General features: G+C 42.2%; 47 protein-coding genes (2 of these 47 cut by a window edge). 17 read left to right on the top strand and 30 right to left on the bottom strand.

Annotation, left to right across the window (positions count from 1 at the left end):
• From BMW53_RS06090 to BMW53_RS06065, 5 genes are all read left to right on the top strand, one after another.
• Positions 1-68 carry the 3' portion of a hypothetical protein gene (locus BMW53_RS06090; RefSeq protein WP_038557952.1) on the top strand. The gene continues 148 nt to the left of window position 1, outside the view, so only the last 68 of its 216 coding nucleotides appear in the window; its start codon lies beyond the left edge, outside the window; it ends in the stop codon at positions 66-68.
• 269 nt (positions 69-337) lie between these two features.
• Positions 338-1,069: a 1-(5-phosphoribosyl)-5-[(5-phosphoribosylamino)methylideneamino]imidazole-4-carboxamide isomerase gene (gene hisA, locus BMW53_RS06080; RefSeq protein ID WP_174416369.1), complete on the top strand. Its 732-nt coding sequence runs from the start codon at positions 338-340 to the stop codon at positions 1,067-1,069.
• 104 nt (positions 1,070-1,173) lie between these two features.
• Entirely contained in the window at positions 1,174-1,929 is a 756-nt protein-coding gene (gene hisF, locus BMW53_RS06075) for an imidazole glycerol phosphate synthase subunit HisF (protein ID WP_038557949.1), read from the top strand.
• 84 nt (positions 1,930-2,013) lie between these two features.
• Positions 2,014-2,631 carry a bifunctional phosphoribosyl-AMP cyclohydrolase/phosphoribosyl-ATP diphosphatase HisIE gene (hisIE, locus tag BMW53_RS06070; RefSeq protein WP_038557947.1) on the top strand — a complete coding sequence of 206 codons (618 nt, stop codon included), beginning with the start codon at positions 2,014-2,016 and terminating at the stop codon, positions 2,629-2,631.
• Positions 2,632-2,859: 228 nt separating this feature from the next.
• Positions 2,860-3,540 carry a hypothetical protein gene (locus BMW53_RS06065; RefSeq protein ID WP_038557945.1) on the top strand — a complete coding sequence of 227 codons (681 nt, stop codon included), beginning with the start codon at positions 2,860-2,862 and terminating at the stop codon, positions 3,538-3,540.
• Between the two features lie 87 nt (positions 3,541-3,627).
• Here BMW53_RS06065 and BMW53_RS06060 read toward each other — a convergent pair whose 3' ends face one another.
• From BMW53_RS06060 to BMW53_RS06040, 5 genes are all read right to left on the bottom strand, one after another.
• A complete protein-coding gene (locus BMW53_RS06060) occupies positions 3,628-4,251 on the bottom strand; it encodes a DUF4494 domain-containing protein (protein ID WP_139178034.1) in 624 nt (207 codons plus the stop codon).
• Positions 4,252-4,545: 294 nt separating this feature from the next.
• Positions 4,546-5,778, bottom strand: coding sequence for an ammonium transporter (locus BMW53_RS06055; protein WP_038557942.1), 1,233 nt, complete (start codon positions 5,776-5,778; stop codon positions 4,546-4,548).
• A 24-nt stretch (positions 5,779-5,802) separates the two neighbouring features.
• On the bottom strand, positions 5,803-6,159 hold the full coding sequence (locus tag BMW53_RS06050; protein ID WP_038557940.1) for a P-II family nitrogen regulator: 357 nt from the start codon (positions 6,157-6,159) through the stop codon (positions 5,803-5,805).
• Between the two features lie 85 nt (positions 6,160-6,244).
• Entirely contained in the window at positions 6,245-6,913 is a 669-nt protein-coding gene (locus tag BMW53_RS06045; protein ID WP_051567780.1) for a TorF family putative porin, read from the bottom strand.
• A 747-nt stretch (positions 6,914-7,660) separates the two neighbouring features.
• Complete coding sequence (locus BMW53_RS06040; RefSeq protein ID WP_038557938.1) at positions 7,661-9,295, bottom strand: ArnT family glycosyltransferase; 1,635 nt, start codon at positions 9,293-9,295, stop codon at positions 7,661-7,663.
• A 72-nt stretch (positions 9,296-9,367) separates the two neighbouring features.
• On the opposite strand from BMW53_RS06040, the gene BMW53_RS06035 reads away from it, so the two are divergent.
• Positions 9,368-10,054, top strand: a complete 687-nt coding sequence (locus BMW53_RS06035) for a hypothetical protein (RefSeq protein WP_051567778.1) — start codon at positions 9,368-9,370, stop codon at positions 10,052-10,054.
• 44 nt (positions 10,055-10,098) lie between these two features.
• On the opposite strand, the gene BMW53_RS06030 is transcribed toward BMW53_RS06035, so the two are convergent.
• Complete coding sequence (locus BMW53_RS06030; RefSeq protein ID WP_051567776.1) at positions 10,099-10,755, bottom strand: hypothetical protein; 657 nt, start codon at positions 10,753-10,755, stop codon at positions 10,099-10,101.
• Positions 10,756-11,053: 298 nt separating this feature from the next.
• Here BMW53_RS06030 and argH point away from each other — a divergent pair, with 298 nt between their 5' ends.
• The 3 genes from argH (at position 11,054) to BMW53_RS06015 (ending at position 18,749) form a co-directional block, all read left to right on the top strand.
• Positions 11,054-12,385 carry an argininosuccinate lyase gene (gene argH, locus BMW53_RS06025; protein ID WP_038564466.1) on the top strand — a complete coding sequence of 444 codons (1,332 nt, stop codon included), beginning with the start codon at positions 11,054-11,056 and terminating at the stop codon, positions 12,383-12,385.
• 267 nt (positions 12,386-12,652) lie between these two features.
• The gene (gene gltB, locus BMW53_RS06020; protein WP_245749018.1) at positions 12,653-17,245 is read left to right on the top strand and encodes a glutamate synthase large subunit; all 4,593 of its coding nucleotides are present in this window, start codon (positions 12,653-12,655) and stop codon (positions 17,243-17,245) included.
• A 19-nt stretch (positions 17,246-17,264) separates the two neighbouring features.
• Positions 17,265-18,749 (top strand): glutamate synthase subunit beta, encoded by a 1,485-nt coding sequence (locus tag BMW53_RS06015; protein WP_038557935.1) that lies wholly within the window; start codon positions 17,265-17,267, stop codon positions 18,747-18,749.
• Positions 18,750-19,249: 500 nt separating this feature from the next.
• On the opposite strand, the gene BMW53_RS06010 is transcribed toward BMW53_RS06015, so the two are convergent.
• Both BMW53_RS06010 and BMW53_RS06005 read right to left on the bottom strand, forming a co-directional pair.
• Positions 19,250-19,870: a hypothetical protein gene (locus BMW53_RS06010; protein WP_038557933.1), complete on the bottom strand. Its 621-nt coding sequence runs from the start codon at positions 19,868-19,870 to the stop codon at positions 19,250-19,252.
• A 167-nt stretch (positions 19,871-20,037) separates the two neighbouring features.
• Complete coding sequence (locus BMW53_RS06005; RefSeq protein ID WP_139178033.1) at positions 20,038-20,463, bottom strand: hypothetical protein; 426 nt, start codon at positions 20,461-20,463, stop codon at positions 20,038-20,040.
• Positions 20,464-21,027: 564 nt separating this feature from the next.
• Here BMW53_RS06005 and BMW53_RS05995 point away from each other — a divergent pair.
• Complete coding sequence (locus BMW53_RS05995) at positions 21,028-21,741, top strand: DUF6261 family protein (RefSeq protein WP_139178032.1); 714 nt, start codon at positions 21,028-21,030, stop codon at positions 21,739-21,741.
• Between the two features lie 986 nt (positions 21,742-22,727).
• Here BMW53_RS05995 and BMW53_RS05980 read toward each other — a convergent pair.
• From BMW53_RS05980 to BMW53_RS05960, 5 genes are all read right to left on the bottom strand, one after another.
• Entirely contained in the window at positions 22,728-24,131 is a 1,404-nt protein-coding gene (locus BMW53_RS05980) for a DUF1593 domain-containing protein (protein ID WP_038557925.1), read from the bottom strand.
• A gap of 574 nt (positions 24,132-24,705) precedes the next feature.
• Positions 24,706-27,234, bottom strand: a complete 2,529-nt coding sequence (locus tag BMW53_RS05975) for a cellulase N-terminal Ig-like domain-containing protein (RefSeq protein WP_038557924.1) — start codon at positions 27,232-27,234, stop codon at positions 24,706-24,708.
• Between the two features lie 523 nt (positions 27,235-27,757).
• The gene (locus BMW53_RS05970; RefSeq protein ID WP_038557923.1) at positions 27,758-28,105 is read right to left on the bottom strand and encodes a hypothetical protein; all 348 of its coding nucleotides are present in this window, start codon (positions 28,103-28,105) and stop codon (positions 27,758-27,760) included.
• Between the two features lie 11 nt (positions 28,106-28,116).
• Positions 28,117-29,061: a lysophospholipid acyltransferase family protein gene (locus BMW53_RS05965; protein WP_051567774.1), complete on the bottom strand. Its 945-nt coding sequence runs from the start codon at positions 29,059-29,061 to the stop codon at positions 28,117-28,119.
• A 9-nt stretch (positions 29,062-29,070) separates the two neighbouring features.
• Positions 29,071-30,006: a lysophospholipid acyltransferase family protein gene (locus tag BMW53_RS05960; protein WP_038557922.1), complete on the bottom strand. Its 936-nt coding sequence runs from the start codon at positions 30,004-30,006 to the stop codon at positions 29,071-29,073.
• Positions 30,007-30,118: 112 nt separating this feature from the next.
• On the opposite strand from BMW53_RS05960, the gene BMW53_RS05955 reads away from it, so the two are divergent.
• From BMW53_RS05955 to BMW53_RS05945, 3 genes are all read left to right on the top strand, one after another.
• Positions 30,119-30,895, top strand: a complete 777-nt coding sequence (locus tag BMW53_RS05955; protein ID WP_168136406.1) for a glycerophosphodiester phosphodiesterase — start codon at positions 30,119-30,121, stop codon at positions 30,893-30,895.
• A 552-nt stretch (positions 30,896-31,447) separates the two neighbouring features.
• On the top strand, positions 31,448-32,314 hold the full coding sequence (locus BMW53_RS05950; protein WP_038557920.1) for a ChaN family lipoprotein: 867 nt from the start codon (positions 31,448-31,450) through the stop codon (positions 32,312-32,314).
• A gap of 184 nt (positions 32,315-32,498) precedes the next feature.
• Positions 32,499-33,272, top strand: a complete 774-nt coding sequence (locus tag BMW53_RS05945) for a LuxR C-terminal-related transcriptional regulator (RefSeq protein WP_038557919.1) — start codon at positions 32,499-32,501, stop codon at positions 33,270-33,272.
• A gap of 16 nt (positions 33,273-33,288) precedes the next feature.
• On the opposite strand, the gene nadD is transcribed toward BMW53_RS05945, so the two are convergent.
• The 10 genes from nadD to BMW53_RS05895 form a co-directional block, all read right to left on the bottom strand.
• On the bottom strand, positions 33,289-33,912 hold the full coding sequence (nadD, locus tag BMW53_RS05940) for a nicotinate (nicotinamide) nucleotide adenylyltransferase (RefSeq protein ID WP_051568161.1): 624 nt from the start codon (positions 33,910-33,912) through the stop codon (positions 33,289-33,291).
• Between the two features lie 80 nt (positions 33,913-33,992).
• Positions 33,993-34,559, bottom strand: a complete 567-nt coding sequence (gene gmk / locus BMW53_RS05935) for a guanylate kinase (protein ID WP_038557918.1) — start codon at positions 34,557-34,559, stop codon at positions 33,993-33,995.
• A gap of 233 nt (positions 34,560-34,792) precedes the next feature.
• Complete coding sequence (locus BMW53_RS05930; RefSeq protein ID WP_038557915.1) at positions 34,793-35,152, bottom strand: four helix bundle protein; 360 nt, start codon at positions 35,150-35,152, stop codon at positions 34,793-34,795.
• 111 nt (positions 35,153-35,263) lie between these two features.
• Positions 35,264-36,139, bottom strand: coding sequence for a YicC/YloC family endoribonuclease (locus BMW53_RS05925; RefSeq protein ID WP_038557913.1), 876 nt, complete (start codon positions 36,137-36,139; stop codon positions 35,264-35,266).
• Positions 36,140-36,328: 189 nt separating this feature from the next.
• Complete coding sequence (mnmA, locus tag BMW53_RS05920) at positions 36,329-37,507, bottom strand: tRNA 2-thiouridine(34) synthase MnmA (protein ID WP_038557910.1); 1,179 nt, start codon at positions 37,505-37,507, stop codon at positions 36,329-36,331.
• Between the two features lie 1,082 nt (positions 37,508-38,589).
• Positions 38,590-40,614, bottom strand: a complete 2,025-nt coding sequence (locus tag BMW53_RS05915) for an LTA synthase family protein (protein WP_038557908.1) — start codon at positions 40,612-40,614, stop codon at positions 38,590-38,592.
• 11 nt (positions 40,615-40,625) lie between these two features.
• Positions 40,626-41,864: a YaiO family outer membrane beta-barrel protein gene (locus tag BMW53_RS05910; protein ID WP_038557906.1), complete on the bottom strand. Its 1,239-nt coding sequence runs from the start codon at positions 41,862-41,864 to the stop codon at positions 40,626-40,628.
• Positions 41,865-41,870: 6 nt separating this feature from the next.
• A complete protein-coding gene (locus BMW53_RS05905) occupies positions 41,871-43,295 on the bottom strand; it encodes a glycosyltransferase family 2 protein (RefSeq protein ID WP_038557904.1) in 1,425 nt (474 codons plus the stop codon).
• 3 nt (positions 43,296-43,298) lie between these two features.
• Complete coding sequence (locus BMW53_RS05900; RefSeq protein WP_038557902.1) at positions 43,299-44,759, bottom strand: hypothetical protein; 1,461 nt, start codon at positions 44,757-44,759, stop codon at positions 43,299-43,301.
• A gap of 31 nt (positions 44,760-44,790) precedes the next feature.
• Positions 44,791-45,159 (bottom strand): response regulator transcription factor, encoded by a 369-nt coding sequence (locus BMW53_RS05895; protein WP_038557899.1) that lies wholly within the window; start codon positions 45,157-45,159, stop codon positions 44,791-44,793.
• A 781-nt stretch (positions 45,160-45,940) separates the two neighbouring features.
• On the opposite strand from BMW53_RS05895, the gene BMW53_RS05890 reads away from it, so the two are divergent.
• Positions 45,941-47,047 (top strand): acyltransferase family protein, encoded by a 1,107-nt coding sequence (locus BMW53_RS05890; protein WP_038564453.1) that lies wholly within the window; start codon positions 45,941-45,943, stop codon positions 47,045-47,047.
• A 131-nt stretch (positions 47,048-47,178) separates the two neighbouring features.
• Here the strand turns inward: BMW53_RS05890 and BMW53_RS05885 are convergent, their stop codons facing one another.
• The 7 genes from BMW53_RS05885 to BMW53_RS05855 form a co-directional block, all read right to left on the bottom strand.
• Positions 47,179-48,432: a DEAD/DEAH box helicase gene (locus tag BMW53_RS05885; RefSeq protein WP_038557897.1), complete on the bottom strand. Its 1,254-nt coding sequence runs from the start codon at positions 48,430-48,432 to the stop codon at positions 47,179-47,181.
• A gap of 64 nt (positions 48,433-48,496) precedes the next feature.
• On the bottom strand, positions 48,497-49,357 hold the full coding sequence (locus BMW53_RS05880) for a protoheme IX farnesyltransferase (RefSeq protein WP_168136405.1): 861 nt from the start codon (positions 49,355-49,357) through the stop codon (positions 48,497-48,499).
• 380 nt (positions 49,358-49,737) lie between these two features.
• Positions 49,738-50,688 (bottom strand): cytochrome c oxidase subunit II, encoded by a 951-nt coding sequence (gene coxB / locus BMW53_RS05875; RefSeq protein ID WP_051567769.1) that lies wholly within the window; start codon positions 50,686-50,688, stop codon positions 49,738-49,740.
• 2 nt (positions 50,689-50,690) lie between these two features.
• Positions 50,691-50,981, bottom strand: a complete 291-nt coding sequence (locus tag BMW53_RS05870) for a cytochrome C oxidase subunit IV family protein (protein ID WP_038557892.1) — start codon at positions 50,979-50,981, stop codon at positions 50,691-50,693.
• Positions 50,982-50,991: 10 nt separating this feature from the next.
• Positions 50,992-51,621 (bottom strand): cytochrome c oxidase subunit 3 family protein, encoded by a 630-nt coding sequence (locus tag BMW53_RS05865; protein ID WP_051567765.1) that lies wholly within the window; start codon positions 51,619-51,621, stop codon positions 50,992-50,994.
• A 1-nt stretch (position 51,622) separates the two neighbouring features.
• A complete protein-coding gene (locus BMW53_RS05860) occupies positions 51,623-53,236 on the bottom strand; it encodes a cytochrome c oxidase subunit I (protein WP_038557890.1) in 1,614 nt (537 codons plus the stop codon).
• 10 nt (positions 53,237-53,246) lie between these two features.
• Positions 53,247-54,062 (bottom strand): SCO family protein, encoded by an 816-nt coding sequence (locus BMW53_RS05855; protein WP_051567763.1) that lies wholly within the window; start codon positions 54,060-54,062, stop codon positions 53,247-53,249.
• A gap of 673 nt (positions 54,063-54,735) precedes the next feature.
• Here BMW53_RS05855 and BMW53_RS05850 point away from each other — a divergent pair.
• The 3 genes in view from BMW53_RS05850 to BMW53_RS05840 are tightly spaced (at most 16 nt apart) and all read left to right on the top strand, a layout consistent with a single transcriptional unit that may run on beyond the window.
• The gene (locus tag BMW53_RS05850) at positions 54,736-55,653 is read left to right on the top strand and encodes a 4Fe-4S dicluster domain-containing protein (protein WP_038557888.1); all 918 of its coding nucleotides are present in this window, start codon (positions 54,736-54,738) and stop codon (positions 55,651-55,653) included.
• A gap of 16 nt (positions 55,654-55,669) precedes the next feature.
• Complete coding sequence (nrfD, locus tag BMW53_RS05845; protein ID WP_217642898.1) at positions 55,670-57,031, top strand: NrfD/PsrC family molybdoenzyme membrane anchor subunit; 1,362 nt, start codon at positions 55,670-55,672, stop codon at positions 57,029-57,031.
• 6 nt (positions 57,032-57,037) lie between these two features.
• Positions 57,038-57,671: the 5' portion of a c-type cytochrome gene (locus BMW53_RS05840; RefSeq protein WP_051567761.1), read on the top strand. Its footprint extends 242 nt past the window's final position; only the first 634 of its 876 coding nucleotides appear in the window; it begins with the start codon at positions 57,038-57,040; its stop codon lies off the right edge, out of view.

The raw sequence follows: 57,671 nt of genomic DNA, 5'->3' as shown, positions 1-57,671 counted from the left end.
AGAACAAATTGGACAAAGGCGATCTAAGTGATTTTGTTGATTGGGATGATGTTCAAGATAAGTTTTAATGTATTCCCTGAAAATTCATAAAAAAGCCTTGAAATTCCTTAATGCGCAAACACCAGCGCTAAAGAGCAATATCAGGCAAAAACTCAACCTTCTCAAAGAAAATCCATTTTCTCATCAGTTGCTTGACATAAAGAAATTAAAAGACACATCTGATTATTTCCGGTTAAGAGTAAGGAACATTAGAATTATTTACAATAATTGATGGAGAAGAATTATTAATTCTCATCACCAATGCCGGAAACAGAGGGGAAATTTATAAAAAGAAATAATGACAAAAAAAATAGAAATAATTCCTGCCATCGACCTGATTGACGCCAAATGCGTGCGACTTTCTCAAGGCGATTACAACCAGAAAACGGTTTACAACGAAAACCCGCTGGAAGTTGCAAAAATGTTTGAAGATGCAGGAATTACACGTTTACACCTTGTTGATTTGGACGGGGCAAAAGCCAAACACATTGTAAATTATAAAGTGCTTGAAACCATTGCCGGAAAAACCAATTTAGTAATCGACTTTGGTGGCGGACTAAAATCGGATAAAGATTTGGAAATTGCTTTTAACTCAGGAGCAGCAATGGTTACCGGCGGAAGTATTGCCGTAAAAGAAAAAGAAACTTTTCTGAGCTGGCTGGAGAAATTCGGTAGCGAAAAAATCATTCTGGGTGCCGACGCCAAAGACGGCAATATTGCCGTAAGTGGCTGGCTGGAAACTACTGAACTGGCGGTTATCGATTTTATCGCCGAATTCCACAAACAGGGAATCAGCAAAGTAATTTCAACAGATATTAGCCGCGACGGAATGCTGAGCGGCCCGGCTTTTGAACTGTACGCCGACATTATGAAAACGCTTCCCGAAGTGGAAATTATTGCCAGCGGCGGAATTGCCACCATGGACGACATATTAAAATTAGATGAAATGGGCGTTCCGGGCGTAATTACCGGGAAAGCCATCTATGAAAATAGAATAACTTTGAAACAGATTGAAGAGTTCATCTCATAGTTCATGAATTGGCAACCTGCAATCATTTGCCCAGGAAAAAGGCAATTGGCAAAATGCAGTAGGCAAAACATTGAACTTTAAACTCGAAACTTTAAACTCTGGTAATGCTTGCAAAACGAATAATACCATGCCTCGATATCCGCAACGGACAAACCGTTAAGGGAATCAACTTTGTTGACATTAAAGAAGTGGGCGATCCCGTTGAACTGGCTGCAAAATATGCAGCCGATGGTGCCGACGAATTGTGCTTTCTTGATATTACGGCAACACACGAAGGCCGCAAAACTTTTGTGGAGCTGGTAAAACGTATTGCAGCGCATATCAACATTCCGTTTACGGTTGGTGGCGGAATCAGCGAATTGGGCGATGCCGAAAAACTTTTGGCTGCAGGCGCCGATAAAATTTCCATCAACTCATCGGCGGTTCGTAATCCGAAACTAATCGACGACCTGGCGCTGAATTTTGGAAGCCAGTTTGTTGTAGTTGCCGTCGATGCGCGTGGTGATGAAAATGAGCACTGGACAGTTACCGTAAATGGTGGCCGCATTCCAACCGACAAAGAACTGTTTTCGTGGGCAAAAGAAGCTGAAGACCGTGGTGCCGGAGAAATACTTTTTACATCGATGAACCACGACGGAACAAAAAATGGCTTTGCCAACAAAGAGCTTTCGAAAATGGCCGATATGCTGAAGATTCCGATTATTGCATCGGGCGGCGCAGGTGCCGAAGAGCATTTTGTTGATGTTTTTACCAAGGGGAAAGCCGATGCCGGACTGGCTGCCAGTATCTTCCATTACAACGAAATTCCAATTCCGGTTCTTAAGAAATACTTAAAAGACAAAGGCATTGTAGTTCGATAGCCAATCAAAATAGTAACTTCGCAACACAATTACAGAATTTTAAATTACTCCGGGCTTCAGGCTCCGGACTTCGGACTAAAAATTATGAGACAGCTGACAGATATTTCAAAAATCGATTTCAATAAAATGGACGGGCTAATTCCGGCCATCATTCAGGATGCAGAAACGCAAAATGTATTGATGCTTGGTTTTATGAACGAAGATGCGCTTGCGAAAACACAGGAAATTGGTAAAGTAACCTTTTTTAGCCGCACCAAAAACCGTTTGTGGACCAAAGGCGAGGAATCGGGAAATTTTCTGAATGTTGTTTCAATGGCCATTGATTGCGATAATGACACGTTGCTTATAAAAGTAAATCCTGTTGGGCCGGTTTGCCACAAAGGCGACGACACCTGTTTTGAAGAAGCCAACACGGGCAACGATATTCAATTCCTGAGCTACCTGCAGGATTTTATCGACAAACGCAAAGCCGAAATGCCGGAAGGTTCGTACACCACTTCTCTTTTTCAAAAAGGCACACGAAAAATTACCCAAAAAGTTGGAGAGGAAGCTGTTGAAACCATTATTGGAGCTATGGCCAACGACGACGAAAACTTTATGTATGAAGCCGGCGATTTGCTTTATCACTTGGTAGTGTTGCTTACACATAAAGGCTACCGTATTGAAGATGTGGTTCGCGAACTGAAAAAAAGACACAAATAAAACTCTGTTTTTCAACAACTTAGAAATACCAACTATCTTTACTTGTTCCCCACCTGGTTCAGAAAATACCGCTTTTGCTGGGCCAATAAACATATTATAGAACACAGTTATGAAACATAGTTCCATAACATAGTTATAAAACATTGTATATTACTACTTTACAATTAGGCATATTTCAGCAGTACTCCGTAGCTTTGTTACATCTTCTAACTACAAAAAACCGCTTGTATGGAAACATTAACCATTTGTCCTACCAGTACCGCCACCATTTTAGCTTGTCAGCAAATTGCAAAAACCTTTAAAGAAAACATCTACGAGTTATCGATTCTGCGAAATGAATGGGATCCGGAATTCGCAACATCCTTAATGGTTTGGATTGATGACATCATCGACAAACACTACACTGAAAATCTGGATGTTTTGGAAGATGAACGCTATCGCGAATGGCACGAAATTATGGTTGAAGGGCTGCAACACCTAAAAGTTCTGAGAGCTTCCTTAAAAGTTGACTTTAAACAAGACAAGGCCTTTTTAAAAGAATTTTTCCGTATCACTGGCTATACCGACTATTTTAGCGATGCCAAAAACGGCGACCACATCAGCCTGTTTAAATTTCTGAAAACATTTGCCGCCAATTTAAACGAAAGCACAAGGCAACAGATCAGCGAAAAAGGAACTCCCGATGCCTTGTTCGACAAGATTCTTGTTTGTGCCAATCGAATCAGTCAATTCGAAGATTTTTTTATTGCCTTAGAGGGAGACACCGAACTGGATACTTACGGCAAAAAAGAAGTAGCAGAGATTTACGAAACAATACAAGACATTTGCCGGATTGCTATTGCCTACTACCAATTCGATCCGGAGATGCGTTGCAAATTCAGTTACTACAAAGTGATGGTGAACTTATAGCGACTATTTTTCGTCAACTACTTAATAATTAACTCAAAAGGCAGTCGGCCTGCTAATTTCTCACAGGCGGACTGCTATTTTTTTATGCTATTCTTCTGTTTCTTCTTCGTCAGAATCTTCAGTTTCTTCAGGAGTTTCAGCAACTTCAGGCTCCTCTTCTGACGGAGCATCTTCCGACTCATCTTCGGTAAACGGATTTACACCATCAGTAAAAATCGGATTCCTTTTCTCCTCAGCTTCTGCTACCGGAACAAAACCCTCAGGGATTTGTGCTTCCTCAGGATTATAAGGAAAAACATCTACAATCGGGCTAACCGCCAACGAAGTAACCACAAAAGGAATTACGAGGTATTCCAAACTTTCATCCAAACGATTAAGGGCTTCCTTAATATCGTCGGCCATTATCAGGTAATTTGTTTTTATTTTTTTCTCCTTACCAGCGTCCTCATCAATTGTAACCAGATTAATGGCTGCTTTAAACCACCACTCGCCATTTTCGAATGGAAAAACTTCGGCAATACGCGATTTTTTAATGTCAACAATCTGAAACTCTCCGCCACGAACCATTTGTTGCATCTGACGGATAATCCGCGTTTCGGCATCGGTGTACGACACGGCATCCAGCAAAAAGTTTTCGGTTACCATCGATTCGCTTCCGCTCTCGGAAACTTTCATATATTTTACTTTACTCTCGAACCAAGTCTGCATCATAATTTCTACATTTTTTAGAAGTGACAAAAATACATAAGCCTCAAATACTTTCACTTAAAAGCTTGCATTTTTATCAACAAAAAACCGACTACAAATTGCAGTCGGTTTCCGATTCTTTTAATCTAATTAAACTAACCAATAACTACCCTTAACCTTAATTCAATGTAAAACGAAATATATTATGCAGTTAATGTTTTAATCCTTTTCCGAGTCGTATAGTTGAAAAGAAAAATGGCCCCGCCCAACGACGGGGCCACAAACAGACAGCTACAGACTTAAAAGCTGAAGAAGATTTTAGTTGTAGGCACTCTCACCATGTTCGTAAACATCGAGGCCCTCTTCTTCAATGCGCTTAGAAACGCGCAGTATATTTGTTTTCTTCAGGATGAAGAATAATACTAAACCTAAACCGAATGCCCAGGCAAAGAATGCTAACACACCCACGGCCTGAATACCCAGTAATTTTGTTCCGTGCCCATAAAACAGGCCTTCAGAGGTTGAGAACAAACCAACAGCCAGTGTACCAAATGCACCACCCACACCGTGAACAGAGATGGCCCCAACAGGGTCGTCAACTTTTAATACCTTATCGAAGAATTCAACAGCAAATGGCAGAATGAAGCCTGCAATAATACCGATGAATAATGCTCCCATAGGATTAACAGCATCGCAACCGGCAGTAATGGCAACCAAACCGGCCAATGCACCGTTCAACGAAATGGAAAGTGACGGACGTTTGTATCGGAACCAGGCAACCAACATGGCAGTAACAGCACCGGCGGCAGCAGCCAGGTTAGTTGTTACGGCAATGTGGCCAATTGCAACAGCGTTATCAGTACCGGCAGCAGCTAACTGTGAGCCGGGATTAAATCCGAACCACCCAAACCACAGGATGAATACACCCAATGCTCCCAACGCCAGGTTGTGACCCGGAATTGCATTCGCCTTTCCGTCTTTTCCGTATTTCCCCAAACGGGGTCCGATTATAGACGCACCGGCTAAACCAACCCATGCACCAACAGAGTGAACAATAGATGAACCGGCAAAATCGTGGAATCCAAGTTGGCTCAACCAACCACCACCCCAGGTCCAGTGGCCTGAAATTGGGTAAATAACTACCGTAATTACAATACTAAAAATCAAGTAGGCTTTAAACTCGGTTCTTTCAGCCATGGCTCCCGAAACAATAGTGGCAGCAGTGGCAGCAAATACAGTTTGGAAAAACAGGTCGGCATAATCAGAATAGTTATCGCCAAAACCATCACTCATAAAGAAAAGGTCCGGCATTCCAATAAATCCTCCGATTGAGTCTCCGTACATAATTGTAAAACCAATGATCCAATACAATATAGAACCAATTGAAAAGTCCATCAGGTTTTTCATTAAGATGTTGGCGGTGTTCTTCGATCGTGTAAAACCTGCCTCTACCAGGGCAAATCCCGGCTGCATGAACATTACCAGAAATGCAGCAACCAATAACCACATATTATCTATACCTATTTGTAGGCCTTGTAAAGTTTCTTCCATGATAATCTAATCTTTTTTCAGTTACTACTCCTCTTTTCCTTTAATAAAAAGTGATTCATCGCCATGCTCTCCGGTTCTGATTCGGTATGACTCTTCGATAGGAACAACGAACACCTTGCCGTCACCAATCTCGCCTGTTCGGGCTGATCCTAAAATGGCCTGAACTGTTTTGTCAACATTCTTATCGCGAACGATTATGGATAATTTTATTCTTTCGATTGTACTGGTATCGTAAACAATACCGCGGTAAGAACGACCTTCGCGAGCCTGCCCAACTCCTCTTACATCCCAGAAAGAGAAGAATTCAATGCCTGCTTCATACAGCGCGTCTTTTACCTCTTCAAATTTTGATTTGCGTATTACTGCTTCAATTTTTTTCATCTTATTTAATATTGTTTGATTTTTAATTTATAAGATGTAACGAGCCCGAGCTTTGGACTCGTTTCATGTCAAAATATCTTCGCTGTTACAGTGAGATACCAACTGCAATATGGAATCCTCCGGTTGAAGGATTAAGCATAACAGCTCCTGAAACCGGCAGCGTAAAGCTTTCCGAAATCTGAATTTCTTTTGAGGTTCCCACCATGATGTTACAAATGTTGAAATCGCCATCATCGGTATATTGTCCGTCGCCACCACCAAGAGTAATGTCAACCGGGCCTGCAGAAACTGCTGCCTCTAAATACAAGTCGCTCGTAGTGTTGATCTCGTCATCACCAAGTCCTTCCATATAGGCGGCAGTAAAAGTAAAAGCACCAACTCCCAGGCTAACCATTGGTTCGAAGTAGTGCGATTCTCCTTCTGTCCAATCCGATTCAAACGGAAAGTAATAATCAGTTAAGGTAAAGCTTAATGAAGCATTTTCGCCCAAATCGAAACCATAACCGATGTAAAGGTCGGCCTCAGCAGCTTCCTCGGCACCGGTGCTATATGATCCCCACGCTCCAATGGCAAATCCTCCTGCACTAAACTCAACACCCGGCTGCAAAGCTGCCCCTGTTCCAAACTTGGCACCACGCCATAAATAACTACTGTAAATGTCTAAACCTGTGCTCCACTCCTGAGCTTTAACATTTGAAATTGACACAACAAATAGAAGTAAGAAGCTTGATGTAATCAGTAGTGTTTTTTTCATAATCGTTATTTTTAAAAGTTAAACTGCTTTTTTATTTTTCAATTTATTACACCCCATTTTTTCAAGGGGCTATTTGCGTTTTTACATCTTTTACAATTCTTCACCCTCGTTTTTTTGTTTCCTGATTCAAATAAATGCACTTTTTCTCACTCATACCCCAACTTGCACCTCTCATATTAATTCGCTTAACAAATTATTAATATTTGATACTTTATTTTGCCTTTTTGATATCCATGTGTGTTTTTTATTGCCGTTTTGATATTTCTGGACACAATTAACCATCAAAACACTACTTAAAGATTACTTTTTATCATTAATGGCCACTATAAGTGAGTTAGATTCCTCGCTATGCCCGTAATGACAGGCAACTCAGGAGGATGAATAGTGGCGGGGCTATTCTACAAAAACATAACTCGCTGTATTTCTGAGCATAACACCGAGAAACGGAAGATTCTTTTTCATTATCCAATTTTTTTAATGGACACTTGTGGCTTTCTATAATAAAACCAGGGAGAATTAAATACAGGAGAAAGAATAATACCTCAACGAAAGATGGAGACCATTACCACAGCGAAGTATAATCGCCCAATATTGATTAAACACTGAAGCACAAACCACTATCAGGGAATCATTTATTGATCGTAAAAATGTTTGTCGGAGGCTATTTTTCTCAAAATGCACAAAGGAATAGCTACTGATTGCTCAGTTTTCAATTCGACGCAGGGGAAAAACGATGTTTTGAATTATTTATCTCAGCTCAACCAGATACATGGTATTAAATCTGCTTGCCCTGGTTTTAGGATTTAAAAACCTGGCCGATTGACCGGTCAGTTGTTTGTGCTCTGTAAATTTCTTAACCACATTCATATTCAATTCCATTTCAAGCATATCATTATAACCTGCCTCCGAGGTATAAATCCATGCTCCCGGTTTTGGCAAAAATGCTTCCAGATCTTCTTTTTCCATAAGATATTTACCCGGAGATTTTGAATACAGAAACAAATTCCAAAGCCTGGCTTTCTCAGTATAAATACTCAGCGTTGAGTTTTCGGGGGCCTTTTCGTTAAAAATTTCAGCAGCCTCAATCGAAGTATGAAACTTAAGCATATTGGGCAACATGTTTACATTTACGGTAAACAGCATTAATGCAATGGTAAAGGTTAGCATTACAATCTGCCTCTGAAAATTAATCTTTTTTACAACCATTATACCCAACCCGGCATAAAGCAACGCGTATATACCCCAAAACCAGAAACGTTTTTCAGGAAACACCACAATCGGCAATACCAATAATATTAGTGGTCCAACAACGGCAATTACTTTATTTATAATGGCAATTCTATTTCGGGATTTTAACCGTTCTTCGGAAGAAAATAAACGCACGGTCCATTTGGCAGTAATGATATACATAAAAGGAACTGCCGAAAGCATATAGTGTGGATTTTGCTGTTTGGCTACCGACAGGATTCCCAAATAAACCACAACTGCAAAAATGTTTACTACTTCAAAATCATTCGATTTATTTTTTCTAATCCTGTTCAGGCTTGTGGCTTCTTTAATAAAAGCATAAACCATAAATATGGTCCAGGGCAACAACACGTATAACGATGTATGGAAATAGAAAGAATAATCGGCACCGCTTCCGTGATACGAGCCGGTAACACGCCCAACATTATTGGTCCAGAAATAGAATTTGATTCCCTCAAGGCCAAACTGGTTTAGCAGTCCAATCATGGCTGGCAAAATCATAACACCCACAACAACCAGGGCAATCAGCCAGCGGTAGTTAAAAATTTCTTTCCACTGCTTATGCACCAACATCGTTCCGCCAATTGCAGCAGCGGGAATTACAACTCCCACCGGTCCTTTCGCCAACATCGACAACCCCACACCAACTGCACCAAGCAAAAAGTTGTGCCACTTATGGTTTTTTAAATATGCCGAAAACTGCCACACCGCGAAAACCACAAAGTCGGCCAGTAAAGTATCGGTATGTATATCGTTGTTAAAATGCTGAAATCCCAAAGACGATACCCAAAAAAAGGCTGCCAGTAATCCGGTTTCTTTTCCGTAAAAAAGTTTCCCCAGCCGGTAAGTCGAATAAATTCCGATAAACGAAAACAACAGAACTGCCAATTTGTACGCCGGTATCGACAAACCGAACAATTTAAAAGTAACGGCCGCAATCCAAAACAGCATAGGCGGTTTCTGGTCGTAAGCAGCACCCCCGATCGTGAGGTTAATCCAATCGTTATTCATCAGCATTTCGCGGCCAACCTCTGCATATTTAGCAGCGTTGCCAACCAAAAAAACCGGCAAAGCCGATATAATAATCAAAAGCAGAAGAATAAGAACCAGAAAGTACAAACGTCGATCATTCATTAGTGCTGAATTATAGCAAGCGTAAAAACAAAAAATACTAATTTTACGCCCACATTTTTAATTTGAATACAAATGAAGAAAAATATTTCGTGGATTACAATTCTCGATATTATAGTTTATTCCGTGATTATTGGTTTTGTGGCTTATGGAAAAAGCCAAAGCAATTTTGGACAAGAAGCTTTTGATAAAGTTATTCGCGAGGATGGTTGGGTAGAATACTTAACTGCCCTGTTTTTACTTTTAGGGTCGATACTTTTTGCCAGCAAAGCAGTGAAAGCAAAAAAACAGAAAAGCGGGAAAAAAGTAATTTTTAATGCACTTGCCTCTTTTGTTTTCTTTTTCGGACTGGGAGAAGAAATTTCGTGGGGACAACGAATTTTTTCGGTACAATCCGGCGAATATTTTATGCAAAACAACTACCAGGGCGAAACCAACCTGCACAACCTTGAAATTGGCGGAGTTGATTTAAACATCCTCATCTTTTCGAAACTGATGTTTGTTGCGCTAATTAGTTACTTTATTATTCTGCCATTACTCACCTGGAAGGTGAAAGCCATTCGAAAACTGGTAATTGATTTTGGAGTTCCGATTCCACGGCTGCATCATATTATAGTTCTACTGGCGGTTAACACCTTTATTCCGTTAGCCATAAATTTGATTAAAGAAAGCGAACTACACGAACTCGCATTAACCGGAATCCTGTTTTTAATTCTGATTAATCCGGCAAAAACAATTAAGAATGTCAGTTTAACCAGTTAAGGCTGGCTAAATCCAACAACTTTAATTTCCTGAAAAGTTTGTTCTTAAGAAAGAAGTGCCTCTTTCGAATTATAAGGATCGATAAATACCAACAGTAAAACAGTAACAAATATAGCCTCCCACAGCTCCCATATTCGTCTTTCCGGAATAAGTAAAACGATAGCTGTACACACCAATATTAGTACCGAGTATTTGATTTTGGGAACAGGAATACCCCACAAATCGATTGTTCGTGTGAAAAAAGGCCACTTATTATACAGCAGAAGTGTTAAAACAAAATAAGTTCCGAAAACCACTACCAGCCCGGTCGAGAAAATCAGTTTATTCAGGTTTACACCACCTATCTCCAGGTTATGCAGGTTGGTCTCGCCCTGAAAATTATGTTGGGCAAAAAATCCCTTAGTCTCAACAGAGAATATCCTTTGCCCCCAGGAAATTTCTTCGCCAAAACCGAAAAATGTACCAATAATAATGATCAAACTCAAAGCAACCCAAAGCTTGTTCCTGTCTTTATACTGCTTGAACAGCCGAATAGCAAACAATACCGATATCAGGAGCAAACCCAGCGCTGTAAGGTTTTCAAGCGGGCCATCTTCGGCTACCATTGTGTGGCAAAAATCGTAATTGAAATAAAAACTTGCTGCCGAGTATAAAGCAACAGCAATAATCAGGTAAGATATAATAAAAAATACTCTCTTCATTGTTTAAATTTTTCCGGTAAAACCCCAATAGCTTCGTCATCAGGGCTACCAATAACGAAGTGCAAATCTAATAATATTACCTCAGAAAAATCGCTTTCAAATAAGCTTATCTAACGTCCATTTCCCACACCGGGTTTCATCGCTCAGTTCTGCATGTTATCAATAGGCTTTAGTTCAGGCAAAATGAAAGAAGCTTTCATTTGAAATTTTATCTTTGCAGTTAGTAACAATAGTGGCATCAGCGTTGCATTCGGGATTTCGCTCCACAACCTGCCTGCCGTATTCAAACGATTTTAAAATGAAACTCTGGGATAAAGGTACACCTGTTAACAAGGCAATAGAAGAATTTACTGTTGGTAAAGATCGCGAACTGGATCTGTTTTTGGCCACACACGACATTTTGGGCTCAATGGCACACGTAACCATGCTCGAATCGGTAGGGCTAATTGAAAAAGATCAGCTTCCAACACTTCTGTCCGAGTTGAAAAACCTTTATGCTATTGCCGAAAAAGGAGAATTTACGATTGAAGAAGGCGTTGAAGATGTACACTCTCAGGTTGAATTTATGCTTACCGAAAAACTGGGCGACCTCGGTAAAAAAATTCACAGCGGACGCTCGCGTAACGACCAGGTTTTACTCGACCTGAAACTGTTTACCCGCGATGCCATTAACGAAATTGCCGAAACAACCTCGGGCCTCATCGACATTCTGTTAAAACGCGCCGAAGAAACAAAAGACATTTTAATGCCGGGCTACACTCACCTGCAGGTGGCCATGCCATCGTCGTTTGGATTGTGGTTTAGCGCCTACGCCGAGAGCTTGTCTGACGATTTGGAATTGCTTTTGTCGGCTTTTAACATTACCAATCAAAACCCATTGGGCTCGGCAGCCGGTTATGGCTCGTCATTCCCGCTAAACCGCCAGTTAACAACCGACCTGCTCGGATTTAACAACATGAACTACAACGTGGTTTATGCGCAAATGGGGCGTGGAAAGGTTGAAAAAATTGTTTCGTTTGCCATAGCAAACATTGCCGGCACACTATCGAAACTGGCTTACGATGTTTGTTTGTTTATGAGTCAGAATTTCAACTTTGTGAGCCTGCCCACCGAGTTTACTACGGGCTCGAGCATTATGCCCCACAAAAAAAATCCCGATGTTTTTGAGCTCACCCGTGCCCGCTGTAATAAACTACAAGGCGTTCCGGCACAAATCGGCTTAATTATTAATAACCTGCCAAGCGGTTACTTCCGCGACCTGCAAATGGTGAAGGAAGTTTTCCTTCCGTCGTTTAAAGAAATGAACGACTGCCTGAATATTGTTAGCCTGGCTATCGATAAAATGTCGGTAAACACCGAAATACTTAACGATGACAAATACAACTACCTGTTTAGCGTTGAGGAAGTAAACAAACTGGTGCTACAAGGAGTTCCATTCCGCGAGGCCTACAAACAAATTGGTGCTCAAATTGAAGCGGGAAACTTTGCGCCCGAAAAATCCGTAAACCACACCCACGAAGGGAGCATCGGAAATTTGTGTCTGGATAGTATTTCAAATAAGAAAGAGGAAATCATTAAAAAATTTCTATTTAACAAAATTGAAGAAGCAAAAAGAAACCTGCTTCAGTAAGATTTAAGGTTATTTGAATCCCAACAAATGTCAGACTCATAAAAAATACATAGAAAGGATTTACGTTTTTTATGATTTTTCTCAAGGTTAATTGTATGTTATTAAACACAATTTACACCTGGTAAGATTGCGAATACACACCTCTTTGATTATTTTTGATTTCACTTCGTAAGTAAAAACGGGATTTTGGCTTACAATTTTGCAGTAATTCGGCATTGACAGCAGCCAATTGCTGCGCTAGTGCGAATTTTAAAGAGAAAGGAAAAAATGATGCAGACAAAAAAACCTGTAACAAAGGGATTGTACCGCCCTGAATTTGAACATGGGAGTTGTGGTATCGGGTTTGTAGCAAACCTTAAAGGCAGAAAGAAACACAGTGTGATTTCTGATGCTTTGTCGATGCTGGCTCGCATGGAACATCGCGGGGGTACCGGGTTTGATATAAAAAGCGGTGACGGTGCAGGGATATTACTACAAATTCCACATGAACTTTTTATGGAAGAATGTCCGAAACAGGACATTAAATTACCTCAGTTTGGCGAATATGGCGTGGCCATGATTTTCTTCCCCAAGGAGGACCGTAAACGTTCAGAGTGTAAAGATATTATCGGACGAAATCTAAAGAAATTTGGACTACCTTATCTGGGCTATCGTAAAGTTCCGGTTGACAATTCAGACCTGGGACGCGATTCACTGGCTTCGGAACCCTATGTACAGCAATTGTTCATTGGCAAACCCGATGGCATGTCGGAGGGCGAGTTCGACCGCAAACTTTTTGTTTTCAGAAAATACACCGAAAAACTGGTTCGCGAGTCGGTTGCCGGAATTGGCTACAACGGAATGAATATAATTTCGTGTTCCTATAAAACCATCATTTATAAAGGTCAGTTAACAACCGAGCAGGTTTCGTTGTATTTTAAAGATCTTACCAACCCATTGGCCGTAAGTGCCATTTCGTTGGTACACTCGCGCTTTTCAACCAACACTTTCCCATCGTGGAAACTGTCGCAGCCTTTCCGCTACATCGCACACAACGGCGAAATCAATACCAACAAGGGTAACATCAACTGGATGCGTGCCCGCGAAGTGCTTTTGGAGTGCTCGAAATTTACAAAAGAAGAGTTGGAGATGATCTTCCCGATCTGTGATTTAAGAGATTCGGACAGTGCCAACCTCGATATGGCCATTGAAATGCTTGTGCTAAGCGGACGATCGTTACCACATGTAATGATGATGCTTATTCCTGAAGCATGGCAAAATAATCCGGATATGGATACGAAAAAGAAAGAGTTCTACGAATTCTATTCGGCTATGATGGAACCATGGGATGGCCCGGCATCGGTATGTTTTACTGATGGTGTTTTGGTTGGAGCAACACTCGACCGTAACGGTTTGCGCCCGTCGCGTTATTGCCTTACCGAAGATGACACATTAATAATGTCGTCAGAAACCGGAGCAATCGATGTTCCGCACGACCAGGTAAAGATCAGAGGTCGTTTGCAACCGGGAAAAATGTTTGTTGCCGATTTGGAACAAGGCCGCATTATTTCTGACGAAGAAGTTAAAGCTGAAATTTGTTCCAGCCAACCTTATGGCGAATGGGTAAAAGAAAATATGACTTACCTGGACGAACTTCCTTTTATTCCTGACCTGGAATTAAAAGAGCCGGATAAGAAAACGGTATTTAAACGCCAAAAAGCTTTCGGATTCACCCACGAAGATATTGAGGTAATCCTGAAACCGATGGCAATGAACGGAAGCGAAGCCCTTGGCTCAATGGGCGCCGACAACCCGCTGGCTGTTCTTTCAGATCGTCCGGTGCATTTGTCGCACTACTTTAAACAATTATTCGCCCAGGTTACCAATCCGCCAATCGACCCCATCAGGGAACGTATTGTAATGGATTTGCGTACCTATCTGGGTGGTTTTAAAAATATTCTGACAGAGTCGCCTGAACACTGTCGCAGGATTGCAGTTCACCAGCCTGTTTTAACCAACGAGCAGTTGATTAAACTGGCGTACGTGGATCACACACATTTCCAAACCAAAAAGATCAGCATTGTTTTCCACGCCGATGGAAAAGAAGGAACGCTGGAAACCAAACTGGAGCGTTTGTGTCAGTATGTTGAAGATGCGATTGACGAAGCTTATTCAATCATTTTGCTCTCCGACTTTGCGGTTAGCACCGACCATGCGCCTATTCCTTCGTTACTGGCAGCTTCGGCTGTTCACCACCACTTAATCCGTGTTGGAAAGCGCGGAAAAGCCGACATTATTATGGAAGCCGGCGATGTGCGCGAAGTACACCATTTTGCTACCTTGTTGGGCTATGGAGTTTCTGCCGTAAATCCATACATGGCAATTGATACCATCAAGAATCTGGTTGATGAAGGAGCATTGGGAGACATTACCAAAGATCAGGCAATACAAAACTACGTAAAAGCCATTGGCGGCGGACTGTTGAAAGTATTCTCGAAAATGGGTATTTCAACCCTGGCATCGTACCAGGGAGCACAGATCTTTGAAGCTGTTGGAATCAAGCAGGAAGTAATTGACAAGTACTTTACCGGAACCGTTAGCCGTGTTGAAGGTCTGAGTCTTGACGACATTGCCAAAGAAGCAATGATGCGTCATCGTCAGGGATTCCCTACCCGCCAGGGCGGAGCGAAAGTTTTGGAGCCGGGTGGCGAATACCACTGGCGTAAAGATGGCGAGCGCCACTTGCTGAGTCCTGAAGCCATTCAACTGATTCAGGAGGCAACAAGAAAGAACGATTACGAGAAATACAAAAAATACTGTAATGTAGTTGACGATCAGGCCAAAGCCGCATTCACTCTGCGTGGATTGATGGACTTTACTTCCGACCGCCAGTCGATTCCACTCGACGAAGTAGAACCGGCAGAAAGCATTCTTACCCGTTTTGCTACGGGAGCAATGTCGTTTGGCTCTATCTCGTGGGAAGCACACACTACGCTGGCCATTGCCATGAACCGCATTGGTTCAAAATCAAACTCGGGCGAAGGTGGTGAAGACCCGATTCGTTATACCAAGCTGCCAAACGGCGACGACATGTGCTCGGCTACCAAGCAGATCGCATCAGGACGTTTCGGAGTAAACAGCTACTACCTCAGCAAGGCCAAAGAGTTGCAGATTAAAATGGCGCAGGGAGCAAAACCGGGCGAAGGTGGTCACCTTCCGGGCCACAAAGTTAATGGCTGGATCGGACGCACACGTAACTCAACTCCTGGTGTAGGATTGATTTCTCCTCCACCACACCACGATATCTATTCTATCGAGGATTTGGCGCAGTTGATCTTCGACCTGAAAAACAGTAACCGCGATGCACGTATTAACGTGAAACTGGTTTCTGAAACCGGTGTAGGTACTGTTGCTGCAGGAGTTTGTAAAGCAAAAGCTGATGCCGTTCTTATCTCGGGATACGACGGAGGAACAGGTGCATCGCCACTTAGTTCGATCAAACATGCCGGATTGCCGTGGGAGCTTGGATTGTCGGAAACACACCAAACGCTGGTTCGCAACCGTTTACGTAACCGTATTGTTGTTCAGTCGGATGGTCAGATGAAAACATCGCGCGACCTTGCTATTGCAACATTGCTTGGTGCTGAAGAGTGGGGAGTTGCCACAATGGCATTGGTTGTTGAGGGCTGTATAATGATGCGTAAATGCCACAGCAACACTTGTCCTGTAGGTGTCGCAACACAAAACGAAAGATTGCGTGGTAAATTTAAAGGTAATCCCGATCATGTTGTAAACTACTTCGAATTTCTTGTTGAAGGTCTTCGTGAGATTATGGCAGAGCTGGGCTTCCGCTCAATTAACGAAATGGTTGGTCAGTCGCAGTGCCTGAAGTTTAAAGACGACATTGATCACTGGAAATATAAAGGACTTGACCTGAGCCCGATTCTGTATAAAGAAGAAATGGGTCAGGAAGAAGGTCTTTACTGCAGCAAAAAACAAGATCACCAGTTGGAAGAAATCCTCGACTGGAAACTCGTTGAAGCTTCACAAAAAGCAATTGTGAACGGCGAAAAAGTGTCGGCACAATTCGAAATAAAAAATATCAACCGAAGTGTTGGTACCGTTCTGTCGCACGAAGTAACCAAAGTACATAAAGGAGAAGGATTGCCCGACGGAACCATCCATTTTAAAATGAAAGGATCGGCAGGACAATCGTTTGGTGCATTTGTTTGTAAAGGTATCGAACTGGAAGTTGAAGGAGATGCAAACGACTATTTCGGAAAAGGATTATCCGGTGGTCATTTATCCATCTACCCGGCTAAAAACGTACAGTTTATCCCGGAACAAAACATCATTGTAGGTAACGTTTGTTTTTACGGAGCAACAGGCGGCGAAGCTTATATTCGCGGTGTTGCCGGCGAGCGTTTCTGTGTTCGTAACTCGGGCGCACAAGTTGTTGTTGAAGGTATTGGCGACCACGGTTGCGAATACATGACGGGAGGAAAAACTGTTATTCTTGGAAAAACAGGACGAAACTTTGGAGCAGGAATGTCAGGTGGCGTTGCTTATGTTCTCGACATTGATGGAGATTTCCCAAGTCTTTGTAACAAGGGAATGATTCAGCTGGAAAGAGTTACGGATAAGGAAGAGCAGGAAGAACTGAAAGCAATGATCCAGAAACATATGGACAAAACCGAATCGACAGTGGCTGAATATGTTCTATCTGACTGGGAAGAGACAATAGGCAAGTTTGTGAAAGTAATTCCTACTGATTACAAACGAATGCTGACCTACATTGAAAAAGCCCGCAAATCGGGTAAATACGAAAAAGAGTCGGATGTTATTGATGCTGCATTTGATATGCATTTGGCCAATTTGTAATTTTTATAGACGCTAAGACATGGGAAAGCCAACAGGATTTTTAGAATATAAAAGAGTTTCCAATCCAACCCGAAAAATTGAGGAACGCCTCAAAGATTGGAACGAGGTATACATATTACGCGATAAAGAAACGTGTGAAACACAGGGGGCACGCTGCATGGATTGTGGTGTTCCATTCTGTCATCGCGGAGAGCTATTACACAACGGAGCATCGGGATGTCCGGTTTATAACCTGATTCCTGAGTGGAACGATTTGATTTATAAAGGACAGTGGAAAGATGCACTGGAACGTCTTCACCACACTAACAACTTTCCTGAATTTACAGGAAGAGTTTGTCCTGCACCTTGCGAAGCAGGATGTGTGTTGGGAATTAACGAACCGGCTGTTACAATTCACGACAACGAACGTACCATTATCGATAATGGGTTCGAGCAGGGCTGGGTAGTTCCTGAGCCACCGGAATCGCGCACAGGAAAAACAGTTGCTGTAGTAGGATCAGGTCCGGCAGGACTGGCATGTGCTGCTCAGTTGAACAAAGCAGGTCATACCGTTACTGTTTTCGAACGCGACGACCGTATTGGCGGTTTGCTGATGTACGGTATTCCAAACATGAAACTGGATAAAGACGTAGTACAACGTCGTGTTGATATCCTGGAAGCAGAAGGTATTATTTTCAAAACCAATACTGAAGTTGGAAAAGACATTCGTGCCAAAAAACTGCTCGACAATTTTGATGCAGTTGTTTTAACCACCGGAGCTACAAAACCACGCGACCTGAATGTTGAAGGCCGTGAACTGGATGGCGTACACTTCGCTATGGAGTTTCTGAAAGCCAACACAAAAAGTTTGCTCGACAGTAAACTGGAAGATGGAAATTATATTTCTGCAAAAGATAAAAACGTAATTGTAATTGGTGGTGGCGATACCGGTACCGACTGTGTTGCTACATCGCTGCGTCATGGTTGCAAAAGCATAACTCAGTTGGAGATTATGGCACAGCCACCAAAAGAACGTAACAGCGATGCTAATCCATGGCCTGAGTGGCCGGGCAACGAAAAAACCGATTACGGCCAGCATGAGGCCATTGTTGCAAAAGGAAAAGATCCGCGTAAATATTCGATAATGACCACCAAAATTGAAGGTGAAAACGGCAAAGTAAAAGCTATACACACCGTTCAGGTGGATTGGGTAAAAACCGATAATGGCGGCAGAATGCCACAGGCAGTTCCGGGTACCGAACGTTACATTAAGGCAGACTTGGTTCTGTTGGCGATGGGCTTTTTAGGACCGGAAGACAAAATTGCCGAAGAGATTGATATGGAGCGTGATGCACGTTCGAATTACAAAGCCGAATACGGCCAGTTTAAAACCAGCATTAAAAAGGTTTTTGCTGCCGGTGATTCACGCCGCGGACAATCGTTGGTGGTTTGGGCCATTAACGAAGGTCGCGCCGCTGCCCGCGAAGTAGATACTTACTTAATGGGCGACACTGTTTTGCCTTAATAAGGCAATTGTTCTGTAACAAGAGCGATAAAATACGCTCAAACAAAATTTGAAAATTAGCATACGCCGTAGTGGACTACGAAATTTTATAGTGCAGTTTTTTCAGGAGTTCCGGCTAATGGAGGAAATTTACACCAATTGTTTTTCAGTGTGAGCCTTAAGCGAAACGGTGAAATTACAATGGTTAATGCCGATTGAAGAGGAGATTTATCTTAGATAAGGCTCGTTCTGATTTCACATCGGTATTATTTATCCGAAACTAAATCACTTTCCCTTGACCAGAATGTGAAACGCCGGTTCTCCTTTTTTCTTGCAAAATTTTAATTCAAAATAGAGGGTTTCCGGTTGGAGACCCTTTTTTGTGGTGGTCACTTGTATGTGGTCGGGCGGTTCCGATGCAATCGGGAGTGTCAGACCCGCAGGAAAGTGGGCGCAAGGTCTGACTTGTCAGACCGCTAAAACCCCCGCCTGCCATATTACAAATTGTTATGCACTGTACTTTATTGTTTAATATCATTTAGCAATTCTTCAATTTCCATCAGTGTTTCCATTTGTGATATATTTTTTCCATTTCCTAATGCATAAATGTTGTCACAAGTCTTAACCAGTCTTCCGAGTAAAGTATTGTCTATAGGAGACCATGTCTCACCAATTTTTACCTGCCCATTTATATCTGTTGTAGCAAAATAGTAAGTTATTCCATCAAATCCCATTAAATCATCTTCTGACCTTTTTGTTTGTTCCTCTAATATTAGGAATAAGTCAACTATCTTGGAATATAAGTCTTTAATCAATTCTTTCTTGTTTGAAACTAGTTTAACTCTTTTTCTGTTTTTTGCATACCAATAACTTTCTGACAGACTGTTACTCACAACATAGTTTTTGCCATCTATTTTCTCAATGGAAAAAGAATATTCATTCGAGAAAGCTGGCATTGAAGTGTATCTCGCAATTGGTTTATTAGAATACCCTTTATACAATACTGCAAAAACATTGTCGTAATATTCTTTTAAATCTCCTTCATATCGGTTAAAGTCCTTTGCTATTTCTAAATGTTGTTTTTGCCCAAAACATAAAAATGTTGTCAAAACAAAAGCTAATATTAAAATTGCTTGTCTCATTGTCCTTTTAGTATTGTGCATAACGGTCACTTGCAAGTTGTCGTTGCGGATTTCGAAGAGCGTCAGTGTCCGCTAGGACATGACGGTCAAGAAAGGAGCAGAGACAACGCACACCACTGCACCCGTAATGCAATTTGCAAATTGTTAGCGATAGGTTTTTATTTATTTTATTCAAATGTTGGTGCATATCTAAAAGGTTGACATATTAATGTGTCTCCGTTAAAATATATTCCCATTTTATTGCTATCAAACTCAAACGGATTAAATACCAATTCAGGTCCGTTAGATACTTTAATTTTAAGATTTGTTATTGCGCTTTTATTAAAGACGATTGTTGTTGCTTTTCCTAATGATTCGTCTGTGGAAACTGAATTTTCTTTTAATGAAATATTGTCATAATTAATTTCAATTATGTCGTCCTTAAAACCAGACAGGAAAAATAAATACAAAACATTGTTGTCTAATTTATTTTCATGCCTTTCTATTTCATTGTTTTCAATGTAATTATGGAGAACTTTAATTTCATAATGTTTAGTTTTTGTGGTACATCCGACGAATACCAATAAAGTCAATATCATTATTAAACTTCTCATAATTTTTTCCTTTAAACTTATCGCTAACGTATATGTATATCACAGTGTGCTATACACCTTATTATCTCGCAGCTTCGCAAACAGCTGGTAAAAGCCATTTTACCGGGTAAAATCTGTTGATTATGTGGTTTACTATTTGCAAGAGATTTTTCCAATGTATCGGGCATTTATAATCTTTAGTGCATTAAAGCTAAGCATAATTTTTATGACATTGAAAAAATTGTGTTCGACGAATGTCATTATGCCATTCCTTGCCCTACGCAAAACTGAGGCAATGTCAACCCGACATTTGTTCCCCGATGCAAAGTTGGAGCAATGTCAACTTCCCATTCGCTCCCCAATGCTCAGGTGGAGCAATGTCGGCTTCCCATTCGCTGCCTGGCCCATAGGCGGGAGAATGTCGTTATGCCATTTGCTCAACAGCTTAATATCTTCTAAAACATATAAAAATAGTTGCTGTATTTCAGTATGTTGTTGTAAATTACTTAACAATAACAACCACAGCACTTTTTCTACCCTGTAAAAATGCAAAGGTTAACCAATTACAAACTAAAATTTAAAATTATGATTGACAATCTTATGTCTACCAGTCGTGTCACTGAAGTTGACGCCGTAAGTATGCGCATGCTTGGCGCTTACCAAACCACATCGCTTAATACCGATCAGCACCTTAGTGCCATGTTCACCGGGTTAGAAAGCCTGTCGGCAGCCCTTACCACTGCCATAAACCGTGGTAAGGCCGAAAGCGATCTGGAAGAAAAAGACGAAGCCCGCGACACACAAATCCGTGCGCTGTACTATGTAGTTATGGGTTTCTTACATCACCCCAATGCAGCTATTCGGCAAGCTGCCCAAACGGTAGATAAGGTATTTGAAAAATACGGTGTTAGTATTACCGGCGAGAGCTATGCCACTGAGTCGTCACTTATTGCCTCGCTACTCAACGACCTGTCTAAACAAAAAGCTCAGGATGCCATTGCCTTACTTCCGGGTTGCGCCGATGTAATAACAGCCCTGCAAGCGGCACAGCAGGCATTCGAGGCTGCCCGTATTACCTACGAACAGGAGAAGGCACAGGAAAGCACCCAGGCCAGTGCCACCAAACAAAAACCGGAGCTTGTGGCGCTTATTAACGATAAAATAGTGGTGTACCTGCGCGCCATGGAGGTAGTTGACGTGGAAACCTATGGCGCCTTTGCACGCACCATTGCCACCATTATTGCCGAAAACAACGAAGTGGTGAAAAAACGCCGAAAGAAAGAAGAACCTGTGGGTTAATTGATAAATTTTGTTTAACACGTTAAATGGGGATGTTGCCTTGTGCGCATCCCTTTTTTTGTTCTGCTGCCCCTGGTTTACAACTACGGTGTACACACAACCTAAATATTCCCATTTTCAAATGATTCTGCAACGATTTTTCGTTCGGAACAAGCTGACCAATTCTAATCAATTTTAGACGCCGAACGATTTTTTATCGATCTTTTACCCGGCGCTTTGCGTCTTCGTAAACTCAACCACTCGCACCGGGCTATTGCCTGTCGCCCACTTCGGGGCTTTAAGCGCCAAGGGTGCATAATCAATAGCCCGGGGGAAGCACCCGCAGGGAGCGCAGCCCCGGGGATAGAAGAGAAAAATGACAAAGGCGCAACTGCTTCCGGTTTTTGAAATACAACCCTATCTTGCGCCGCATATTAAAAGTCGATTGCAAAGGGCTATTGCCTGTCGCCCGCTTCGGGGCTTTAAGCACCAAGGGTGCGTAATCAATAGCCCGGGGGAAGCACCCGCAGGGAGCGCAGCCCCGGGGACAGAAGAGAAAAATGACAAAGGCGCAACTACTACCGGTTTTTGAAATACAACCCTCTCTTGCGCCGCATATTAAAAGTCGATTGCACCGGGCTATTGCCTGTCGCCCACTTCGGGTCTTTAAGCACCAAGGGTGCGTAATCAATAGCCCGGGGGAAGCACCCGCAGGGAGCGCAGCCCCGGGGATAGAAGAGAAAAATGACAAAGGCGCAACTGCTACCGGTTTTTGAAATACAACCCTATCTTGCGCCGCATATTAAAAGTCGATTGTAAAGCAGGATCCCTAGAATAATTGTGTGTACACCGTAGTAGTTTGCAAAGAGGTGTCGCTGAGCCGTATCATCAATTGGTATAATTTGATTAAACCAATCCCCCTTTAATTCCCCCTTCGCCAAGCCTGCCTGCCAGTAGGCAGGGGGGATTGCACTTCGAGGCACGTTCTCCTTTTTTCTTGCAAAATTTTATTCTGCTTTTACGATTATCCTGCGGTAGCTGGTTAAGTTGGGAACGCCACCATCGCTAACCTCACAAATTACATGAAACTCTTTTCCTGCAGCATCAGACGGTACCTGAACCGTGACAGTATTAGATTCACTGCTTGCTATTTCTATTTCTCCGGCGTAATTCCCGGCTTCAGGTATTGCCCACCATTTAAAGTGTAACCGATCGCCATCAGGGTCGAATGATTTTGATGCGTTGAGTTGTAATTCTTCCCCTGCTTTGCAAACTTTCTCGATTGGTTTAATGCCTTTATCGCCGTTAACCATTACAACCGGATTGCGGTTTCCCTTTCCTTCTTTGGCCCAATCCATACGGGCAGCAAAATTGTTAAATATTGCCGGATAAAAATAAGCGAAGTATTTTGTGCTAATGTTATAGGGTTCTCCGGTATAATTTGTGTAAGCATTTGTGAGGCTATCGCGCCCCAGGCCAAACTCAAAATAACCGCTCCAACTCACCTGGGTTGGAACATCCGGATTTGATAATCCATTGGGCATAACGTGCATAAAGGCCGGCGTATCGCCTTCAACACCCCATTTGTATTTTGGATATAGAGCACCCAAATTACCGTGATTTTGAATATGACGTGCGTATTCATTCCAGTTATTAACGCCCGTTGCGTTTTGATGTTTCCAGGCACATTCATCCCAAAAAAATAGCAGGTCATTTTCAAAACCCCTCATCCACTGATGAGAACTAATGTCATAACGACTGGTATCTCCGCTCGACCATGGCCTGTCCTGATCGGTAATAGTATAAATACGAAATTTATGCAGAAAGGCTTTTAGTTCTTCGGGAGTCCGCTCCTGTTGTATGCGCCAAATGGCCTGGGCAAATGTATTTCCACCGCCCCAAACAGTAATCCATATCGGACGGTCATCCTTTTCATCGGCCAAATCAATTATCCGTTTACTTCCTTCTGAGTCATTGTCCTCACCAATAAATTTCAGGCCCATTTTTGTACTTCCCATCACAGTTCGCTTGCGCAAATAATCCACCGACGGCCAGTAACCAATTTCCTGCGTCAATTCATCATCGGCAAACGCTTCCTGATTTGATCGTTTTTTCAAATTGGGTAAATCCTTCTCATAGGCATTTAAGGCATCGTGAATTAAATCGATACGCTCTTTTCCGCCATTATTACTCCACCCCGTTGTGGCAATTAACGCTTCAATCTCAAACTGATCGGCATGTACCAGCAAACGAATCATCGACTCCATATCGTCTGGCTCAATATCATTCGGTGCAATATCAGTTAGTACTACAATTCGTGGTTTTAAATCTTTGGTTTCGGGTTCGTTTGTTGTGCAAGCTTGTGTTAGCACAAAGCTTAAAGCTAATAAGGCAATGTTTTTTAGTTTCATTTCATTCGGTTTTTATACCTATACTTTTTTGAATGCAGTTTTACAACAGTTTGTCTTTATTGCAATTCCGCCAACCTGGGTTCTTTGGTTTAAAAATAGTTTTAAAAACTTGATTTTTGGATATAAAACAAAACAATCATGATTCCCCGGAATCACCAACAGAAATGAAAGTGAGGCCCCTCAACAGCATTTCATAAAAATAGTCAGATTACAAAGCGCATACCGCGATTGTGCCTCGAATAGCCTCTTGATTGCGCCATTTATAACCTTTCATAATAACCCCGGGCTTCACCCGAGGTTAATCCTGTTTTATCCCCTCGGGATATGGAATAGAATTATAACGTTAATACGAGTTAACGGAACAGCGATGTTTGACTCCAAAACTTTTATGGCGCTGAAAGCGTCGAATGTGATTAACCCGGTGTGCAGCACCGGGATGAAACGACTCAAGGGAAATCGTCCGGAATGCTAGCTGATCGCGGATTGCCCGTACTTCCGGACGAAAAATAACTGTCTTCCTTTAATCGACTTTCAGAAAAAAAAGGTGCCGATTAATAACCGACACCTGCTATAATTATTTTACCAGATTCTTAAATGCTGATCCAAAAATCAGGTAGCTGGTATTTCCTCCAATGGTACCTTCGTTTTGTCCCCACAAAAACGGCCAGTCGTCGTAATTTTCAAAATGGTCGGGTTGCCGGAACAACACACCGGGAGCAACATTGCCCGGAATAAACGAGAAATCGGCCCTGTTGTTGCCATAAAACACTGCTTTTGGACGAGCGGCACCTACCGCTGCCACAAACGAATAATTGTGATACGGATGACATCCAAACAGCCAGTTGGTGGCCTTAAATGCATGGCTTGCGTCAATAATATCCGGGTAATATTTGCTGGCAAAACAAATCGTAGTTCCAAAATTAACAACACCGCCATTGCCTGCCCAGTTCCGAAGACCGATTGGCACTCCGTACGGATTATCCTTTTCAAGCTCTTCGATATATTCTTTGTATTTTACCACATACGGCCGCAGCTTTTCTTTGTACGATTCATCCATGTGCGGAATGGCATGTAATGCTGTTAAAATGCTAAAACTTACAAAACGGTCGAGTGCCGGCCACAGCGATTCCTGAAACTTATCTTTATATTGTTGCTCGCCGGTTGAAATGTACAGCTGAAGATTAGTACCCATATCTGCACCTCTGCCCCATCCACGCGGATCCTCCGGCGCATTGGCCAATAATTCAGTTGACTCTTTCAAAAGTCTTTTCGACTGAATCAAGGCCCTTTCCGACAGATCGTCGTTATAGCCCTTCAATGCGCGGCTTGTGGCGGCAAACATAGCAGCAGCCCTGAGGTCGAGGCTGGGATTGCGGCTTGTAAATGCCCACATATCATCTTTTACACCGCTTGATTTGCCATCGCGGGCTACTTCGTAAGGCCCCAGATTGGGATTATACGGAAGGCCGTCGGTTATTGAAGCAGCATCGCCAAGATGATGGTAATTATCGAGAACAGAGTTGGAAAGCGTTTGCGCCATGTGACCGATAATTTCTGCCTGGGCAACCAGGTTCATTGTTCCGTGCTCGATATACTGCAAAATATCGGGTGTTCCGTCAGGCCGGTGAAGATCGACATACCGCTGCTCCTCATCAACAAAAGTCTGATCGCGCAAGGGTTTGAAATACTCCCATGTTTGCACAAAATTCTGCACAACGGAAATGTTCGATCCGGTTTCTATATCAAAATCACCGGCATCAAAAAAGCCGCCTACGTTTAATCCCGGAATGGTTTCCAGCGCTTTGTATTTGGTATCGGTTGTTGGGCCCTGGCTATGCAAATCGAAATGATCGGTGTTTGGCGGAGCCTGCAGGTAACCTTCTTTAAAAGGCTCGCCATGCCATACCCGGTACGCTTCATTCACATACATATGGTTCATATGAATCGGAACCCAAACATCGCTGGTGGCATCAGTAATCCAATCGTAAACGTTATCTTCAATTATAAAGTTATTGGTTTTACAATCGCCATACTGAATGTAATAAATACCAGGTGTTTCAACAGAAGAGAAATCGAATTTCACATAGTGATATTTATAATAGTCGCCCCACGATTCGATTTTACCGCTGAATACTTCGGTGGCATTGCCATCTTCACCTACTTTATAAATAGATGCTTTTGCAAGCGGTTTGTCTTTTTTGTCGAGTTCAATAACCGAAACTTTTTGTTGCGAAGGCAGGTAGCCCACCTGCGAGAAACCAATGTTGGGTTCTCTCACCCAGCCTGGAATAGCGTTGGGTTCAACTGTCCAGCTTAAAACTTTGCCGGTTTTCCCGGCAGGAAGCAAACTGCGAACTACATACCACCCGTTTTGTGCCAGCACACGGCCATCGAAAAGCATAATGTCGGCATCGGCAGAAGTGATTTTCACCATCCGTTCCGGGTCATCGGGAGCAAGAAGCATTGTACGTCCGGTTTCGAGTGGAAGCGGTTCGATAAATTTGCCGGTTCCCCTGTCGTCGGAAGTTACATAGCCTTTATATTGTTTGGGTTTTTCGGTGTTGGGCCGGGTAATGGTATTGCTTGCCACATAGCGCGAAAACCGGTTTATACGCCCATCCATTAAATAGGTTTTACCCCAATATTTCGAGGGTAAAAACTCGAGGTTAAATCCGGCGCTCCCTTCAACTGATTCAGGAAGTGGTTCGTCGAGGTAAACAGATATCTCAACTCCTTTGCCCTTAGGCGTAACAACCACGCGCGAGTCGAAATCGTAATCGTCATATCTTAGTGTAGCCTCAATGCTGTTGCTCACACTGTCAACCGTTCGGGTAGGTATATCAGGAACAAGATCCCACTGCTCCGGGGTGTTCGAAAGCCGAACGGCACCACCTTGCGCGGTTCTTACTCCATGCTGGATCAATTCTATTCCGGCGTTCTTCTCGTCGTTAAAGCCCCCGGTAAAAAGGTTACTGTACACCAGTACATTTACGCCTTGTGTTTCGAAATACTCCAAATCGTTCAAAACCAGATCCTGGTTTGGTTCAGAACTACATGCTGCCAATAACAGCAAAATGAGTGATAAAAATGATAGGTTTTTCATAAAGATAAGTTGGTTTACCGATTTATTATGTTGTACTATTTTAATGTCGAATTCAGGTTCCTAAAAAAACCATATTTCCACTTTCAATATTACCTGTTATTCAGCGAACAGCTGTTTAAATTTAGACTCGGCATTTAAGAAAATAGATAATTCTTAGGCTTGTCCTCCAATTTCACGATTAAATACAAGGGGACATTATGTTTCAGGTAGTTTGGAAAAACTCAGCTGAAAGACCAGACTGTATTTTATGATGCCGGAGGCATCGTATGTGTATAGCCTGTAACAGACAAGAGAGATAAGACTCCAGCCGGAGTCGTACCTATAATCTTTATTTCAAATTGCTATATTTTTATGATGCCAAAGGCATCCAATATTTATAGCAAATTGCTTATGAAAATAATTCGACTCCGCTGGAGTCGTACTCTCCATTCCCATCTGAATTTTCTATAACCATATGAATCCGCCGGATTCTTTTTATTAGCCCTTTTATTGATGAATTCGAATCCATTCAACCGAGGAGTCGTCATTTAATTTTTATCACCATAAATTTGCTGTGCAGCGGCCAGAAGAGCAGCCGTTCCTGTTTAATAAGGTAATAAATGTAGTTTTCGTGGCTGCGGTCGGGCTCGCCAAGCATATCAAGAATTTGTGGTTTCTGAAGCGATCGGATGGTATCGTTGTACACCACGTCATTCACCATTTTATCGCGAAAAGGGTATTTCCTCCCTTCTTTGATTTGCCACTTTGTTTTATCGAAGGCGAGCTCGCTGTCTGGTTTGTCGGTCATGCCCGGTTCGTAATTCTTTACATCAGAATTACAGGCCACGCAAAAAACGAAAGCAATAATACCTAATAAATGTATCGGTTTCATTTGTTAAAGACTTACACGGTCAGTTCAATTCCTTCGGGGCGTGTATGTTTCCATCGGCGGTGCGACCACAAATAATACTCGGGTGTTTCGCGTATTACTTCTTCCATTTTCCGAATGTAGGTAAGCAAAATATCTTTCGATTCCACTTTCGACGGGTCATCGATAAGTTGCGTAAAATGAGCTTCGTAATGCCCACGTTTTAATTTTTTCAGGTGAAGGAAAAATATGGGCTGATTGGTTTTAATGGCAATCTTTTCAGGACCGGTAAAAAACGGCGCTTCGCGGTTTAAAAATAGTGTCCAGAACGGCGAATTTGCCGGAGGAGTCTGATCGGCCGCCAACCATAAAACGGCAGGCTCGCCGCGCCTGACATATTCAATCGCTGTGCGTGCCGATTTGTGTACCGGCACCGACTCGCCACCCCACTTGCTTCGCGAGTACTCAATATATTTTTCAAACGCCATGTTTCCCCGAATCGGGTTTACAATCATCAGCAGTTTATGCGCCGATTTGGTTTGAATAGAGCTGCACCACTCCCAGTTATTGTAATGAAATCCGAGCAGCATAATACTTCGTCCTTCCCGGGCATATTGTTGCGCCAATTCCAGTCCTGTAACTTTCAGGCGTTTATCCATTTGCTTTTCGCTCATGCTGTGCAGCTTGATGGTTTCAAGCGAAAAGTCGCAGAAATGACGGTAATAACGATTCATAATCGTATTGATTTCCTCCTCGCTCTTTTCAGGAAACGAGTGGCGCAGATTATCCAGAATCACCTTTTTCCTATAGCCGACAACATACCGGACTACCAGGTAGAAAAAATCAGCAATGCCGTAAATCATCCAAAACGGCAGTACCGAAATAATTTTTAATAACAGCACTACCCCACCGTTTAACAGGCGTTTTAAAAAACTTTCGTAATAGCGTTTATCTTTTTTGCGTAAGCTCTCGTCAACCATACTATAAAACTATTGAATTAAAGCTGTGCCCTCCGGGCGTTTGTGCTTCCATCGTTTGTGGCTCCAAAGATAATACTCCGGATTCGATTTTATCACTTCCTCCATTTTTTCGATATAGCGCAACAAAATTTCCCGCTCATCGGTTTGCGCAGGATCTTCCACCAGCAACGTGTAGCTGTATTCGTACTTGCCCCGCCCCAGGCGTTTGGCCTGCTGAAAAAATACAGGTTGATTGGTTTTTCGGGCAATTTTAACCGGGCCGGGAAAAAAAGCGGCTTCACGGTTCATAAACACCGCCCAATACGGCGAGCTGGCCAGTGCACGCTGGTCGGCAATAAGGCCAAGCACAACCGGCTGTTGTTGCTCAAAATTGCGGAAGGCGACTTTTGCTGCCCGCCCCATTTTAACGGCTTTTCCTCCCCACTTTTCGCGCGCTTTCAACAGAAAATCGTCCACAGGTTCGTTGTCGCGCATTTTGTTGTACACCATCAGCAATCTACAGTTTAAATGTTGCTGCACTGCAGCCGACCATTCCCAGTTATTGTAATGAAATGCAAGCAATACAGCTCCGTTTCGTTCTTTGGCAAGCTGGTTTAGCGCATTGGTTCCAACAAAGCTTACCCGCTTTTTCAACTCCTTTTCCGATAGACGGTAAAATTTAATACTCTCTACGGTTACATCGCAAAAATAGCGGTAAAACTTATTCCTGAGCAGGAGAATCTCACTGGCACTTTTCTCCGGAAATGCGTGTATTAAATTATCGGTGATTACATCGCTGCGGTACTTTACAAGGCCTTTTATTACCAGGTACAACACATCCGACAGAAAATACAAACAGCCAAAAGGAAGTAAGGCGATTGTTTTCAACACCATAACCACAGCCCATTTTCCTGACTGCCTGAAAAAACCTGAAGCGATGTGATTTTCTTTTTTCGTTTTGCCCATTGCCTGTATTGCAAGCCCTGTTAAAATAGCTTAAAAAGTTGATTCAAAACTACACTTTTGAGCTTACATTCGCTAAAAATATCTTTATATTCGGTTGATGAAAACAGTAAATATGAAAACAACACTTGCTCTGATTTTCCTTTTAACAGGAATGACTACAATGGCTCAAAATACCTTTATCGCTCACCGCGGAGCATCGTACCTGGCACCTGAGAACACAGTAGCTTCGGCAAAGCTGGCGTGGGAACTCGATGCCGATGCTGTTGAAGTGGATGTACACCTGACCAAAGACAACCGTGTAATTGTTATTCACGACAAAGACACCAAACGTACCTGCTACGGAAAAACAAACCTGACCATTGCCAAAACACCATCCATACTGCTGCGCGATTTGGATGCAGGCGTGTGGAAAGGAGAAGAATTTAAAGGGGAGAAACTACCTTTCCTGTCGGAAATTATTGAAACCGTTCCTGATGGCAAAACACTGGTGGTTGAGATTAAAGCTGGTGGCGATGAAATTATTCCGGCGCTTAGCCGTATTGTTGACAACAGCGGGAAGAAAGAACAGATTGTTTTTATCAGCTTTGGTTGGAAAACCATTCTTGCAACACATAAGGAATTTCCTGATAATAAATGTTACTGGCTCAGTTCTGTTAAGCCCGGCCTAACTAAAAAAATGGAAGAGGCTGCTGCTGAAGGCCTCACCGGTGTTAACTTACAATATTCAATTATCGACGAGGAAATTATGGCACAGGCCAAAGAGCTTAACTTAGAAGTGCTTTCGTGGACCATCGACGATCCGGAAGAAGCCCAACGCCTTACCGATATTGGCGTTAGCGGAATAACAACCAACCGCCCCAAGTGGATAAAAGAGCAAATGAATCAATAAAACATTCATTATTAACAAAAATCTCCATCAGGAATAAAAGGGTATAAATACTGTTTCACGCAAAGGAATGAAGAAGCACAAAGTTTGTACAGGTTAGAACATCTGGAATAGATTCTGTGCCAGCACTACTTCTGCCAACACAAATCGTTAATCATCATTCTTCATTTCACCCCTCTGACATCCGTCAATTGACGGATGCCATCTCCCCTGGACTGGGGTGAGAATGCGGCCCCCCAAGGCAAAGCCACGGGTAATTATTCCGATAAGAAAAAAGGGCTGCCTTTGTTAATCGACAACCCCTGGTTTCTGACGTTTTCTGAATACTGTTCATGTATTCCTAAAGCTTTATAAATTTCCTATCCGCACTTCAAAACTAGATGATAATTCTGTTAAGGCGATTTAACTAAGGCAAATTATTGTTAAACTATTTTTAGGAATGTTAAAAGTGTTAAATCAACAGAAGCCAAAAAGCTCAATCCTTACTCTATTCAAACGTTTTTGTAAACTCTGCCGGAAAATATTTGTTGATAAGTAGTATTAAAAGTTATTATAATGAAGAACTTTCTGATTCTAAGCATCATCACTTTGTTGCTATTTTCATCATTTAAATCCGGGAAGCCGGCCTATGTGCTTTATAATAAAGATGGGAAGCCGGTGAAATACGAAAAAATGTTGAAGCAAATGGGAAACGCCGACATCGTTTTGTTTGGCGAATTACACGACAACCCGATTTCGCACTGGCTGCAGTTGGAACTCACAAAAGATCTTTACCTACAAAACGGTAAAAACCTGGTTTTGGGTGCCGAAATGTTCGAAAGCGATAACCAGTTAATTATGGACGAATACCTTTCGGGAAAAATCTCTCAACGCAACTTTGAGGACGAAATTAAATTATGGCCCAACTACAAAACTGACTATAAACCGCTGGTAGAATTTGCCAAAGACAGTGGCCTTTATTTTGTAGCCACCAACGTTCCGCGCAGATATGCAGCCCTGGTAAACAAACAAGGTTTTGAGGGCCTGGAAGAATTATCGGACGAAGCAAAAACCTTTTTGCCTCCGTTGCCGCCTGCTTACGATTCAACACTAAACTGTTATTCCAGCATGATGAAAATGGAGGGAATGGGAAGCCATGTTACAGCAAATTTTCCCAAAGCGCAAGCCATTAAAGATGCCACCATGGCCCATTTTATACTGCAAAACTGGAAGCCGGGGAAAATACTTTTGCATTACCACGGAGCGTACCATTCGCAAAACTTTGAAAGCATTTTCTGGTACCTTAAACATGAAAATCCGGCACTAAAAATTGTCACAATACATTCGGTTACACAAGATGATATATCGGAACTAACTAAAAAAAATACCGGTACTGCAGATTTTACGATTTGTGTGGATGAAGATATGACGCGAACGAGATAAAAAAAAGCAGGAGTCTGGATTCCTGCTTTTATAAATTTCGTGTGACCGGAGAATTTCTTAATTCTCTTGTGGCTGTTTTTTAATCTGCTGCAAGTTATATTAGTAAAGTCGAAAAGTAAATACCCAAAATTAGGTATTTTTACGTACATTGTAGGTTGGGAATTTTTTGAATACTGTTTCAATTATGGATGAAAAAAGTATAAACAAAATAAAAAAAGCCTGGGAGCCTAATAAAGTTGAGCGTCCGGTGAAATCGGAGTTATACCTGAACATTATTGAACAAGTGGCCAATTTATTCTCGGCCGGAAATTCCTATTATTACATCATGAATTTCGACACACTTAAAATGGAGTATGTCGATCCGCGCATTGAAAACGTTTTAGGACTCAATGCAAAAGAATGGAGCCTCGACCGGTTGTTTGAGTTGGTGCATCCTGAAGACCTGAAACAAATGCACCGAAAAGAAGCTAAAGCTGTAGATTTTATTCTAAACCACCTGCGTACTGAAGATATTTTAAAATATAAAGTAGTTTATGTGTTGCGGCTTCGGCACGCCAACGGAAGTTATAAAACCATTCTGCAACAGTCGAAAACGCTTACTGTTTCAGAGGATGGCAAAGTGCAGCAAGTGCTGGGAATTCACACCGATGTTACTTACCTGAACATGGCTGTTGACCATAAAATTTCGTTTATCGGCGACGGTCTGCCATCCTACTACTCATTATCTACCGATGATGAATTTCATCCTGAAGAACTGAACTATCACACGCTTTTTACCTTGCGCGAGAAAGAGATACTGGCCAATATTGCCAAAGGAAAAACTTTTGCAGAAATAGCCGAAGCTTTAAACATCTCGCCGCACACCATTAACACCCACAAAAAAAATATTCTGAAAAAAACGGATTGCCACAACACCACCGAATTGATTGCCCGTTGCGTTCGCGAAGGCGTGATATAGTACCAAATTGGTATAACTACCTGTAGAAATTCATTTCCTCTAAATATTCCCAGCTTTTTTGCGGAAGAAAATGCCGCACATCTTTTCCTTCTTTTATGGCTTTTCGGATAAACGAAGAGGAGATTTCCATAAGGGGTGCATGCTTTGCTATAGCTATGTTTCTCTCCACCTGTACGTTAGCGGGATTAAAACCGGGGCGCGGGTAAACGATTATTCCATAATTCTGAAGAATGGTTTCGTAATTTTTCCACTTATGAAAGTTCTCCAGATTATCCGATCCCATCAATATTTTAAAATGATAGTTCGGATGTATTTCCTTCAGATAAACCAGTGTATCAACCGTATAACTTGGTTTTGGCAAATTGAATTCGATATTTGAAGCCCGCAGACGGTCGTCGTTTTCAACGGCACGGTGTACCATTTCCAGACGCTGGTAATCGTCGAGTAAATTGTTTTTCCTTTTCAGCGGATTATGCGGCGACACCACAAACCAAAGCTGGTCGATGTCAGTATATTCAACCATATAATTGGCAATGGCCAAATGCCCGATGTGAATAGGATTATAGCTACCAAAATAAAGCCCAATCGTTAGCTGCAGATTGGTTTTGGGTGCGAGTATGTCGGTAACCAGGTTATTCATTTGCTTTTTAAACTCCCAATGCTGAATAATCAATATCCAAATTTAAAAATTCTACATTGATCATTCATTATTGGATATTTTTACTTCTTCAGAAATTCAGCTATAATTTTTTCGGCTTCCACAAAAGCATCTTCGAGCTTGTCGTTAATAATCACCACATCAAACTGTGGGGCAAAACTTAATTCGTGCTCGGCTTTGGCAACGCGCATGGCAATTTTCTCTTCGCTGTCGGTTGACCGGCCAACCAGGCGTTTGCGCAATTCTTCCACCGAAGGAGGCTGCACAAAAACGGCAAGCGCCTCATCGCCGTAGTATTTTTTAATGTTCAGGCCGCCAACAACATCCACATCAAAAACCACATTTTTGCCTTGCTCGCGAATACGTTCCACTTCGCTTTTCAGCGTTCCGTAACTGGTACCTTTATACACTTCTTCCCACTCCAAAAACTCGTCGTTTTCAACTTTTGCCAAAAACTCTTCGCCAGATAAAAAGTAGTAATCCTTACCGTGCGTTTCGGTGTGACGCGGCTCTCGGCTGGTGGCCGATATTGAAAATTCAAGATCGAAACCTTGCTGTAATAAATGTTTTACGATGGTAGTTTTCCCAGCCCCCGATGGAGCTGAAAATATAATTAATTTTCCTTTCATTGCTCAAGTAAAAAAGTTCAAAGGCAAAAGTAGGTTATTCAAGTAGAAAGTTCAAAGTAAAAAGGCAAAAGTAGGTTATTCAAGTAGAAAGGCAAAAGTAAGTTATTCAGGTCGAAAGTTCAAAGTAGAAAGTTGAGCGAAGCAAAATCCCGACCGCTAGCGTCGGGAGCAAAAATAGGTTGTTCAAGTAAAAAGGCAAAAGTTCAAAGGAAAAGGAAGAAAATAGAGTGCGGCTATTTATTCTTTTTCGTTTTGGATACAATACTACCCAAAATCAATTTTAATTCTCCGGATTCTTTGATTAAGTAGCTTAATTTTTCATCGTTAGAATTTAAGTTTTTACTAATCGACTGAATCAGCCTTAACCAATAGTTACTCTCCCTCATCTCCTTTAACGAAATTTCCGTCTTGTAGGTAAAATCAGCTTTTGAGGATGCAGCCTGCGCCTCTTCGTAATTAGCGCCGGTAGAAGACGCTGCTTTGATCAATTGATTTTTTATAATTTTAAACTCTTGTGAATCAGGCAAGGTTCGCAGATAAAGTATCACTTCCGTAACAAATTCAAAGATTCTTTTTTGAAGGTTATTTTCCATAAGGCTAACTTTATTTAAATTTACTTTTGCCTTTTAACTTTCTACTTTTGATTTGTTCGTGCCCCCTTTTGCCTTTCTTCTTTTGCCTTTTGCCTTGTTAATCTTGCCTTGTTACAACACGTTTAACAATTGTTCTTTCACGCGCTCCAAGTGGTCTTTCATTTGCACCACGATACGCTGAATATTGGTTTCGTTGGCTTTTGAACCGATGGTGTTGATTTCGCGACCAATTTCCTGCGAAATAAAACCCAGCTTTTTACCCGAAGCACCATTTTGTTTTGCGGTTTCGAAGAAATACTCGCAATGATTGGCCAAACGAACTTTCTCCTCGTTAATGTCCAGTTTCTCCAGGTAAAAAATCAGCTCCTGCTCAAAACGGTTTTCATCCACATTACCAATCATTTTCAGCGCTTCCAGGTTGTCCGTCAAACGAACTTTCAAGGCTTCAATACGCTGTTTTTCGAACGGCTCAACCTGTTTCAATAAATTGCTGATGTTCTCCACATTACCCAGAATATCGGCCTCAAGTGCCTCTCCCTCTTTCGCACGGAAATCATTAATATCGCCTAGTGCAGCCAGAATATTCTTGTAAATGGTTTCCCACTCTGTTTCGTCGAGTGTTTCGTACTCGGTTTTTACCACATCGGGCAAACGCATCGCTGCCTGCAAAGTGCTGTGGTCTACAGACAGGCCAAGTTGTTTGCTGACATCGCTCAACTGATTGTAATAACCTTTTAAAATTGGTTCGTTTATTTTCGAATTGGTTTCGTCGCCCAGGTTTTCCACGTAAATGTTAAAATCAACTTTTCCGCGTACCAGTTTTTCGGCAATTGCCTTACGAATTAAAATATCTTTTTCGCGATACAAGGCAGGGGTACGGGTGTTAATATCGATTTGCTTACTGTTCAGCGATTTAATTTCAATGGTAATTTTTTTGTTGTTTACCTCGAATTCGGCTTTACCAAAGCCGGTCATTGATTTTATCATGTGGTACTATTTTTTTTTCAAATTTAGTATAAAGTCTGTAAAAACAGCGCAACGGATTCCGGATGTTGAAAACTGGATGCCCCGACGCTTCCGGTCGGGATTTCGCTTCGCTCAACTGGATGCTGGATGAATTCAAGCATTTTAGCATTCATTCTTTACCTCAATCCTTCAGTCCTTCAGTCCTTCAACTCATAAAATCGCTCCCGAGCCAATCAGTTCATCCTCTAGGTACCAGGCGGCAAATTGCCCCGAAGTGATTCCCCGTTGTTCGTTTTCGAACAGAAACCAGGCACCGTCATCTTTCAGATGTATTGTTCCTTTTTCCAGCGGCTGGCGGTAACGAATGCGGATATCAAATTCGCGTTTTTCGCCAACCTGCATTTCCAGATCAGGGCGAATCCAGTGCATATTTTCGGTGGCTACAAACAAACCTTTGCGGTACAATCCCGGGTGTTCAAATCCTTCGCCCACATAAATAATATTGCGTTTCACGTCGGTACCAATTACAAAAAGTGGCTCTTTGCGGCCACCAATATTCAGGCCTTTACGCTGCCCAACCGTATAAAAGTGGGCCCCCTGGTGTTCGCCAATCACTTCGCCGTTCCAGGGTTTATACGGAAACTGAAAACACAGCTTTTTATAGTTTTCTTCCGTAACCTCAAGCTGCTTTTTCTTTTCCATAAATTTGGCCGGAATCTCGATTACATTACCCACTTTGGGTTCTAACTGCTGCTGCAAAAATGTTGGAAGATCAACTTTCCCAACGAAACAAATTCCCTGCGAATCTTTACGTTCGGCAGTTGGCAGATTTTGCCGGCGCGCAATTTCGCGCACCTCAGGCTTTAACAGTTCACCTACCGGAAACATGGCTTTTGAAAGCTGTTTCTGGTTCAACTGACACAGGAAATAACTCTGATCTTTATTCGGATCTTTACCGGCCAGCAATTGGTGAATGGTTTTTCCATCCACTTCAATCTCCGATTTACGGCAATAATGCCCTGTTGCCACAAAATCGGCATCAAACTTCAGGGCTTCTTCCATAAAGGTGTCGAATTTAATCTCGCGATTACACAGTACATCGGGGTTAGGCGTACGTCCGGCCTGGTATTCGGCAAACATATAATCCACCACGCGCTTTTTATAATCGGCGCTTAAATCGACAATATGAAACGGTATATCGAGTTTTTTGGCCACCATTCTGGCAATTAGCGAGTCTTCTTCCCACGTACACGAACTGGTAAGCACCCCTTCGCGTTCGCGGTAGTTAATCATAAACAACCCAATTACCTCGTGCCCCTGCTCCTTCAGCAGCCAGGCTGCCACACTCGAATCAACACCTCCCGAAAGTCCTACTACTACCCTGCTCATTTATACATTTTTAGGGCGGCAAAAATACAAGGAAAAAGTGGAAAGGACAAAAGTTGAGGAAGGCTTTGCCTGTCGAAATCCGGATCGTAGGTCGGGGAAGGATTAGAGATTAAGGATTAATTGAGTGAATGAGTAGGCAGTAGGCAAAATTCTATTGTGTCTGATGTGATCTGTGTGGTTCAAAAACAAGGCAAAAGTTTAAAGTAAAAAGGCAAAAGTTGAGGAAGGCTTCGCCTGCCGAAATCCCGACCGTAGCGTCGGGGGAAGGATTAATGATTAAGGATTAAAGGGTAAATAAGAGAATTAGTAAATGAGTAATTGAGGGGTAATTGGCAAAAGAAAGAACAAGCCAACAGCAATAACAACCGGCAAAATTCTATTGTGTCTGTTGTGATCTATGTGGTTCAAAAACAAGGCAAAAGTTTAAAGTAAAAAGGCAAAAGTTGAGGAAGGCTTTGCCTGCCGAAATCCCGACCGTAGCGTCGGGGGAAGGATTAGAGATTAAGGATTAAAGGGTAAATAAGAGAATTAGAAAATGAGTAATTGAGGGGTAATTGGCAAAAGAAAGAACAAGCCAACAGCAATAACAACCGGCAAAAATCTATTGTGTCTGTTGTGATCTATGTGGTTCAAAAACAAGGCAAAAGTTTAAAGTAAAAAGGCAAAGAGAAGGATTAGAGATTAAGGATTAATTGAGTGAATGAGTAGGCAGTAGGCAAAATTCTATTGTGTCTGATGTGATCTGTGTGGGTCAAAAACAAGGCAAAAGGAGAAAGTAAAAAGGCAAAAGTTGAGGAAGGCTTTGCCTGCCGAAATCCCGACCGTAGCGTCGGGGGAAGGATTAGTGATTAAGGATTAATTGAGTGAATGAGTAGGCAGTAGGCAAAAAGCAACCGGCAAAATTCTATTGTGTCTGATGTGATCTATGTGGTTCAAAAACAAGGCAAAAGTTTAAAGTAAAAAGGCAAAAGGCAAAGTGTCATCCTGAGCGTAGTCGAATGATGATTAACGATTTCAGATTTCAGAACGAGCAGGCAATTGGCTACATCGTTTGTGTTTCAACCATAAGGGCGACGATATCCTTATTGCCCTTGGTACATATAAACTTTCAGCGAATCGGGAATAAGTTTATTGTTTTTGCAGGCATGGTTATTCTTTAACAGGAAATTGTTGAGTTCAGCTTCTAATTCTTTTTCCTTTTCGGGCTCATCAACAGTTTCAATGTCCATGTTCTCGTAAACCTGGTAAATTATTTTGTTGGCCAACATCCGTTCGCCATCGATAAAATCGAGGATTTCGTTTTTGTTACGCATCAGCGGATAGGCATTGGCCACCCTGAAATCTTCTTCATCGTCGAGGCCATGCCCGATCCAGGCGGCTGCCTTCGGACGCGAAATGATGCTATCGGCATCCATCATGGCAAGCAACGAAGGAGTAACATCAAAATGGGTGACAAGCGATGAAAATTTAGCCGCTTTTTTAAGCAGAGGTGAATAAATAACCAGTGGCACATGAAACCTGTCGAGCTGTGTACTTATCGGAATTTCCGGCATACGATGGTCGCCTGTAATTACAAAAATGGTGTTGTTAAACGAAGGCAGTTTCCTGAACTCGCTAAAGAAATACCTCAGGGCATCATCGAAATAAAGCACCGTTGAAAACTGTTTCTCATAATTGCGGTTAAATGCTTTTGTTTTTTCCGGGAGCTTCAATTCCGCTAGCCGCTCGTTAAATTTCGCGAGATAATAACGCTGATTTTCAACCACAAAAGGACTGTGCATGGCCAGGGTAAGAATAACATCAACTCGTGGATTTGCGGTGTCGGTTTTGATTTCTTCGATGTAACGTCTGAAAATTTCTTTGTCGCCAAAGCCCCAGGAGAAACCACTGGTAGCAGAAGCCGGCATTTTTTCATACCCCTCGCCAAAACCGGCATTATCAATGATTCTATCTACTCCCTGCCTTTTCAGAAAAACATCCATATTGTCGAAATGCGCCTCACCGCCGTAGGTAAACGATCCGGTATAACCGGCCTGGGTTTTCAGGATGCTCATCAGGCTTAAATGATCGGGCATATCTTCGCCAAGCTCAGTAAAACCACGGTTACCAAACGGAACCGATGCCAGAGTTGACGGAAGCACCCCAAAAGTCCGGCCCGAGGTGCTTAAATTATTTTCCCAGTACAAACTTTTATCCATCAGCGAATCAAGGAAAGGCGTAAAACTTCCGAGGTAAGCATCCTCGCCACTGTATGCCCGGCCAAGACTTTCAACAATTACAAAAACAATGTTCGGTTTGGTTTCCAGCGGCTGGAAATACTTCCCCAAAACATCGGGTGTTGTTTCGTTGTGCAGAAACGGGTAATCTTCGTCGAGGTAAGTAAAAGCACCATCGGCAGTGGCCACCGTTGTTTTAAAAGTGTAGGTTTGCTTGTCGAACTGCTCGTCGAACACATAATGTTCAAGAACACTTTCGCTAAAAAAGTTGAGTTTATTGGTGGCTGCAAAAAGCGAAAATTCGTTTTCAAAATCAGAGGGTTGTGGTTTTAAAATATCGAGTGGGGCCAATGAGGCAAACATGGCCGCCGAAATAACAATGAGCATCCACGGTTTTAGTTTCAAGTAAACGTGTTTAATAAAAACCCGCACCATGTAAGCCAAAAAGAGGGCCATAAAAATAAAGGGCCACACATTCATTTCGCCCGAACTTTGTACGGTTTGGTTGATTTCTTCGATGGAATAGGCAAACAAATCGGAGCCCAGCGGAACCCCTGCCACCGAGAAATATTTGAGCAACAACATATCGCCCAACACCAATACTACCGAAGCAGAAATAAAAAATATACGTGCTGCTTTTTGGCTAAACAAACCCAACAGCAAAAACGGAATCATCAGCACAGCTGAAACCCGCAGATACAAGACAATGTCGTATTTTATTCCGATAAGCAGCGAGCTAAAACTACCCGGCGGATAATTGTGGTAATTGGAGAGGATTATCATCTCGTGTAAACGCACGAGCAAAATCATCCCGGCCAGAATAAAACTCAGGCTGACAAACCGCCTTAATGTGCGCACAAGCAAGCCAAATGTATCGGTACTCTTCTCCATTTAATTCCCCATTAAAACAACCTCGAAAATCCAACATCGAACGAATAGTAGCCTGAATAATTGCCGGGTTCCAGTTGTTCGCTGCCAACATTAAATCCGGCGCTTACAATCCATATTTTTTTGATCAGCCGGTTGTATTCGGCCCTTACCGACCGGGTTTTTAAGGTCAGGTTCTTTTCCGTATCAATTGGTTTCCTGTTGTCGTCGGGCGAAACGCCATAGCTTAGTTTAAGCCCCAAATAATTTTCAGAATCGGCAAAATAGCGCCGTACCGACAAAGCGCCGGAAACCGAAGTCCCGTCGGTATCGGGCGTAACGTACGATCGCAGCGATATCCAGTAATTGCCCACATATTTCCCCAATGTAGCGGTATAAATATCAACCCCCGAAGAGCTGAAATCGAGGTAGCGCATTCCTATCGAACCTTCCCAGGCCTTCGGGAAGTTGTGGTACAATTCAAAACCAAAACGGTTTCCCGGGAAGAGTGCATCCGATGAATAGCCGTAATTGACGTAAGCATAATTGTTTTCGCCAATTTTGGGATAGGCATCCACTTCAAACTGCAGCCCGTTTGAATCGAAACGATTGGCGTAATTCAAGCGTGCAATAACCGATCCCAGTTTGGTTTTTCGCCCATACGACAGTGCCAGAAAATGCCAGGGATCGCGGTTAAAATCGCTGTCGAAACTATCGTAGGTATATACCACCCTGATTTTGTTTTTCATTGCATCGAGCCGGTATTCTTTTAACTTAAGCAGAAAATCGGGTTCGCCCGGGTTTTCGTGCAGATAGGTTTCCAACACATCAACTGCCTCATTGTATTGTTCATCGCTGTAAAGAATACGGGCTTTTTTCATTGCAAACTTCGGCGATTCCGGCTCAAGCTTTAATGCGGCGTTGCAATACTCAATGGCTTGTGCGTTGTTATCCGCCCAAAATTCAACATCAGAAAGCGCGTCATAAGCTTCCATGTTTTCGGGACGCTGTACCAAAACGTCTTGCAACACCACCCTTGCCGAATCGTACATTCCGTCCCATGCGTAAGTTCGTCCCATTAATAAAGCCACATCCGAATTAAATCCTTCAGCAAGAATCTGACGGCAAATGTCGCGCGCTTTTTCCCGTTCGCCGTTAAAGGCGTAATTCCGGGCCTCATCAAAGGTTTGAGCCTGCAGAATGCCCGCTGTTCCTGTAACCAGCAGAATAACAAGTACACTTATAATTTGGAAATACAATCGGTTCTGTTTCACTGTATTTTATTTTTTTTGTTTCGAAATATCAAATCCGGCGCGTGTCATTTTTCCCCACGACTTTTTCTTCTTAATGAAATAGTCGTAGTTCCCCTGAAGTCCCCAATACACAATTAAAGGATGGTAGATAAAGGGCTCCAGCCAGGTGGTCATCAGTAATTTTAGTATCATTCTTTTTTTCTTGTAGCGGTTGTACGCCAAATGGTCGAACAAAATGGCATAGGTAGAAATCATTATGGCAAAAAAGAAAATAAAGCCAAACATGACGTAAAAAAACGACCAGTCGGCAAGGCCAAGCAAGGCTATCGATAAAAAATAAATGATACCTAAAAATTCTACAATCGGGGCCAGCCATTCGAAAAACACCCAGTACGGATGCGACACCATGCCCATAAAACCAAACTTCCGGTTCATAAAAATATCGCGGTGCAGCATTATGGTATCAATGGTACCACGGGTCCACCGGTTTCGCTGTGTTCCGAGTACTTTTAGCGTTGATGGAGCTTCGGTCCAGCACAAGGGATCGGAAATGTAAACCACCTTGTATTTTATCCCCTGATTGGCCATGTATTTGCGCATGCGTACCACCAGCTCCATATCTTCGCCAACGGTTTGCGTGTAGTAGCCTCCGCAATTTATAACCACTTCTTTGTCGAAAAGGCCGAGTGCCCCCGAAATCAGCAATAAACCATCGAGGCGGCTCCAGGCCAGCCTGCCCATCAGAAACGAACGACTGTATTCGATCACCTGGAAACGGGGAATCAGTTTGCTGGGAACATTTACTTCCACCAACTGTCCGTTTTCGATTACACACGAATTGGCAATTTGAATTACCCCTCCGGCAGCAATTACCTTCTTGTCGCTTGCTTCAAGGAAGGGCTTGATTAATTTTTTCAGGGCATGCGGATCGATGATAGAATCCACATCGATGGAAATAAAATAATCGCCTTTGGCAATGTTTATTCCGGCATTTAGTGCATCGGCTTTTCCGCCGTTGCGTTTATCCACCACAGTAAGGTTGGAGTACGCCTTTGTCTTCGATTTATATACGCCCAGAATTTCCTGGCACTGAATCTGATAATCGATGGCAAAAGGTACTTTCTCGAGATCGAACGCAGCAATTGTTTTCACGAGCGAATCGTCTTTGCTGCCATCGTTAATAACAATTATCTCGAAATTCTGATAATACAGCCCAAGCAGTGCTTTTATGTTATCAACAATGGTAAGCGATTCGTTGTAGGCCGGTGCCAGCAGCGAAATTTTAGGGGCAAAAGGAGATGACAGAAGCGCATCAAAGTTGGTTGTTTTGGCTTCGCGAACATTACGTATCAATTCCCTGGCCGAAACAATGGCCAGCCAAAAATAAAAACTGAAAATACTAATTGTATAAATCAGAAACAGCGATTCGATTATTATCCTTACAATTCCCATAAACTAATTTCGCGGATCCTTAACATGAGCCAATAACAGCTCCAACTCCGGTATTTCTTCTTTTGTATGCTTACTAATTTTATCCCTGCTTTCCTGCCCCATATAATACACCGAGCGGCATGCTTCCAGTTTCAACGATATCGAACCGGTTTTCATTACCTCCTCAAGAAAAGCAAAATCATCGGTATCGCCAATGTTTTTAAAAGCTTTCAGAATTTCGAGTTTGTTTCGGTTTGTTTCGCCCTCAAATTTCTTTTTTAATAATTCGCGGCTGTCGTATAAACGCAGGTCGTTAATGGCTTTGTAGGCCAGAAAACGGGTCTCTTCCATTTCGTTATCCACCATTTTTATTACTTCCGAAACATCTTCAAACTGCTGAAAAAAGGTGATCATTTTCAGGCTGAAATTCCTGATATTGTAATGTTTAAAAGACAGAAAGCGGGCAAATGCGGGCACCGGTATCTGGTTAAGCCGGATAAGGTAAAACACCGACAATTGCGCCCATTTGGCAAAGGGTTGTTTCAGCTTTTCAAAAAAGCTAAACGGATTTTCGGCATTTAAGGTAACATAAGCAATTTGTGCTTCTGTGCGCACATAATCGTTCGAGTGGTTAATCAAGGTACTAATCATTCCTTTTGCGCCCTGCGGATACAGGTGTGTGAGCTCCATTATACCCATAACTTTTTTATGGCTGTGTCGCGATCTGGCCAGTTTTAGTGAATCGTTTTGCAGGTTTAATTTCACATAAATTTCCGGAATGAATTTTTCGAGTTCACCTTTAAAGTTGGCCTTAAAATTCATAAGAACCGAGATTAAAATGCGGCGGTTGGCTTTGTTTTTAATTCGCTTGAGTTTAATCAATGCTTTTTCCCAGTCGATGTTTCCGAAAATGTAGGCCATAATCACATCTTCGTACATTTTCCCGTATATGCGCCCGAACTTTTCCTTCTGATTTTTTCTTTTGATGGTAAAATTTAAGGTTAGCAGCACAAATGCAATGTTTGCAATAAAGATTAAAATCAGTGCAGCTAAAAACAGCAACAGCGAATAATCAAAAACTTTTTCAACGATATCGAGATAAACTGTCCTGATTTTTCGCGGTAAATGTTTTTCGCCGTATTCTGTTAGCTTATTTTTCAGGAGTTCAATTTTTTTATCCGAAATAAAAACATTGATTATCGAATGGTTATGTTGCTTCTTTTTCCCGGCAGAATCAATTGTATTTTTTTGGGGAAAGGTGTCGGCCGAATTTAATGGCTGATTTTCAACACCTGCTTTTTGAGTAAGGTCAACAACAGCATTTTCAGCCTCCGAATTTTCAACGCTGTCCTCTTGTTGTATCGTAATTTGGTTTTGTACATTTAACGGCTGCTTCGCCTGAACAACCTGAGGCCAAGCAAGAAAACATAAAAAAACAAAACTATTTACGATCAATTTATTTATCGCAAGGCTGATATGTTGCATTGATTACGGGTTTCTAATTGAAACTAAAATTTTACTTCCTGGCAGCTAATAATCTTTTTACCCTAATATTTAATTCAATCAGGCTAAAAGGTTTTACCATGTAATCGTCGGCACCCAGATCAAAAGCTTTCATCACACTTTCTTCAGCTCCTGCTGCCGAAAGAACCATTACCGGAATTTGCTTTTTACCGGTCTCGTTTAATTTCGAAATCACTTCCAGGCCATTCAAATTTGGCATATACAAATCGGTAATAAGCAAATCCACCTCATTGCTTTCGAGTTTTGCCAGGCAGTCTTTTCCATCCTCGGCTTTAATAATTTCGTAGCCTTCTCGGGATAAACTATGCGCAACGGTCTCCAGAATTAATCTGTTGTCTTCTGCCACTAAAATACGTTTCATAATACATTCATTTTAGTTCAACAATACATTACACAAACTGCTATTTGAAAAGACTTTTACCACTCCTACCAACATTCTGCTGAAACAAGCTAACAAGCGTAAAAACCCTGTTCTTTTTTATTGCGTCCTACAAACAAATATAAATTTTTTTTCCACTCATTCTACTCTTGTAATCAGCTTTTTACCCTTTTCCTGATTGGAGGAAAGGCATTTTCAGCACATTGCCGATAAAAGCCAGGTTATTTTGAAGGGAAATTATACCGATTTAATATTGAAATGAGCCTTTAGTTCGCAAACCCCTAAAGCCTCTTTCGTTTATTATCGGCATTAACTCCCGAAAAGAATTCGGGATAATCTCAATGTATCGCTTAAAGCTCACGATGAAATACAATTGGTATTACTTTTACACATCTGGTTTAAAGAAAAAAGCAGGGTGGTATTAACAACTATAAGGCGTGACAGTATTTGACTCCTGTCAAGAAAAATTTGAAGTATTATATTGTTGAATTGTTAAATTGCTAAATTGTAAAATTGTTTAACTGCATCAACTAATAGCACACAGGGGCAAAGCCCCGACACGTTTCAGCATCGTTGGTTACGGTGGTGGCAGTGCATAGAAGTAATTGTTTTTTTAAACGTCTGCCCGGGCTATAATCTTACCTGCCGACATGGCACCTTTTAGCATTTTTTAATTTGGATTAAAATCGCCTTTTGTATATGTTTGCCGCTTCCAACTAATCTTATTAAAATCAACCGGGAGCGCCCCGGATATTTAACAAAAATGAATCATTCAAAAGAGTTAGCTGTGCTGCAAAGCAAACAGCATTTTCACATATTAGATGGCCTTCGGGGTATTGCTGCCCTGGCAGTAGTAGTATTTCATTTTATGGAATGGATTATTCCCGATTTTACCCAAAACTTTATCGGGCATGGTTTTTTGGCTGTCGATTTTTTCTTTTGCCTTTCGGGTTTTGTAATTGCGTATGCTTACGATAAGCGCCTGCCACAAATGGGCATCCGCGCCTTTTTCACTTCGCGGCTGATACGCCTTCATCCCCTGGTGGTTATCGGAACTATACTTGGTCTGCTCGGGCTTTTTCTCGATCCGTTTGCCGACCATGCCAGTGCCCATTCGCTGGGAAACATCGCGTTAATTTTTGTTTGCGCGTTGTTAATGATTCCGCTTCCGGTAATGGAAGAGCGCTTTTTTAATCTTTTTAGTTTAAATGCGCCATCGTGGTCGCTGTTTTGGGAGTACATCGCCAACATACTTTACGCTCTGGTTTTGGTTCGCCTTTCGAAAAAATTACTGTGGGTGCTGCTGGCACTGGCTGCCGGCGGTATTGTATGGATAAGTTACCGAGCCGGCAATTTGCTGGGTGGCTGGAATGGCGAAACATTTTTTGATGGCGGAATTCGCATGAGCTATTCGTTTTTGGCGGGGCTGCTTATTTACCGCTCGGGCTGGATTATTAAAAATAAACTTGGCTTTATCGTACTGTCACTCCTGCTGTCTGCCGCATTTTTTAGCTCTGTATTGTGGAACACCGCGCTAACCGAGCCTATCATCGTATTGTTTTACTTCCCGCTTTTAATAGCGCTTGGTGCAGGCTCATCCTTATCGGCACCGCTGCAAAAAATATGCGTTTTTATGGGCAACATTTCGTACCCGCTGTACATGACGCACTATGCATTTATTTGGTTGTTTGGCAATTATTTTGTTGCAAAAAGTCCGTCGAACCAACAGCTGGTATGGATTATCCTGTTCGGGACGGTAGCACTGGTAGTATTTGCCTGGCTGGTAATGCGATTTGTTGACATGCCGGTACGCCGTTACCTCAGCAGAAAAAGAAAAGAAAGGCTGCACCGTAAAGAGCAGCAGAAATAACCGAAGCAAACAAAGGCTTAGCTGTTTGACACAGCATCGGTTTAAAGCACAAATGAGATAAAAAAATCCGCCCCGTTATTGCTTAAAAATACGGACCGGATTCTTTCTTTATACTGACTGCCAATGTGCATTTACTTTTTCTTCCTTTGCTGATAACTTTTGCGGTGTTTGTGCTGGCTGTCTCCTTTTTTGTATTTATGGAATTTCCCGTGTTTCTGCTTTTTCCCTTTCGACGGTGTTTTCCATTCGGGGCCTACGCCAAACTGTTCGGGCAAAGGAATTTTAAACACCTCGCGCTCGATCAGCTCTTCAATGCGGTGAAACTTGTACATGTCGTCTTCGTTCACCAGCGTAAGTGCCACACCCGTTGAATCGGCACGGGCAGTACGTCCTACACGGTGTACATAATCTTCGGCATCGCCGGGCACATCGTAATTAATTACCAGGTTAATATCTTTAATGTCGATGCCGCGGCTCATTACATCGGTAGCCACCAAAATACGAATGCGCCGTGAGCGAAATCCATTCAGCACACTTTCGCGGTCTTTCTGTTCCAGATCCGACGAAATCGCTTCGGCGTCAAAACCTTTCTTTTTTAGCCGTTTTGCTAATTCGTTGGTTACGCGCTTGGTTGAGCAGAAAATGATAACGCTGTTGTAATCCGGATTCTCGGAAATAAGGTGCGCCACCAAATCGCCCTTTTGTTTGTCGTAGATAAGGTAGGCGGCTTGTAACACGCCTTCTGCCGGTTTCGACATGGCAATGTTAATCTCCTTGGGATTATTCAGAATCTCCGATGCCAGTTTCCTGATCTTAGGTGCCATGGTTGCGCTGAACATCAGCGTTTGGCGCTCTTTTGGCAGGTACGAAATAATCTTGGTAATGTCTTCGTAAAAACCGATATCAAGCATTCGGTCAGCCTCATCGAGAATCAGAAATTCGATTTTGTCAAATTTCACATATCCCAGGTTTAGGTGCGAAATCAGTTTTCCGGGTGTGGCAATAATAATGTCGGCTCCTTTTGTCAATGCTCTTTTTTGTTGGCCCCATTCGTCGCCATCGCCACCGCCGTACAGGGCAATGGAATGAATACCCATGGTATAGCCAATTCCCTGCACCTGCTGATCGATTTGCATGGCCAACTCGCGTGTTGGTACAATAATCAGCGTTGAGGTTTCGCCGCCGGGCAGGTCGGCAATTAAATCAAGGATTGGGAGTAAAAAAGCTGCGGTTTTCCCTGTTCCCGTTTGGGCACAGGCAATTAGGTCGCTACCTTCAAGGATAGTGGGAATTGCCTGCTCCTGAATCGGAGTCGCATTTTTAAATCCCATGTATTCTATGGCATCCAATAAATCGTAATTAATGCCAAGTTCTTCAAATGTCATTCAATTCTTTTAATATGTGCTACAAATGTAGTTAAAATAAACGGCACGTTGTGATTCCGCAAATCTATGTATGAACCAAACTATCAACAATTAAAAAGATCATCATAAAAAGATAGAGGAAATTGAGTTTGTAGAATGAGGGGCGAACTTTAAATTCGTTCTGAACAAACACCGCCATAGTAAGCGACGACAACAGGTAAAAAATGTAAAATAGCAGCAAAAACATGATGAGTTTGTTGCCGATAACAAAAAAGATAACCAGGAATGCCGAAGCAACTGTTGTTAAAATCCAGGTGTAAGTAACCCGTTTTATTTGCAGTTCGGAAAAAAGCTGGTTCAGACTGGGCATTTTAGCCAGTTTGTATTGCTCGCCAAACATGAGCAGCAGCAACCAGAAATGCGGTATTTGCCCGATAAAAAAGAAGGCAGCTACCATTAGAATAACCTCTGACGTTAGACTTCCACCAGCTCCTGCCCAACCTATCATTGGCGGAATTGCCCCTACCATCGATCCGGGAATTACGGCAAAAGCCGATACTTTTTTTAGCGGTGTATAAACCCCGTTGTAAAAAAACAGTGTTAGCCAGCTTAAAAGCAGAGCCAGTGGCGGATTACTAAAAATAAGAATTACTGAGCCAAGAACAGCAAAACCAATAGCTACCAATAATGCGTTTTTAGGGCTAATCCTTCCTGAAGGTAACGGACGGTCTTTTGTACGTGGCATTTGTGCATCAATATCGCGCTCCTGCCAGTGGTTAAGAACACTTGAACTGCAAGCCATAAAAAATACACCAAATAACAGCCACCAGCCTTGCGCATCAACATTGTGCGTAAAAAGTACATAACCGGTTAATGCCGATAAGGCAATGGGCAGAGATATTCGAACTTTGCCCAATTCGTATATTATTTTTAGTTGCTGTTTCATATTTTTTTTGAACCACATAGATCACATGAGACACAATAGAATTTTGCGTATTGTTTTTTGCCTACTGTCTACTCATTCACTCAATTAATCCTTAATCACTTATCCTTCCCCCGACGCTACGATCGGGATTTCGGCAGGCAAAGCCTTCCTCACTTTTGCTTTTTTACTTTAAACTTTTGCCTTGTTTTTGAACCACATAGACCACATCAGACACAATAGAATTTTGCGTATTGTTTTTTGCCTACTGCCTTTTGTTCTGAAATTTCAAATCGTTAATCATCATTCTAAATTCATCCTTCGACTACGCTCAGGATGACACTTTAATCCTTAATCACTAATCCTTCTCTTTTGCCTTTCTACTTTTTCCTTTTGCCTTGTTGCTACTTCACCGTTTTCAGGTATTCAATAATATTATCAATGTCATCATCCGAAAGTTGTCCTTCGTACGAAACCATTAATCCTTTATTGTATCCGTCCACCACATCGGCATTCGGCTCATAAATTGATTTTCGGATATATTCCTCATCAACTGTAACCTGCCGTGTTTCACGACCAGTCTCAACCGTATGTTCTGCCCCCCAAATTCCTTTAAAACTCGGCCCAACCAGTTTGGTTCCATCCAATGTATGACAGGCAAAACACCCAATATTTTGCATGATTCGTTTACCCGTTGCTGCAGGCGAGTCAATTTCGGCCGCAGAAGCCGCAACATTTGTTGTATCAGCGATCCAGGCTTGGAAAGCAGAATCTTCCATTACTTCCACATACGTGTACATGTAGGAGTGTTGCAATCCGCAATATTCGGCACAATACAACTCGTAGGTTCCAACTTTTTGGGGCTCAAACCACATAAAGTTATCTTTCATTCCGGGTACCATATCCTGCTTTACACGAAATGCCGGAATGTATAAACTGTGCAATACATCCATGGCTACCAGGTTTAATTTTATAGCCTGATCTTTTGGCAGGAAAAGTGTATCGGTACGACGGCCATTTTCATATTCAAAACTAAAGTTCCACATTCGTCCGTAAGCGGTAATTTCCATAGCATCTTTTGGTGCGCGCTGCATGGGTTTCCAGCCTGCCCATCCGTAGTAAAACATCAGCATAGTTAAAAGAAACGGAACAACAGTCCAGATGATTTCCAATTTGGTACTTCCTTCAATCTGCGTTGCTTTTGGGTTCCTTTTCTTGTTGTATTTAAATATAAACACCAGCATTACTACCGTTAGCCCGATAAGGAACAAAAACGATATACCCATTATAACAAGAAATGCAGTGTCGACACCCTGAACAAAATTTGAGGCTTTGGTTATTTCTGAGCTATACATAGTTATACTCTATAGAGGTAATCTAAAAAGGTTATCACAATTACAACCACAAAAATGGCAAACACAAAGGCTACCATCAATTTAATGTATGGTTTGTCGTATTTAAGGTGCATAAAATAAGTTAACACCAGTGCCGATTTTACTACGGCAAACAGCAAGGCTGCAGCAACGGTAAACTCGCCCAGTTCTATCGAGGTAATTCCTATCGACCCAAAAGTTAGTGCCAACAGCGCCAACAAAACGATGACGTATAATCGATATGGAACGATATGATGATGTTTATCTTCTGACATAGCTTTAGTTTTAATGGATGAGATAAAATAGTGGGAACAGAAAAATCCAGATCAGATCGACAAGGTGCCAGTACAAACCGCAGTTATCGAGTAACGACGGTCGTTTGGCATTTACTTTTCCGTTGGCCACACCTTTAATGGCAAAACCCATGATTATAAGGCCTACAATAATATGCAGTGCGTGCAAGCCGGTCATTACAAAGTATAAACCAAAGAAAAGGATTTCGCCCTGGCTCATTTCATTCAGCATTTGTTCTGATCCCGGCCAGATTCCGTGCGAGAATTTTACGCCCCACTCAAAATACTTATTCACCAAAAAGCCAATGCCAATAATGAAAGTTATTACCACCAGTGCAATGGCCACTTTTTTGTGTCCTTTTTGCAAAGCTGTTGTCGACATGGCGATCGTCATACTACTTACTAACAGAATAACAGTATTAAACGCGCCAATAAAGGTATTTAGTTCTTCAGCCGCCAGGTGAAAGGCGTCGGGATTCAGATAACGATAAACCGAGTAAACAATAAACAGGCCGCCAAACAACAGCAGTTCGGTAAAAATAAACAGCCACATTCCGATTTTCGACGATTCAGGATCGTACATGTCGGGGTGCTCCACATGAGCATGTTGATGTTCAGCCATATTAGTCATAGTTATAAGGTCCGTCTTTTTCTCCCAGAACAGGTTCTTTCTCAAAATTTAATACAGGTGGCGGCGAAGTAACTGTCCATTCCAGAGTTTTACTGTGCCACGGATTCATTTCGGCCGGTTCTCCTTTTCGCGCCGAGCGAATCAGATTGGTAACAATGATGATAAAACCGGTTACCAATACCCACGAGCCAATAGTGCTCAGGATATTTCCTCCATGGAACTCTTCGAGGTAGTCGTAATAACGCCTTGGCATCCCCATCATTCCCAAATAGAACATGGGCGAATACAACGCCAGAAAACCAATGGTGAAAATCAGCCAGCCAACATTGGCCCAGGCCTTATCATACATTCTTCCAAATATTTTTGGGAACCAGTAGTGCATTGCCGCAAAAAAGGCAAAGCCTGTTCCTCCAAAAACAATGTAATGGAAGTGGGCAACAACAAAGGCAGTGTCGTGCACGTAAATATCGGTCGCCAGAGCACCCAAAACAAGGCCGCTTAAACCACCAACCATAAACACAAAAATAAATGACACTGCCCAGTAAAAGGGCGTTTGGATATTGATCGCCCCCTTATACATCGTCGATATCCAGTTAAATACTTTTATTGCACTTGGTATGGCAACAATAAATGTGAGGAGTGAAAAATAATATTGTGCTGTTCCACTCATTCCGGCTGTAAACATGTGGTGGCCCCAAACCAGGTAGCCCACAAATGCAATGGCCATAGTGGAAGCAATAATTGCTTTGTAACCAAAAATATGTTTTTGCGAAAAGGTTGGAATAATTTCGGAAATGGCTCCCATGGCAGGCAAAATCATAATATAAACTGCCGGGTGCGAATAAATCCAGAACAGGTGCTGATACAAAACAGGATCGCCTCCCAGTGCCGGATCGAAAACACCAACTCCGAAAACTCGTTCAAGAGCAACTAACACCAAAGTGATACCCACAACCGGAGTTGCCAGTAATTGAATCCAGGCTGTTCCGTAGAGTGTCCAAACAAATAAAGGAAGTTTGGTCCATTTCATGCCGGGGCAACGTAAGCGGTGAATGGTCACCAAAAAGTTTAGTCCGGTAAGAATGGACGAGAAACCCAATACAAATGCCCCGAATATGGCAGGCAGCAGGTTGGTTCCGCTTTTAAAACTGTAAGGTGCGTAAAAGGTCCAGCCGGTGTCGGGAGTTCCCGAGCCAAACAGCAATGCACAAAGCACCAAAACCACGCCGGTTACATAAAGCCACCACGAGAGCAGGTTGAGTTTTGGAAAAGCAACATCTTTTGCACCAATCATTATAGGCAACATCAGGTTTCCGAAAACCGCGGGTAAACCGGGCACAACAACCATAAAAATCATTATAACACCATGAACGGTAAACGTAGCGTTGTAGGTTTGCGCATCCATAATTGTTTTTCCGGGCGCCAGCAATTCAAATTTCATGGCAAGCCCCAGCAAAACACCAGTTGCAAACATGGTAGCTATCGAATACAAATAAAGAAGACCAATACGTTTATGGTCAGTGGAAAAAATCCATCCGAGCAAACCTTTGTACTTTCCCTGATAGGTGAGGTAGTTTGCTCCATTAACAGCATTTGTTGTATGCATAAAGTTTAGTTTAATTTACTTTTTTCTTTGGTTTTAATACCAGAAACAGCAGTAAAACCAGCGCGAAAAACATAATTATGGTTCCGCTTACTTTAGTTACATTTAATACATATGTTTGTCCTTGCGGATCGTAGGAATAACAAAACCGAAGTACTTTATTCAATGTTGGTCCCGACTGGCCTTTCGATGCTTCAACAATGGCCATTTTCCATTCGAACGGTAAAAAGTACAGCCCGTTTAAATAACGGGTAATTTTCCGCTCAGGGCTTACAACGATTAACGATGCGGCATGCAGAAAATCGTTACCTGTTTTTTTGTATTTAAACCCTGTTGCGGTTGTAGCCTTCACAATGCTTGCACTGTCGGAAACAAAAAACAACCAGCCTGTTTTGGCTTCTTCCACTTTGTCGGGATTATTCATCAGCTGCAGGTAATTTGTTTTTTTCCTGATTCCCAAATCAATTGTTTCACGCGGATCAAAACTAATCGTCAACACCTGGTAATCTTCTCCGGGAACAAGGTCCGATTTGTCCATCACCCCGGCAACTGCTTCCATCAGCGGGCTGCAAATTCCGGGACAACGGTAATACACAAAATTCAGAATTGTTGGCTTATCAATAAGATCGGACAACCAAACCTGATCGCCGGCTTCATTAATCAACGAAATGCTATCGGGTAAATAATCGTCAAGATGTTCTACAACCCCAATTTCAACATCATCGTCGGTAGCGGCAGGATTAATTACACTTTGAGCATTTGAAATGTTGGCAAGTAACAGAAACATACCTGCAAGAAACGTGGTAATATAGGTTACAGTATTTTTCATAAAAGCCAGATCAATACGGCAAGGTTTATTTAGTTTTTAAATCAGTAGTACGTTATTATCGTTTTTAAGTTTTACAAACTCCTGTATTCAACGAAACACAATAATACCTTTTTAACTTTTTTCATATCTTAAAACCACAAAAGACTGATAATGTTTATGTAAAGAATAAGTTTCTTTTGATTTTTTACGAATTGACTTCTTTTGATCAATATTTACGCTAAAAAATATAAAAGCTGTGCTGTATGAATTTTCAGGGAATCCTATAACTTTAAGCCACCCATCCACCACCAGGGCTTAATTTATAAACATGTTTTACAGCATATTTATGTGTGACATTGATCACGTTTAAGCAGCGCCAAGGCCTTCAAAAAAATCCTTTATAAACAACATGAAAATGCATTTGTTCACCCCCAAAAAAGATATTTTATCAGTCCTAAAACCTATCTCATGAAATATCAAGTTATTATAGCAAAAATAAAATTTTACAAATACATAAAAACACTGTAACTTACTCACTTATAACATTTAAAGTCAATTTGGTATTTTATTATTGAACTAGCCGGATTAGTTTGCTGCTTTGCACTTATTTTATAAATTCGTGAGGTTGAGAAACTAAATTTAGCTGAAATAAGCATTGATTTCAGCACCATAGTTCTAAAAAAAATGCCTGTTTATGGAAAATAAATCACGCAGAAGTTTCGTGAAAAAGTTGGGTGTGTCGGTTGGTGCAGCCGGACTAGTTGGAGGCTCCAGTCTTTTAAGTTCATGCAACCAGGTGGAGACCGCCTCGGGAGACACAATTAAGCTGCTTACATCGAGCGGAGAACTTGTTGAAGTTAGCAAGGCACAGCTTAAACCTGCTGATATGCCAAGTCTTTCGGAAAATCAGAAGCGGGGAAGACAAGGTTTACCAAACCGCAAATTTGTGATGGTTATCGATTTGTCGAAATGCCGCAATGCCCGCGAATGTATGAAGGGTTGCCAAAACCACCACCAGTTACGTCCGGAGCAACACCATATTAATGTATTACAAATGCAGGATGCCGAGCACACCGCTCCGTATTACATGCCAAAACCGTGTCAGCACTGCGATAACCCGCCATGTACAAAAGTATGCCCGGTTAACGCAACTTTTAAACGCGAAGACGGTATTGTGCTTATCGACAATGAACGCTGTATCGGCTGTCGTTTCTGTATTGCGGCCTGTCCGTATTCGGCAAGGGTTTTTAACTGGTTCGAGCCACGCGATGCCGAAAAATACGAAGGCGTAACTTATAATATTGAAGCCAACGTTCCGCAGAAAAAAGGTACCATTTCGAAGTGTTTGTTTAGCGCCGACCGTTTACGCGATGGCAAATTACCAACCTGTGTTTCGTCGTGCCCCAACGGTGTTTACTGGTTTGGCGACCAAAACGAAGATGCAGTTACCAACGGAACCACACACGAAACTACCAGTTTCAGCAAATTAATTAAAGACAATGCTGCTTATACTTTAATGGAAGAGCTGGGAACTAAACCGCGTGTTTATTACCTGCCACCAAAAGACAGGGCTTTCCCATTTCAGGGCGAAATTGAAGATCACCACTCATAAACCGACTAAACTTTAAATGATGGAAAAAACAAAATCGCCGGAAGAATCCCGGAAATTACTGGATAAGATAACTTTCGACCTTACCCGCTCGATTGTAAAACGCGATGAGCTCACGCATTTTTGGTATTTCATACTGGTAATGTTTGCCGCCGTTGGTTTGTGGGGCTGGGGAATACAAATTCGCGACGGACTGGGAGTTACCGGTATGCGCGACTACGTTTCGTGGGGAATGTACATCGCTAACTTTGTGTTTTTTGTGGCTGTTAGTTTGATCGGATTTCTAATCAGTTCTTCGCTACAACTTTTAAAAATCAGTTGGTCGAAACCCATTTCGCGGGTAGCCGAGCAAATTGCAATTGCAGCAGTAGCACTTGCCGGAATTATTATTGTAATGGACATGGGGCGTCCCGACCGCTTTCTCAACGTATTTTTGCACGGACGTTTTGCTTCACCAATTATCTGGGACGTTACAGTTGTAACCACTTACCTAACCATTTCGGTACTGTTATATTATATCCCGCTCATTCCCGACCTTGCATTGTTGCGCGACCGTGGTGGCGACGATATTCCGAAATGGAAAATGCAGGTATATAAAATACTGTCACTTGGCTGGAAAGGAAATGACAAACAATACAAGCTCGTAGCACATTCCATGCGCGTGCTTATGATACTTATTCTTCCGGTTGGTTTATCCATTCACACCGTTACATCGTGGTTATTTGCAGCCACTCTTCGTTCGGGTTGGGATACCACCATTTTCGGTCCCTACTTTGTGGCCGGCGCTTTTGTGGCCGGTGCGGCAGCTGTTGTTATATTAATGTATGCCTATAGGGTTCGTTACCGTTTAGGCGACTATTTTGAAGAGTTGCATTTCGATTACATGGGAAAATTGCTGGTTTTTGTTTGCCTGGTTTACCTGTATTTCAACATCAACGAATTTTGGGTACCGGCCTACAAAATGAAAACGGCTGAAGGAATTCACCTGCGCACCCTGTTCACCGGTAGTTATGCTCCGATGTTCTGGTCGGCACAAATGCTGGGATTAATTCTACCTATACTTTTGATGCTTTTCCCGTTTTTCAGAAAACCTTTACCATTAACGATTATTTCTGTTTTTGTGCTTATTGCCTCGTGGTTAAAACGATATATTATTGTTGTTCCAACGCTGGAACACCCGTTTTTACCGGTACAGAATGTGCCCGACTATTTCAAACATTATTCGCCAACCAGCATCGAGATCATGATTACCATCTTCTCTTTTATGGCCGCGCTGCTTATTATTACTGTACTGGCCAAAATGTTCCCGGTAATCACGATTTGGGAGTACGCCGAGGAAAAAGGTATTGACAAAGAAATTCTTGCTGAACCGAAAAAATAAAAGACCATGAAGATCAAATTATTAGTTGTAGCAATCCTTTTTCTTGCCCAGCAGGGAATGGCTCAGGAATGGTTGGTTCCTGAAGATCAGAAAAATATTGAGAACCCATCAGAATATAACCTCGCCAATGTAAAAAAGGGAAAAGACCTCTACTTACTCAATTGTAAATCGTGCCACGGCGATGCGGGGAAAAACAACGGATTACCATTGGTTCCTCCCCCACCCGATGTAACCAGCGACCAAATGCAGGCCAACACCGAGGGCGAGTTGTTTTATAAAATTACACACGGGCGCGGTGGTATGCCACAATTCGAAACCACTCTTTCGGAAGACGACCGCTGGCGTTTGGTAAATTACATTCGCAATTACAGCCCTGATACCGAAGCATTACTGGTAGAAGAACCGCCAAAAAAAGCAAAAGTACTGGCTTCGGTAAACGAAGCTGAGCGCGTTGTTGAAGTTTTCGCAGAATACCAGAATAAGGATAGTGTTTATGTTGCACTTGCCGAAACGCCAATTACAATTGGTGCGCAAAAAGCATTCGGAATACTCCCTATCGGAGAGGTGCTTACCAACAACGAAGGACGTGCAGAATATGCCATTCCTGAAACTCTGATTGGTGACGAACAGGGAATGGTAA

Source organism: Draconibacterium orientale (assembly GCF_900111425.1).
Taxonomy (GTDB): Bacteria; Bacteroidota; Bacteroidia; order Bacteroidales; family Prolixibacteraceae; genus Draconibacterium; species Draconibacterium orientale.
The sequence above is the reverse complement of the archived record's forward strand: the minus strand, read 5'-3'. Positions and strand labels throughout refer to the sequence as shown.

Coding starts and splice junctions, on each gene's coding strand:
- BMW53_RS06035 (WP_051567778.1), top strand. CDS start 9,368: ATGAAGAAAAATATTTCGTGGATTACAATTCTCGATATTATAGTTTAT.
- nrfD (WP_217642898.1), top strand. CDS start 55,670: ATGATGGAAAAAACAAAATCGCCGGAAGAATCCCGGAAATTACTGGAT.
- nadD (WP_051568161.1), bottom strand. CDS start 33,912: ATGAATAACCTGGTTACCGACATACTCGCACCCAAAACCAATCTGCAG.
- BMW53_RS05890 (WP_038564453.1), top strand. CDS start 45,941: ATGAATCATTCAAAAGAGTTAGCTGTGCTGCAAAGCAAACAGCATTTT.
- BMW53_RS05925 (WP_038557913.1), bottom strand. CDS start 36,139: ATGATAAAATCAATGACCGGCTTTGGTAAAGCCGAATTCGAGGTAAAC.
- BMW53_RS06055 (WP_038557942.1), bottom strand. CDS start 5,778: ATGGAAGAAACTTTACAAGGCCTACAAATAGGTATAGATAATATGTGG.
- BMW53_RS06010 (WP_038557933.1), bottom strand. CDS start 19,870: ATGAGACAAGCAATTTTAATATTAGCTTTTGTTTTGACAACATTTTTA.
- BMW53_RS05930 (WP_038557915.1), bottom strand. CDS start 35,152: ATGGAAAATAACCTTCAAAAAAGAATCTTTGAATTTGTTACGGAAGTG.
- BMW53_RS06015 (WP_038557935.1), top strand. CDS start 17,265: ATGGGAAAGCCAACAGGATTTTTAGAATATAAAAGAGTTTCCAATCCA.
- BMW53_RS05870 (WP_038557892.1), bottom strand. CDS start 50,981: ATGTCAGAAGATAAACATCATCATATCGTTCCATATCGATTATACGTC.
- BMW53_RS06065 (WP_038557945.1), top strand. CDS start 2,860: ATGGAAACATTAACCATTTGTCCTACCAGTACCGCCACCATTTTAGCT.
- BMW53_RS05860 (WP_038557890.1), bottom strand. CDS start 53,236: ATGCATACAACAAATGCTGTTAATGGAGCAAACTACCTCACCTATCAG.
- coxB (WP_051567769.1), bottom strand. CDS start 50,688: ATGTATAGCTCAGAAATAACCAAAGCCTCAAATTTTGTTCAGGGTGTC.
- gmk (WP_038557918.1), bottom strand. CDS start 34,559: ATGAAAGGAAAATTAATTATATTTTCAGCTCCATCGGGGGCTGGGAAA.
- BMW53_RS05850 (WP_038557888.1), top strand. CDS start 54,736: ATGGAAAATAAATCACGCAGAAGTTTCGTGAAAAAGTTGGGTGTGTCG.
- BMW53_RS06040 (WP_038557938.1), bottom strand. CDS start 9,295: ATGAATGATCGACGTTTGTACTTTCTGGTTCTTATTCTTCTGCTTTTG.
- BMW53_RS05915 (WP_038557908.1), bottom strand. CDS start 40,614: ATGGAGAAGAGTACCGATACATTTGGCTTGCTTGTGCGCACATTAAGG.
- BMW53_RS06050 (WP_038557940.1), bottom strand. CDS start 6,159: ATGAAAAAAATTGAAGCAGTAATACGCAAATCAAAATTTGAAGAGGTA.
- BMW53_RS05970 (WP_038557923.1), bottom strand. CDS start 28,105: ATGAAACCGATACATTTATTAGGTATTATTGCTTTCGTTTTTTGCGTG.
- hisF (WP_038557949.1), top strand. CDS start 1,174: ATGCTTGCAAAACGAATAATACCATGCCTCGATATCCGCAACGGACAA.
- BMW53_RS05945 (WP_038557919.1), top strand. CDS start 32,499: ATGGATGAAAAAAGTATAAACAAAATAAAAAAAGCCTGGGAGCCTAAT.
- BMW53_RS05960 (WP_038557922.1), bottom strand. CDS start 30,006: ATGGGCAAAACGAAAAAAGAAAATCACATCGCTTCAGGTTTTTTCAGG.
- BMW53_RS05905 (WP_038557904.1), bottom strand. CDS start 43,295: ATGGGAATTGTAAGGATAATAATCGAATCGCTGTTTCTGATTTATACA.
- BMW53_RS05900 (WP_038557902.1), bottom strand. CDS start 44,759: ATGCAACATATCAGCCTTGCGATAAATAAATTGATCGTAAATAGTTTT.
- BMW53_RS05950 (WP_038557920.1), top strand. CDS start 31,448: ATGAAGAACTTTCTGATTCTAAGCATCATCACTTTGTTGCTATTTTCA.
- BMW53_RS05880 (WP_168136405.1), bottom strand. CDS start 49,357: ATGAAACAGCAACTAAAAATAATATACGAATTGGGCAAAGTTCGAATA.
- BMW53_RS05965 (WP_051567774.1), bottom strand. CDS start 29,061: ATGGTTGACGAGAGCTTACGCAAAAAAGATAAACGCTATTACGAAAGT.
- BMW53_RS06005 (WP_139178033.1), bottom strand. CDS start 20,463: ATGAGAAGTTTAATAATGATATTGACTTTATTGGTATTCGTCGGATGT.
- BMW53_RS06030 (WP_051567776.1), bottom strand. CDS start 10,755: ATGAAGAGAGTATTTTTTATTATATCTTACCTGATTATTGCTGTTGCT.
- BMW53_RS06045 (WP_051567780.1), bottom strand. CDS start 6,913: ATGAAAAAAACACTACTGATTACATCAAGCTTCTTACTTCTATTTGTT.
- BMW53_RS05885 (WP_038557897.1), bottom strand. CDS start 48,432: ATGACATTTGAAGAACTTGGCATTAATTACGATTTATTGGATGCCATA.
- hisIE (WP_038557947.1), top strand. CDS start 2,014: ATGAGACAGCTGACAGATATTTCAAAAATCGATTTCAATAAAATGGAC.
- BMW53_RS05995 (WP_139178032.1), top strand. CDS start 21,028: ATGATTGACAATCTTATGTCTACCAGTCGTGTCACTGAAGTTGACGCC.
- BMW53_RS05855 (WP_051567763.1), bottom strand. CDS start 54,062: ATGAAAAATACTGTAACCTATATTACCACGTTTCTTGCAGGTATGTTT.
- BMW53_RS05865 (WP_051567765.1), bottom strand. CDS start 51,621: ATGGCTGAACATCAACATGCTCATGTGGAGCACCCCGACATGTACGAT.
- argH (WP_038564466.1), top strand. CDS start 11,054: ATGAAACTCTGGGATAAAGGTACACCTGTTAACAAGGCAATAGAAGAA.
- mnmA (WP_038557910.1), bottom strand. CDS start 37,507: ATGAGCAGGGTAGTAGTAGGACTTTCGGGAGGTGTTGATTCGAGTGTG.
- BMW53_RS05975 (WP_038557924.1), bottom strand. CDS start 27,234: ATGAAAAACCTATCATTTTTATCACTCATTTTGCTGTTATTGGCAGCA.
- BMW53_RS05955 (WP_168136406.1), top strand. CDS start 30,119: ATGAAAACAACACTTGCTCTGATTTTCCTTTTAACAGGAATGACTACA.
- BMW53_RS05980 (WP_038557925.1), bottom strand. CDS start 24,131: ATGAAACTAAAAAACATTGCCTTATTAGCTTTAAGCTTTGTGCTAACA.
- gltB (WP_245749018.1), top strand. CDS start 12,653: ATGATGCAGACAAAAAAACCTGTAACAAAGGGATTGTACCGCCCTGAA.
- BMW53_RS06060 (WP_139178034.1), bottom strand. CDS start 4,251: ATGATGCAGACTTGGTTCGAGAGTAAAGTAAAATATATGAAAGTTTCC.
- hisA (WP_174416369.1), top strand. CDS start 338: ATGACAAAAAAAATAGAAATAATTCCTGCCATCGACCTGATTGACGCC.
- BMW53_RS05895 (WP_038557899.1), bottom strand. CDS start 45,159: ATGAAACGTATTTTAGTGGCAGAAGACAACAGATTAATTCTGGAGACC.